42 protein-coding genes, 4 tRNA genes and 3 pseudogenes are annotated in these 48,673 nt (G+C 41.9%); 24 read left to right on the forward strand and 25 right to left on the reverse strand.

The genetic code is table 11. The features are described from left to right. Window positions 1-15 precede the first annotated feature (15 nt). Window positions 16-906 (forward strand): ABC transporter permease, encoded by an 891-nt coding sequence (locus CDG77_RS15375; protein WP_094330263.1) that lies wholly within the window; start codon window positions 16-18, stop codon window positions 904-906. A gap of 33 nt (window positions 907-939) precedes the next feature. Beyond that, window positions 940-1,335, forward strand: a complete 396-nt coding sequence (locus CDG77_RS15380) for a hypothetical protein (RefSeq protein ID WP_094330225.1) — start codon at window positions 940-942, stop codon at window positions 1,333-1,335. Between the two features lie 195 nt (window positions 1,336-1,530). On the opposite strand, the gene CDG77_RS15385 is transcribed toward CDG77_RS15380, so the two are convergent. Beyond that, on the reverse strand, window positions 1,531-1,968 hold the full coding sequence (locus CDG77_RS15385; RefSeq protein WP_094330226.1) for a peroxiredoxin: 438 nt from the start codon (window positions 1,966-1,968) through the stop codon (window positions 1,531-1,533). Window positions 1,969-2,162: 194 nt separating this feature from the next. On the opposite strand from CDG77_RS15385, the gene CDG77_RS15390 reads away from it, so the two are divergent. From CDG77_RS15390 to CDG77_RS15405, 4 genes and pseudogenes are all read left to right on the forward strand, one after another. Continuing rightward, entirely contained in the window at window positions 2,163-2,567 is a 405-nt protein-coding gene (locus tag CDG77_RS15390) for an Npun_F0494 family protein (RefSeq protein ID WP_094330227.1), read from the forward strand. 236 nt (window positions 2,568-2,803) lie between these two features. Next, the gene (gene cobQ / locus CDG77_RS15395) at window positions 2,804-4,288 is read left to right on the forward strand and encodes a cobyric acid synthase CobQ (protein ID WP_094330228.1); all 1,485 of its coding nucleotides are present in this window, start codon (window positions 2,804-2,806) and stop codon (window positions 4,286-4,288) included. Between the two features lie 37 nt (window positions 4,289-4,325). Beyond that, window positions 4,326-4,562 (forward strand): 2Fe-2S iron-sulfur cluster-binding protein, encoded by a 237-nt coding sequence (locus tag CDG77_RS15400; protein ID WP_094330229.1) that lies wholly within the window; start codon window positions 4,326-4,328, stop codon window positions 4,560-4,562. 279 nt (window positions 4,563-4,841) lie between these two features. Further along, window positions 4,842-5,069: pseudogene (locus tag CDG77_RS15405) on the forward strand (IS630 family transposase); the annotation flags it as partial. Window positions 5,070-5,353: 284 nt separating this feature from the next. On the opposite strand, the gene CDG77_RS15410 reads toward CDG77_RS15405, so the two are convergent. From CDG77_RS15410 to nadA, 3 genes are all read right to left on the reverse strand, one after another. Beyond that, window positions 5,354-5,425: transfer RNA gene (locus CDG77_RS15410), tRNA-Thr, on the reverse strand. Between the two features lie 88 nt (window positions 5,426-5,513). Beyond that, window positions 5,514-5,599, reverse strand: a tRNA-Tyr gene (locus CDG77_RS15415). 123 nt (window positions 5,600-5,722) lie between these two features. After that, window positions 5,723-6,697, reverse strand: coding sequence for a quinolinate synthase NadA (nadA, locus tag CDG77_RS15420; RefSeq protein ID WP_094330230.1), 975 nt, complete (start codon window positions 6,695-6,697; stop codon window positions 5,723-5,725). Window positions 6,698-6,846: 149 nt separating this feature from the next. Between nadA and CDG77_RS15425 the strand changes: the two genes are divergently transcribed. Together CDG77_RS15425 and CDG77_RS15430 are read left to right on the forward strand one after the other, a co-directional pair. Then, window positions 6,847-7,767, forward strand: a complete 921-nt coding sequence (locus CDG77_RS15425) for a TIGR04168 family protein (RefSeq protein ID WP_094330231.1) — start codon at window positions 6,847-6,849, stop codon at window positions 7,765-7,767. Window positions 7,768-7,898: 131 nt separating this feature from the next. Next, window positions 7,899-7,983, forward strand: a tRNA-Ser gene (locus CDG77_RS15430). Between the two features lie 78 nt (window positions 7,984-8,061). On the opposite strand, the gene CDG77_RS15435 is transcribed toward CDG77_RS15430, so the two are convergent. From CDG77_RS15435 to CDG77_RS36535, 3 genes are read right to left on the reverse strand one after another with little or no spacing between them, the layout of a single operon-like run. Then, window positions 8,062-8,820: a hypothetical protein gene (locus tag CDG77_RS15435; RefSeq protein WP_094330232.1), complete on the reverse strand. Its 759-nt coding sequence runs from the start codon at window positions 8,818-8,820 to the stop codon at window positions 8,062-8,064. A gap of 7 nt (window positions 8,821-8,827) precedes the next feature. Beyond that, on the reverse strand, window positions 8,828-9,193 hold the full coding sequence (locus tag CDG77_RS15440) for a hypothetical protein (RefSeq protein ID WP_094330233.1): 366 nt from the start codon (window positions 9,191-9,193) through the stop codon (window positions 8,828-8,830). 4 nt (window positions 9,194-9,197) lie between these two features. Beyond that, a complete protein-coding gene (locus tag CDG77_RS36535) occupies window positions 9,198-10,334 on the reverse strand; it encodes a hypothetical protein (RefSeq protein WP_181154352.1) in 1,137 nt (378 codons plus the stop codon). Window positions 10,335-10,513: 179 nt separating this feature from the next. Here CDG77_RS36535 and CDG77_RS15450 point away from each other — a divergent pair, with 179 nt between their 5' ends. From CDG77_RS15450 to CDG77_RS15460, 3 genes and pseudogenes are all read left to right on the forward strand, one after another. Beyond that, a complete protein-coding gene (locus tag CDG77_RS15450; protein ID WP_094330234.1) occupies window positions 10,514-10,780 on the forward strand; it encodes a FitA-like ribbon-helix-helix domain-containing protein in 267 nt (88 codons plus the stop codon). After that, a complete protein-coding gene (locus CDG77_RS15455) occupies window positions 10,777-11,235 on the forward strand; it encodes a type II toxin-antitoxin system VapC family toxin (RefSeq protein ID WP_094330235.1) in 459 nt (152 codons plus the stop codon). Before CDG77_RS15450 ends, CDG77_RS15455 begins: the two co-directional genes overlap by 4 nt. 42 nt (window positions 11,236-11,277) lie before the next feature. Next, window positions 11,278-11,719 (forward strand): annotated as a pseudogene (locus CDG77_RS15460) (acyl-CoA thioesterase). Here CDG77_RS15460 and CDG77_RS15465 read toward each other — a convergent pair. Genes CDG77_RS15465 through menA form a run of 3 tightly spaced genes read right to left on the reverse strand, consistent with a single transcriptional unit; the run spans window position 11,712 to window position 14,978 of the window. Next, window positions 11,712-13,094 carry a 2-succinylbenzoate--CoA ligase gene (locus tag CDG77_RS15465; protein WP_094330236.1) on the reverse strand — a complete coding sequence of 461 codons (1,383 nt, stop codon included), beginning with the start codon at window positions 13,092-13,094 and terminating at the stop codon, window positions 11,712-11,714. The pseudogene CDG77_RS15460 and the gene CDG77_RS15465 overlap by 8 nt on opposite strands. Further along, window positions 13,079-14,068 (reverse strand): o-succinylbenzoate synthase, encoded by a 990-nt coding sequence (locus CDG77_RS15470; RefSeq protein ID WP_094330237.1) that lies wholly within the window; start codon window positions 14,066-14,068, stop codon window positions 13,079-13,081. The genes CDG77_RS15465 and CDG77_RS15470 overlap by 16 nt, the downstream gene beginning before the upstream one ends. 13 nt (window positions 14,069-14,081) lie before the next feature. Continuing rightward, window positions 14,082-14,978: a 2-carboxy-1,4-naphthoquinone phytyltransferase gene (gene menA / locus CDG77_RS15475; RefSeq protein ID WP_094330238.1), complete on the reverse strand. Its 897-nt coding sequence runs from the start codon at window positions 14,976-14,978 to the stop codon at window positions 14,082-14,084. Between the two features lie 309 nt (window positions 14,979-15,287). Between menA and CDG77_RS15480 the strand changes: the two genes are divergently transcribed. Further along, window positions 15,288-16,703: an isochorismate synthase gene (locus tag CDG77_RS15480; protein WP_094330239.1), complete on the forward strand. Its 1,416-nt coding sequence runs from the start codon at window positions 15,288-15,290 to the stop codon at window positions 16,701-16,703. Window positions 16,704-16,814: 111 nt separating this feature from the next. Here CDG77_RS15480 and CDG77_RS15485 read toward each other — a convergent pair whose 3' ends face one another. Continuing rightward, window positions 16,815-18,122 (reverse strand): glutamate-5-semialdehyde dehydrogenase, encoded by a 1,308-nt coding sequence (locus CDG77_RS15485; protein ID WP_094330240.1) that lies wholly within the window; start codon window positions 18,120-18,122, stop codon window positions 16,815-16,817. A gap of 411 nt (window positions 18,123-18,533) precedes the next feature. On the opposite strand from CDG77_RS15485, the gene CDG77_RS15490 reads away from it, so the two are divergent. Beyond that, window positions 18,534-20,549 (forward strand): zinc metalloprotease HtpX, encoded by a 2,016-nt coding sequence (locus CDG77_RS15490; RefSeq protein ID WP_094330241.1) that lies wholly within the window; start codon window positions 18,534-18,536, stop codon window positions 20,547-20,549. Window positions 20,550-20,752: 203 nt separating this feature from the next. Here CDG77_RS15490 and CDG77_RS15495 read toward each other — a convergent pair whose 3' ends face one another. Continuing rightward, complete coding sequence (locus CDG77_RS15495; protein WP_094330242.1) at window positions 20,753-23,038, reverse strand: PAS domain-containing hybrid sensor histidine kinase/response regulator; 2,286 nt, start codon at window positions 23,036-23,038, stop codon at window positions 20,753-20,755. A 444-nt stretch (window positions 23,039-23,482) separates the two neighbouring features. Between CDG77_RS15495 and CDG77_RS15500 the strand changes: the two genes are divergently transcribed. Next, window positions 23,483-24,700 carry a transporter substrate-binding domain-containing protein gene (locus CDG77_RS15500; RefSeq protein WP_094330243.1) on the forward strand — a complete coding sequence of 406 codons (1,218 nt, stop codon included), beginning with the start codon at window positions 23,483-23,485 and terminating at the stop codon, window positions 24,698-24,700. A gap of 22 nt (window positions 24,701-24,722) precedes the next feature. On the opposite strand, the gene mazG is transcribed toward CDG77_RS15500, so the two are convergent. Together mazG and CDG77_RS15510 are read right to left on the reverse strand one after the other, a co-directional pair. Next, the gene (mazG, locus tag CDG77_RS15505; RefSeq protein WP_094330244.1) at window positions 24,723-25,550 is read right to left on the reverse strand and encodes a nucleoside triphosphate pyrophosphohydrolase; all 828 of its coding nucleotides are present in this window, start codon (window positions 25,548-25,550) and stop codon (window positions 24,723-24,725) included. Between the two features lie 3 nt (window positions 25,551-25,553). Then, a complete protein-coding gene (locus tag CDG77_RS15510; protein WP_094330245.1) occupies window positions 25,554-26,174 on the reverse strand; it encodes a metal-binding protein in 621 nt (206 codons plus the stop codon). Window positions 26,175-26,321: 147 nt separating this feature from the next. Between CDG77_RS15510 and CDG77_RS15515 the strand changes: the two genes are divergently transcribed. Beyond that, window positions 26,322-26,394: transfer RNA gene (locus CDG77_RS15515), tRNA-Val, on the forward strand. A 110-nt stretch (window positions 26,395-26,504) separates the two neighbouring features. Here the strand turns inward: CDG77_RS15515 and CDG77_RS15520 are convergent. Further along, window positions 26,505-27,923, reverse strand: coding sequence for an IctB family putative bicarbonate transporter (locus tag CDG77_RS15520; protein ID WP_094330246.1), 1,419 nt, complete (start codon window positions 27,921-27,923; stop codon window positions 26,505-26,507). A 241-nt stretch (window positions 27,924-28,164) separates the two neighbouring features. Beyond that, window positions 28,165-29,718, reverse strand: a complete 1,554-nt coding sequence (locus CDG77_RS15525) for a GAF domain-containing sensor histidine kinase (RefSeq protein ID WP_094330247.1) — start codon at window positions 29,716-29,718, stop codon at window positions 28,165-28,167. A 570-nt stretch (window positions 29,719-30,288) separates the two neighbouring features. Between CDG77_RS15525 and CDG77_RS15530 the strand changes: the two genes are divergently transcribed. From CDG77_RS15530 to CDG77_RS15550, 5 genes are all read left to right on the forward strand, one after another. Then, complete coding sequence (locus CDG77_RS15530; RefSeq protein ID WP_094330248.1) at window positions 30,289-31,473, forward strand: DegT/DnrJ/EryC1/StrS family aminotransferase; 1,185 nt, start codon at window positions 30,289-30,291, stop codon at window positions 31,471-31,473. Window positions 31,474-31,570: 97 nt separating this feature from the next. Beyond that, window positions 31,571-32,464 carry a cyanoexosortase B gene (gene crtB / locus CDG77_RS15535; protein WP_094330249.1) on the forward strand — a complete coding sequence of 298 codons (894 nt, stop codon included), beginning with the start codon at window positions 31,571-31,573 and terminating at the stop codon, window positions 32,462-32,464. Between the two features lie 135 nt (window positions 32,465-32,599). Further along, on the forward strand, window positions 32,600-33,322 hold the full coding sequence (locus CDG77_RS15540; RefSeq protein ID WP_094330250.1) for a cyanoexosortase B system-associated protein: 723 nt from the start codon (window positions 32,600-32,602) through the stop codon (window positions 33,320-33,322). 334 nt (window positions 33,323-33,656) lie between these two features. After that, a complete protein-coding gene (locus CDG77_RS15545; RefSeq protein WP_442946426.1) occupies window positions 33,657-34,994 on the forward strand; it encodes a polysaccharide biosynthesis/export family protein in 1,338 nt (445 codons plus the stop codon). Between the two features lie 219 nt (window positions 34,995-35,213). Further along, window positions 35,214-37,394 carry a GumC family protein gene (locus CDG77_RS15550; RefSeq protein WP_094330252.1) on the forward strand — a complete coding sequence of 727 codons (2,181 nt, stop codon included), beginning with the start codon at window positions 35,214-35,216 and terminating at the stop codon, window positions 37,392-37,394. Window positions 37,395-37,428: 34 nt separating this feature from the next. Here the strand turns inward: CDG77_RS15550 and CDG77_RS15555 are convergent, their stop codons facing one another. The 3 genes from CDG77_RS15555 to CDG77_RS15565 form a co-directional block, all read right to left on the reverse strand. Then, window positions 37,429-38,100: a rhomboid family intramembrane serine protease gene (locus CDG77_RS15555; RefSeq protein WP_094330265.1), complete on the reverse strand. Its 672-nt coding sequence runs from the start codon at window positions 38,098-38,100 to the stop codon at window positions 37,429-37,431. 132 nt (window positions 38,101-38,232) lie between these two features. Beyond that, entirely contained in the window at window positions 38,233-38,946 is a 714-nt protein-coding gene (locus CDG77_RS15560; RefSeq protein WP_094330253.1) for a rhomboid family intramembrane serine protease, read from the reverse strand. Between the two features lie 93 nt (window positions 38,947-39,039). Beyond that, the gene (locus CDG77_RS15565; protein WP_094330254.1) at window positions 39,040-39,828 is read right to left on the reverse strand and encodes an SDR family oxidoreductase; all 789 of its coding nucleotides are present in this window, start codon (window positions 39,826-39,828) and stop codon (window positions 39,040-39,042) included. Between the two features lie 142 nt (window positions 39,829-39,970). Between CDG77_RS15565 and CDG77_RS15570 the strand changes: the two genes are divergently transcribed. Then, on the forward strand, window positions 39,971-40,594 hold the full coding sequence (locus CDG77_RS15570) for a tetratricopeptide repeat protein (RefSeq protein WP_094330255.1): 624 nt from the start codon (window positions 39,971-39,973) through the stop codon (window positions 40,592-40,594). Window positions 40,595-40,760: 166 nt separating this feature from the next. Here the strand turns inward: CDG77_RS15570 and CDG77_RS35490 are convergent. The 6 genes and pseudogenes from CDG77_RS35490 to CDG77_RS15595 form a co-directional block, all read right to left on the reverse strand. Then, window positions 40,761-41,188: pseudogene (locus CDG77_RS35490) on the reverse strand (transposase); the annotation flags it as partial. A gap of 264 nt (window positions 41,189-41,452) precedes the next feature. Then, window positions 41,453-41,899, reverse strand: a complete 447-nt coding sequence (locus CDG77_RS15580; protein ID WP_094330256.1) for an SRPBCC family protein — start codon at window positions 41,897-41,899, stop codon at window positions 41,453-41,455. Between the two features lie 33 nt (window positions 41,900-41,932). Continuing rightward, complete coding sequence (gene zds / locus CDG77_RS15585) at window positions 41,933-43,372, reverse strand: 9,9'-di-cis-zeta-carotene desaturase (protein WP_094330257.1); 1,440 nt, start codon at window positions 43,370-43,372, stop codon at window positions 41,933-41,935. A gap of 264 nt (window positions 43,373-43,636) precedes the next feature. After that, window positions 43,637-43,813 carry a CopG family transcriptional regulator gene (locus tag CDG77_RS15590; RefSeq protein WP_181154351.1) on the reverse strand — a complete coding sequence of 59 codons (177 nt, stop codon included), beginning with the start codon at window positions 43,811-43,813 and terminating at the stop codon, window positions 43,637-43,639. Window positions 43,814-44,291: 478 nt separating this feature from the next. Then, a complete protein-coding gene (locus CDG77_RS38540) occupies window positions 44,292-44,417 on the reverse strand; it encodes a hypothetical protein (RefSeq protein ID WP_262985158.1) in 126 nt (41 codons plus the stop codon). 947 nt (window positions 44,418-45,364) lie between these two features. Next, window positions 45,365-47,005: a DUF6930 domain-containing protein gene (locus tag CDG77_RS15595; protein WP_094330259.1), complete on the reverse strand. Its 1,641-nt coding sequence runs from the start codon at window positions 47,003-47,005 to the stop codon at window positions 45,365-45,367. A gap of 325 nt (window positions 47,006-47,330) precedes the next feature. Between CDG77_RS15595 and CDG77_RS15600 the strand changes: the two genes are divergently transcribed. The 3 genes from CDG77_RS15600 (at window position 47,331) to CDG77_RS15610 (ending at window position 48,591) form a co-directional block, all read left to right on the forward strand. Beyond that, on the forward strand, window positions 47,331-47,687 hold the full coding sequence (locus CDG77_RS15600; RefSeq protein ID WP_094330260.1) for an iron-sulfur cluster assembly accessory protein: 357 nt from the start codon (window positions 47,331-47,333) through the stop codon (window positions 47,685-47,687). A gap of 120 nt (window positions 47,688-47,807) precedes the next feature. Beyond that, entirely contained in the window at window positions 47,808-48,230 is a 423-nt protein-coding gene (locus CDG77_RS15605) for a tetratricopeptide repeat protein (protein ID WP_094330261.1), read from the forward strand. 112 nt (window positions 48,231-48,342) lie between these two features. After that, entirely contained in the window at window positions 48,343-48,591 is a 249-nt protein-coding gene (locus CDG77_RS15610) for a hypothetical protein (RefSeq protein ID WP_094330262.1), read from the forward strand. The last annotated feature ends 82 nt before the right edge of the window (window positions 48,592-48,673 follow it).

Below are 48,673 nucleotides of genomic sequence, written 5' to 3' on the forward strand. Positions count from 1 at the left end.
CCCCAATCCCCAATTATGAGCGTTACTCCTAAAACTGATATCAATTGGCAGCCGATAACATTGCCACAAGCAGATGCTAATGCTGCACCTAACTTTTACGCTGAATTGATACAAGAGACGTTGGCTTTAACTCGTCGCTTGTTTATTCAGCTGCAACGTCGTCCCTCATCTTTGGTTGCCGGAATTATTCAGCCAGTCATGTGGTTGATACTGTTTGGTGCTTTGTTCCAAAATGCCCCCAAGGGTATATTTGGCAATACAACAACCAATTACGGACAATTTTTAGCTGCCGGTATTATTGTATTTACAGCCTTTGCCGGGGCGCTGAATGCTGGTTTACCCGTAATGTTTGACCGTGAGTTCGGCTTTTTGAATCGTTTGCTGGTAGCACCGTTAGCATCGCGGTTTTCTATTGTCTTCGCTTCGGCAATCTTCATCATCAGCCAAAGTTTGCTGCAAGCAGCCGTGATTGTAGCGGCAGCAGCATTTTTGGGCGCTGGACTACCCGATGCAGTTGGTTTAAGTGCGATCGCTCTCATTGTCTTGCTCTTAGCTTTGGGTGTAACAGCCATCTCTCTCGGCTTGGCTTTCGCCCTACCCGGACACATTGAATTGATTGCAGTAATTTTTGTCACCAACCTGCCATTATTATTTGCTAGTACTGCTTTGGCTCCTTTATCCTTCATGCCTCAGTGGTTACAGGTTGTGGCTACCCTGAATCCTCTCAGCTATGCGATCGAACCCATTCGCTATCTGTATCTCCACAGTAGTTGGGGATTAGGTAGCATCGTAATGCAAGCTCCTTGGGGTGATGTTACCTTTGGGGGAGCATTGCTAGTGTTGTTTGGCTTTGCCCTTGTCGCCTTATTGAGCATTCAACCCCAACTGCGTCGGACTCTTGCTTAAGATAAAATAGAGAAATTTTAGGGTCAAAATCCCATGAAAAAACCATTTTTACAAATTACTAGACTCTTTGTAGCTACCGTGGCAGGAATCAGCTTTGCTTCCTTGCTCATGGCTCAACCCAGTTCGGCTCAAATCAGTAGCCCAACGGATGCTTTTCCTAGCAATAGTACAACAGACCAAAATACCGATCCCTTCGCTCGCTCAAACTCAGACAATTTCAACATGTTTGACCTGATTCATCGGGCGAATTTCGGGAGTCTCAACTGGGATTCTAACCAAAAAAACGAACAATTAGACTCAGCCGCAGCAGTCTTTAGAGCAAGTCAACAAAAACGAATTCAACAAGGAGGTCAACCACAACAAGCAACCCCCGCTTCGCCATCGGTTACGCAGCCATCGTTTACGCTGCCATTACCGTCAGGTAACTGAAATCAAACAAAGAACCCCAAGCCTCTAATACTTTGTCAGCTAGTTTTGTGGGTTTGTAGTAAGGACTTTAGTGCTTAGAAAATAAGGACTAAAGTCCTTACTACTAACTTGTTTACCCATCAATTTCAACTTGACAGATTATTAGAGCTTGGGATTGAGACTATTTCAAAAATCCTTAGTTATTGGGGTAAAAAACTACAGCCCAAGTGCAGCTAAAATATCGCCAGCATGGGTGGTAGTATTTACAGCAGTGTCAACATGGGTAATTTTACCGTTGGGGTCAATTACATAGGTGACGCGCTTGGCATAACCGCCGCCATCCACATCGAAAGCTGTGATGAGGGATTTGTCGGAATCAGCCAGTAGGGGAAAATTCAAATTGTATTTTTGGGTAAATGCTTGATGAGAAACCTCATCATCAGCACTGACTCCTAACACTACAACATCTTTACCTTGATACTTAGATTGGGCATCCCGAAAACTACAGGCTTGTTTGGTGCAGCCTGGCGTGTCATCTTTGGGGTAAAAATACAAAACAACGGTCTTACCAGCAAAGTCAGATAACGAGACTGTGTTGCCGTTTGTATCTTTGGCGGTAAATGCAGGTGCATCCGTACCAACTGCTAGAGGCATAATAAACCTTTCCTGTTTCAGATTGTTGATGCACTTGAAATTTTACATTAATTTATAATGATTAAATATAATTACTAAAAAATAGCATAACTATACTTTAGGTAACTAATTTTGGTTAAATGAGGTATTTGGTACAAGAAAAAATATATTCTTGAATTAATCTTTCTTAGAAGAAAAATTTATACCCCTACACAATGGCTGCTGTTGATTCCCAAAACCCAAATATTTTTGTCTATCCTCAAAGCACAGTAGAAAGAGCCGAGCGATCGCTAGTGTGTTCACCCTTCAATTTATCTTTATTTGAAGTTATGGGACACCAGAGTGTTTCATTAACTGCGATCGCCTTAGACAATGGACTCAAGCAAGGCTATACTAAGCGCCCTTTATCAGAATTAGCCTGTGATAACGCCTTGGGTTGGCTGATTCAAGTGGGTGTATTGCGGCGAGAAGTCGATGGTCAGGGGATTACAGATAGTTTTCGCCTCACTCCCTTGGGTCGTCAGTTAGTGGAACAATACCAGGGAAAAAATTGGCGGACACCTTCATGGCGCGATCGTTTATTTGATGCTGTGATTCGTTGGTTGCGGATACCCTTTTAGAATAAAAAACCAAAGAGTTAGGATTAGGCAATCATAGGGAACAATATACACGGAAACATCACATCTTTTCATGAAGTCTTTACCATAATCATCTAATTTAAATTTGTGGTGCTAATGGTGGGCGTGGGACATGGTGATGATTTCTTCTTCCCCTGCTCCCTCATGTAGCTCTGTTCGTTTATTGTTCGCTCCTAAAATTTCACTCTGTATCTTGAAAAACTAACTCATAACAAAATATGAAATCAATTATGGTGGTGGGGACAACATCCCATGCAGGGAAATCACTTTTAACTACAGCTATTTGTCGGATTCTGTCACGGCGTGGTTGGCGGGTGGCTCCCTTTAAAGGTCAAAATATGGCTTTAAATGCTTATGTAACTGCCAATGGGGGAGAAATTGGCTATGCCCAAGCAGTACAAGCTTGGGCTGCGGGAGTCGTACCTTGGGTAGAAATGAACCCAATTTTACTTAAACCCCAAGGGGATATGACTTCCCAAGTAATTATCAAAGGTAGGTCTGTAGGTAAAGTGAGTGCTTCAGATTACTACGAGCAATATTTTGACCTGGGGTGGAAGACAATTGAAGAATCGCTACAGCATTTAGGAACAGAATTTGACATGGTGGTTTGTGAAGGTGCCGGTAGTCCCGCAGAGATTAACCTTAAGCACCGCGATTTAACTAATATGCGGGTGGCAAAATATTTGAATGCGCCAACGATGTTAGTAGTTGACATCGATCGCGGTGGTGCTTTTGCCCATGTGGTAGGAACCTTAGAGTTATTGGAACCAGATGAACGCGCTCTAATTAAGGGTGTAGTAATTAACAAATTTCGAGGACAGCGATCGCTCCTAGATTCGGGAATAAAATGGTTAGAAGAACGGACAGGTATTCCTGTTGTCGGTGTTATACCTTACATGCAAGATGTGTTTTCGACCGAAGACTCCCTTGATTTGCTAGAACGTCAATCGTCGTCGAGTAAAGCTCAAACTGACCTCAATATTGCCGTTATCCGCTTACCAAGAATTGCCAATTTCACCGACTTTGATCCACTGGAATCAGAAAGCACGGTTTCAGTAAAATATCTCAGTCCCAAGCAAGATTTAGGACATCCTGATGCCGTAATTATTCCAGGTACAAAGACCACAATTGCTGATTTACTACTGCTGCAAAAAAGCGGTATGGCAGAAGCTATTCAAAACTATGCGGCTTCTGGGGGTACTGTTTTAGGTATCTGCGGTGGCTATCAAATGCTCGGTCAAATCATCGCCGATCCAGAAGGGATAGAAGGGCAAGCTGGCAGATTTCAGGGGTTAAATCTTTTACCAATTAGAACTGTAATTACCGGACAAAAAATCGCCCGCCAGCGCCAAGTTAGCTCAAATTATCCACAACAAGGCTTACCAGTCAATGGCTTTGAAATTCACCAAGGGCGATCGCGCATCGAACAGCAAGGTGTAGACCCTCAATCCTACCATGCCCTATTTGACGATATTAATTTAGGATTAGTAGATAGTTGTCAATCAGTGTGGGGTAGTTACCTCCACGGGCTTTTTGACAATGGTCCTTGGCGACGCGCTTGGTTAAATCGCCTCCGTCAACAGCGCGGTTTAAAATCTTTGCCCACCGGTGTTGCTAACTACCGCGAACAGCGAGAGCAGATTTTAGATTCCTTAGCCACTGAAGTCGAAAGTCATTTAGACTTAACTCCATTTTTGTCTTAAGCTAGGCTCTAAGCGGAAATTTCAATACGAATTATTAATGGTTGTTCGCGTCCGTTTTTTACCAGATGATATTACAGTAGATGCCGAAGTGGGAGAAGCCATTTTGGATGTAGCAGACCGGGCTGGGGTATTTATTCCCACCGGTTGTCTCATGGGGTCTTGTCACGCTTGTACCGTCGAGTTAGACGATGGAGAAATCATCCGCGCTTGTATCACCGCAGTCCCGCCACGCGAGGAATTGACGATTAATTTGTTTAGCGATCCAACTTGGTAATGTCGCCCCTGTCATTGAGAATGAGAAATTACCGAGAACACTACTTAACGACCGATGCTATCTCCCGTGTTTGATGAATTTGTAGAGGCAAGTCCAGTCACTGTAATGATGCGAGGACTGATGGAAGAAATTTTTAACTCTTCGCGGATGAATCAGCTTTTGGAGACTTATAGTGAACGGCAATACTCTCAAGAGATACTGTTTTCGACTCAGGTGGAAAGGAGAGTTAGAAGGTCAAGTTCAATATCTCCCGTGGCGAAAATCCTGTTGAAGCTATTGTTAGAGGCAGAACAATGGTTGGTAAATTGTGAGAGGTTTGCCCCAAACGCCCCACAACAGAACCCTGTAGAAGATATCTGGTTGCAAGCAAAAAGATTGATTCGAGAATTTTACTTTTTCTGTTATTCTTTCTCTGTTGTTAAGGGGTTATTTGAGTTTGCAATTGATGGTCAAATTTTTGACTTTCCTAAGCTTGATGAATATGGTATTTTCTCACGAATGACTTAGGATTGCCATAGCATATTATTCTAAAATAAATAGCCTATATGAGATTCTATAGATTTTTAACTGAAACTCAAAATAGAGCCATTACAGGCGAATATGGCGCGAGTAGTTATCTGATATACATGATGAAATCAGAGAATGACAGTAGTTATATCAGACTAGCTTACGATCAATCTTATTTTGATAACTAATACTTTTACGCAATTTCTCATCTGCAATGAGACTCGGATAGAGTGCAGCCAACTCATCCAATTGGATCAAATCATTGATTTTTCTATACTTTAAAAAGCCCGTGACGAGGATTGAACTCGTGACCTCACCCTTACCAAGGGTGTGCTCTACCACTGAGCCACACGGGCGAAACTATCATCTAATTTTATCAGCTAAAAGTTAAAATGCTGGGGGTTTTGATGCTCACCCAGTCATTATAACTTATAACTTCGTAAGTGGTGGGCCGGGCTGGATTTGAACCAGCGTAGGCGCTAGCCAACGGATTTACAGTCCGTCTCCATTAACCACTCGGACACCGACCCGATTTGTCTCACGATTTAAAATCTTAGCACCACCTTTTATAATTAGCAAGTAGTTTGAAAAAATAACTTGTGGGTAGAGATCGCAACAAAATTGCGTCTCTACCATCTGGATAAAAATACTGGTTACACGCTCATCTCCAGCATTCGTTGCATTGGTCGCAGTGCAGCAAGGCGAATATCCTCTGACATGGTGATTTCGGGAGTGCGATTTTTCATTGCCCAGTAAAGCTTTTCTAGGGTGTTTAACCGCATAAACGGACATTCGTTACAAGCGCAGTTATTCATCGGCGGTGCAGGAATGAAGTGCTTGTCAGGAGCTAGTTTTTGCATTTGGTGAATGATTCCCGGCTCTGTCGCAACGATAAATTCTTTGGTGGGGCTGCTTTGACAATACTTGAGTAAAGCGGCTGTAGAGCCAATAAAGCTGGCGTGGCGCAATACACTACTTTCACATTCTGGGTGTGCGATCGCCTCTGCTTCGGGATGGGCAATTTTTAACTGGACAATTTTCTTTTCCGAAAAGGTTTCATGGACAACACAGCTACCTTGCCATAGCACCAAATCTCGTCCCGTCTGTTCCATCACATACCGCCCCAAATTCCGATCTGGGGCAAAAATAATCGGCTGTTCTTTCGGTATCTGCTGGACAATTTTCACAGCGTTGGAACTAGTGCAAATAATATCGCTCATCGCCTTGATATCAGCAGAACAGTTGATGTAAGATACCACTATATGATCTGGATGCGCTGCTTTAAAAGCTGCAAACGCCTCTGGTGGACAACTATCTGCTAAAGAACAACCAGCATCCAAATCTGGTAAAAGTACTAATTTATCGGGATTAAGTATCTTTGCTGTTTCGGCCATGAAGTGAACGCCAGCAAAGACTATCACATCCGCATTGGTTTTTTCGGCGGCTCTTGCTAGTTGTAATGAATCCCCAATAAAGTCGGCAATATCCTGAATATCTGGCTCTTGATAATAATGCGCCAGGATAACGGCGTTGAGTTCTTTTTTGAGACTCTGAATCGCGGCAAACAAATCTAGTGGTAGTTCACCCAGTTGGGTGTTTTCTCGTTGAGCTAGTGCAGTGGTAAACACAGTTTAAGGGTGCTTTATGTTGCAAATGTATGTCCTGTGGATTCAATTATAGTAGTTTTTACCAAAAATAGTGGACGGTTGATATTTTGGGGTTGTGTCCAAATCGGGCTGAGTTTCATATCCTGGAGATAGACGGCAAGGAAAGTGGCATGACCAGTCAGAAAACTCAATCGATAAACCTCAAAATTGCTGTAGTTGGAGATATTCACGACCAATGGGAAGTGGAAGATGGCGTTGCACTCAAGCATTTGGGTGTTGACTTAGTGCTGTTTGTCGGGGATTTTGGCAATGAATCGGTGGAAGTGGTCAGAGCGATCGCATCTCTCGATATTCCCAAAGCAGCCGTGATGGGCAACCACGATGCCTGGTATACCGCCACCGAATGGGGACGCAAAAAGGCTCCTTATGACCGCTCTAAGGAAGACTGGGTACAGGAACAACTCGATTTATTAGGTTCGTCCCATGTCGGTTACGGTAAGTTGGATTTTCCCGCTTGGAATTTAACTGTAGTGGGGGGTCGTCCCTTTACTTGGGGTGGCCCAGAGTGGAAATTCGCGGAAATTTGTAAAGAACGTTACGGTGTGACGAGTTTGGAAGAATCTGCCGATCGCATCGTCAAAGCGATCAAAAGCGCCGCTTACGAGACAATTATATTTTTGGGTCACAATGGGCCTAGTGGGTTAGGCGATCGCCCCGAAGACCCCTGCGGCAAAGACTGGCACCCAATTGGCGGCGATTTTGGCGATCCAGATTTTGGCGAGGCGATTTCTCATGCCTTGACTGCTGGTAAAACCATTCCTCTGGTAACATTTGGTCACATGCACCGAGATTTACGCCATACCAAGAAGGTGCAGCGCAAACCCATCTTTAGAAGTCCAGAGGGGACAATTTACTTAAATGCGGCTAGTGTCCCCAGGATTGTGGAAAATGACAGCGAGAAGTTGCGTAATTTTTCCATTGTCACCCTAGAGGCGGGTGTGGTTTCGCAAGTTTCCCTAGTTTGGGTGGGGAATGACTTTCAGGTAGCTAAGGGGGAAATTTTGTACGAGCGATCGCGGATTGTGTCGTAGACATTCGCATCCAGTAGTGCAATCTGCGTAGATAATAGGGTATAGTATGATCTGTCAAGTTTAGTGCTAACCAACAAAAGCGCCTGAATAGCGTCTGAAACTAGGATAAGCACAAGTTTGACAGATTTACTGGAGAGGTGGCAGAGTGGTCGATTGCGTCCGACTTGAAATCGGATGAGGCTAAAACCTCCGGGAGTTCGAATCTCCCCCTCTCCGTTGAATAGTTTGGAGATTAGATATTGGTTAATCGCTATTGCTTACTAGTTCAGCAGGAAGCTGATACAAAATTTTGTATCACACCCATAGTTGGTTTAAGTGATCGGGCAAATCTATTTCCTCTGTTTGCTCAACTGATGGAGTTGGAAGACCACTCAGTTCGTCTAAATCTCGGATTTTTCTAACAAGTATCTGAATTAGAGAACCGTTTTTACCTAACTCAAAAATGTCATTTTTGTCTAAGACAACTATTCTTTTTTGGGTCTTAGCATGAAAAATTACTTGACGTAATCTACAGTCACTGATTGCTCTCTGTCTAGCATCACCTGATTGAGGAAAGCCTGCTGCTCCGTTCAGTGTAAAAAATATTCCTAGTCCGACTGTGCTTGAGAGATTTAAGTCTAAGATGCTGCATAATCGCGCAAACTGTTTGTCAGGCAAGCGATCTTTGGTTGCCTTTGCTTCAACAACTATGCCTCTTTGATTCTCTTTAAGATAGAGCTGATGACAAACATATAACCAAGCTGGTTGATCTCCACTAACTAGAAAATCGTATTGAGGCCCTGCTGACTGAAAGCTCTTGAAGCTTGTGGCTCCTTGAAGTCCACGAAAGACAAGACAGACAATTTGCTCAAGCAACTCACCTGCTTGTTTACTTTGTGGAAGTGTAGGATTTTTCAGTTGTGTAAAGTCTTTGAGTTGTTCTAGATATTGTGAAAGTCTTGGGTCTTTTACGGTGTACAAAAAAGATGCTAACTTATCTGATGCTGGGTCGTCTCTGTTAAGAAGTGCCAGAGTATCGAGAGCTGATTGAACTAACTCTTCTTGACTGGGCATACCTTAATTAGAGAAATTCGATTGAATGCATAGACTTTGCCATAATATCAAAGGACAATTCATTGTAGTCTTCAACACTCTTTTCACAAAATGGACAAACCCAAGGCAAATTGGGAAAGCCTTGACCATAGGGAATTGCTCCTGCTGGCACATCTGGGTCACAGTTATGATAAATGAGAAGCTGATTTTCACAGAGTCCCTCAGCTTCGAGAACAGCTATGACTGCAAGCGCTTCAAAGTATTCCAATCCCAATCTGACGGCAAGCTGGTGTGGCATAGCCGTTTTTGATGGTTCCTGAAAGTGCCTACTCAGTTCAGCCCTTTGCTCACCAGATAGGAAATCTAAACGTCCTTTACAAATCACGCTGACCATTGCCTTAGCCTCGAAGTCCAAGTTCCCTTAGAAGAAACTTTAGTACACCCGTACTCCCTCCATAGTATCCTGAATGGCACTTTAGGTGCTGAAGAGAATCTTGGGTTTTAGAAACGGGTTTGAGTCCAAAGTAACAATGTGCTTTGAAAAGCTTTTCTAATTGGGCTTTGGTTTTTGAACCTTCAGTGTCAGCTTCCCTCAAATTGACTTCTCTGTCTAGACTGAATTCATAAGATTTAGTGCCCCATTCTTTGAGCAGAGTACGCAAAAGGGCATTTTCAACATTACTGATTTTCTCTATATCATCTGTAAAGCCAAGTGTCTCTAGTGCAGATTCAGCTAATTGTCGAGAGAGTGCCTGTAACCCACTCGCATCAATTTCGTGTACTCCAGAACTATGAGCATTCAAAGCCACCCCTGCAGATTCTGCTCTTATCCGCAAGTGCTGCCATTTATAGTGAAAATCATTGATAGATTTGTTGAGATATTTGTTCCACATTTCATGCAGAACTAAACGAGGAAGATTGGGGTGAACCCATTGACCTTGCAGATAATCAGCTAATTGATCGAAGAATGCCGGAATATACAACCAGAAAGGAAACTGCGTTGATTTATCTGTGTGTTCATCACTGCGTGGAGTAAATGAGAAGCCTTCCCATGATAAAGCAACATAATTATGACCAACCTCAGCAATGACAGACCAACGAATATTGCATTCCTCAAATTGACTAGTTTCACCAGTCCTCCTGCGGATGTAATCAGGAATCTTATAGGTGCGAATATACCATTTCTTTAATCCCGTAGTCTCTTGAATAGGGCCATACCAGCCCTCTTCACCAAATTCTCTTAATAGCAAAGCGGGCGACTTTAAACTAGGTGTATGGGCACTCTGTCCTTGCTTGATGCTCAACCACATCCTTGGCTGCTTGACATAGGCTAGTAGAACTTTGTCTGTAGTAAGTTCACCCTTTTCAAGAGAATCAGCTATGTATAAAGCTATTTTTTCTTTCTTTTCTTTACTCGTAGCTGACGGAGCAATTTCTCTGAGGGTTGCAGCCTTAAACTCCGAACTAGACAAAAATTGTACGCAAAAATCTCTGCCAGAAGGGAAGCCATAATCCACAAAAGCGTTAATGCTCATAGAATTTTTTTGAGGAGGTCAATTTTACTAAGTGGAAGTGATATTAGCACTCAGAGCATACTAAGATAGCGTCTAATTTAAGTATTTAGTTTTGATATTTGTTTCAAAAGCGATTGCTCCCTTCACCCTTTGCTTGCATTATGCTATCATTTTGATAAATTCTACTTTGAGGTAAAGCGATGGCTACCCTTTATGTAAGAAATTTACCCGATGATTTGTATGCAAAGCTGCAAGAGTTAGCGGCATCTGAACACCGTTCCATTAACGCCCAAGTTATAACTCTGTTAGAACAAGCTTTAAAAACTGAAGCACAGCAAACAGAAGAAGAAAGACGAAAGAATGTGCCAAAACTTTTAGAGGAAATCCGTCTTCGCCGTGAAAAGCTACCAACTGATATCGAATGGCCTGACAGCACTGCCATGATTAGAGAAGATCGGGACAGATGACAATTCCTGTTAGGTGCGTTGTGGATGCTAGTGTGTCCGTTAAGCAATTTATTCCCGATCCGCTAACAGCCAAGGTTAATCAACTGTTTGCTCACCTTGCCTATCCCGAAACAGAAATCTTTGTACCTGACCTGTTTTACATTGAGTGTGCAAACGTTTTGTGGAAGTATGCTCGTGCAGGTAGTTACGATGTTTCTCTGATTCAAGGGAATTTAGCTAGTCTCAAAGCTTTTCCGTTGCGTGTTGTCTCCACGGCTGATTTGATGGCGGATGCAGTTGCGATCGCATTAAATTATGGAATCTCCGCCTACGATGGCTCTTATGTTGCACTTTCACAGCAGGTAGGTGCTACTTTACTGACTCTCGACGGTAAGCTGGTGAAAGCTCTAGCAGCTTCGTCTTACAATGTTTCCTCGTTTAATGACTTCGAGGTTCCGCCGTTGGAGTCAACATAATTACTAATTCGTAATTCGTAATTCGTAATTCAATGATCAAAAATGTCTTTTATTTATAACCGCACGGTTCGCTTTCAAGATACTGATGCTGCTGGGGTAGTTTATTTTGCTAACGTTTTGGCTATTTGCCATGAAGCTTATGAAGAATCTCTAGAAGCATCAAATATTAATCTCAAAGATTTTTTTACTAATCCGTCTGTGGGGTTTCCCATTGTTCATGCTAGTGTGGATTTTTTGCGCCCTATATTTGTAGGAGACAAGTTGCTAATTAGCTTAATTCCCCAAAAAATAGGTGTTGATAAGTTTGAAATTACTTATGAAATTACTGTGAGTGAGGTGTTAGTTGCTAAGGCTATTACTCGGCATGTTTGTATTGATGCAAGTAGTAGAACTAAGCAGGAATTACCTGATGAGATTATTCAGTGGTTGGAGACGAACCGACGCTGAGGGCGCAGAGAGAAGAAAGTCGAGAGAGATTATGTGATGGGATTTTGGAGGAATTCTGTGGCTATTTGCTGTAGCTGTTGGCGGTTAATTTTACCTTGGGAGTTACGGGGTAAGTTTTGCTGGGGAATCCAATATTTAGGGATTTTAAATTTACTGAGTTTGTCTTTGAGTAGGGTTTGAATGTTTAAGGCAGAGGTATCTGATTTTTTGGGAATGTAAATCGCTGTTAAGGCTTCTCCCCAGTGTTTATCTGGGATGCCGATGACACAAATATCAGCAACCATTTGAGTAGCTTGTATAGCTGATTCAATCTCTGCTGGATAAATATTTTCTCCACCTGTAATAATTTTGTCGCTGTTACGTCCGACAATATTTAAATGACCTTGAGCGTCTAAAAAGCCTAAATCATCTACTTGGAAAATATCTTGATTTTCTCTGGTTATAGGATAGTAACCAAGGGCTAAAGATTGAGCGTAAATGGTGATATTTCCGATTTGATTGGAATTTAAAATTTCGCCTTGCTGATTGCGAATAGTTACTTTTGCATGGGGAAGAATTTGACCACTGCTAATTTTACCTCTCAGAAAATCATCTGGTTTGAGGGTAGCAATTTGAGAGGCGGTTTCTGTCATGCCATAGGTAGGTGCTAACCTAATGCGGTGAAATCTAGCTTTTTCTAATAGTTCGTTCCACGCTGGCGCACCTCCCAAAAGTACAGTATTAAATTGGGATAGCCATTCAGTTAATTCTGGATTTTGCAGGAGTCTTTGTAACTGCGTTGGTACTAAAGATATGAAATATTCTGATTGTTTAATATTAAATATTTTACCAGATTCTACATCTTTAAATGCTTGAATAGCTAGTTTGCCTCCGGTGGTGAAAGAACGTATAAATTGCATTAAACCGCTAACGTGATATAACGGCAACATACAAAATGAATTGACCTGTTTTAGTTGAAAATATTCTGTAAACCCTTGTACTGATGCTGTGAGAGTTTCCCAAGTATGAATTGCAAATTTCATCTGTCCCGATGAACCACCTGTAGGAATCATGATGTGATTGGGCATTGGGCATTGGTAATTATTTCCATTCCCTATTCCCCATTCCCTATTCCCTATTCCCAAAATAATATCTGGCTGTACTAAATCAAAGACTTGTTGCCATTCTTGTGTTCCCCAATCAGGGTTACAAAGAAAAACTGGGCAATTAGCTGCACAAGCGGCAATAAAACTTGCTAGAAACCCTATTGGTTCGCGTTCAGCTAAGATGATTATTGGTGGCGTTCCGCACGTTGATAGTTGTGTTAGTTCTAAATATAATTCTTGAGCTATTTGATTAAATTTACGGCTGTCATAACCGATAAGCCAATCATCCTGAGCCAGGTTATTAAGATAGTTTAAAGGTCTTTCCATAAACTTTGAAGCCAGGTTTCTTCTTGTTCAAAAAAATGGTCGATACCAAAACCAATTGCCCTGTTGTTTTGGGATAATTCGGCTGCTAGTTGGAGTGCTGCAAGTCTAGCGATCGCAGTTTCAAATACTGATGAAAATACAGTATCAATTAGATACTGGTGGCAAAACTTTCTCAAACGAGATGGCGATCCGACTATCCCAGGTTTGATGACAAAAACCCCTCGCCAACCTTGTTGATGACAGGCGGTGAGTTGTGCAAGTGTGGCGACAGATTCATCTAAAGCGATCGCAGTTTCATAACTCGTACTCAATTTCAACATCTGCTGAAATTGCTCAACGGGTAGCGGTTGTTCGATAAATTCAATTTCTAGGGCTAGTTCTTCATTTGCCTTGAGATTGTCGCAAGTTCGCAGCCATAAGTTAGCTTCCTCATAGCTGAGTCCACCGTTGGCATCTAATCGTAGTTTGGTAAAGGCTGGTAAGGTGTGTATCAATGACTCAAAAATTTTTAGTTCATGAGCGATCGCATCCACACCAATTTTCCACTTAAACGTGCGATATCCCTTCTGCCACAAAGTTTCCCATTGATTTAAAGCCGCTTCCCCTGCTGGTAATAAGGCGCTGTAAGATTGGGCATGGGGCATTGGGCATTGGGCATTGGGCATTGAAAAGAATTCACTTTCCCACTCCCACGCTGACTCAAAGCCAAATTGACAAGCAGGTAACTCATCTGGGATGGAGAAAATTATCTCGTCTGTGATTTCTCCTGGGAGTTGGCGACAAAAATCTAAGGCTTGTTCTAGGGTTTCGGAACCAAACCAGCTAATGGGGGCAATTTCTCCCCAGCCGACTTTGAGAGTTTCATCGGTGAGACGGAGGATAATACCTTCACGAATATCCCACTTACCATGATTAGTGGTAAGCGATCGCAAAAATCTTCGCTGATATGGACGAAATTCAAATTGATAACGCATCAATTAATAATTGTTAAAGCATAAATCCCAATCCCAACAACGAGCAAGCCCAGAAATGCACGGCTACGGCGATGAATTTACAGTTACTAACTTTGTCAGGCTGATTGTGATTCTCTTGGACATGGCGGCATAATTTGACAGCAAAGGGTAAACTCACCCAACTCAGCAATGTCCAAACTGGAGAAATCCCCAATAGTACAAATAGCAAGGTGAGGGGATAAATACTACCAGTAAACCAAACTAGGAGTTGGGCCCCTTTTTGGGTTCCCAGACGGACGATAGGCGATCGCTTCCCTGCGGCTATGTCATCCTTAACTTGGTGAAAGTGTGAGCAAAACAAAATTAAGGTTGTGGCAATCCCAACGATCGCTGAGGCTGCTAAACTTGTCATTGACCAAGTTTGAGTTTGGCTGTAGTAGGCTGCCTCCACTGCTAAGGGGCCAAAGGCAAAAAAGCAAATAATCTCGCCTAAACCCTGATATCCTAAGCGAAAGGGAGGCCCTTGGTAGGTGTAGCCTAAACCGCAGCACAGCAGTATTATACCGATAACAGTTAGGTCTTGTTGCCAATATGCGATCGCTAGTATGCCCAGCAACCCCAAACCTAAACACAAATTTCCGATCCAAAATATTAATGGCTTATTGCCTGTTAAGTTCACCAGAGAATGGTGCTTATTTTGATCGATACCTGTTTCAGAATCAAAGACATCATTACTGATATTTTCCCAGGCAAGAATTAAGATTGCCGCAGCTACAAAAGTAGAAAATACTACACCATTGAACATTTTAGTTTCAGCATAAGCTACTGCTGTTCCTACCCAAATAGGCATAATGGCAACGCTGTACATTGGCGGTTTAATCGCTGCCATCCATAACTTAGTGTTGGGATATAAAATTTGCTTGGTAGTCATCAGTTGCGATTAATTAAATTACCAGAATATTGCTCACACTTTAGATTTTATGATTTAAACAGACGCTAGATATGAGTGATATATAAATAACTATCACTTTTCCTATGGCTTGTTAACCTTGTGTTGTTAACACTCACCCTCACGTTGCAGTCTCAGGCTAAAACTGTCTTATTATGGTCTAGGAACACCATGAACAAAGCAAATCCTACGCTGGTGAAATGGCAACTTAATATGTTACCTGTAAAAATACGACCACGATTAATTACACTTTAGGAAGTAACTTAAAAAAAATTTACTATCGTTAGATCCATGACAGTTTCACCATGTCGTAGCAACTTGTTTGTAGAGCGCAAAGATTTATATCAATTTTTGTTATCAGTCCAAGAAAAGTGCCTCCAAAATAATGACAAGCAAATTGTCAGTATCTCTCAAGAGATCGATTTAGTCGATCCTTTACTTGTATTGGATCGACTTACACAAGCAAATGAAATAAATTTTTACTTTGAGGACAGAGCTAAAGGAGAAGCGATCGCAGCAATCGATTCTGTAGCAAAATTACAGATTGATGGTGCAGATCGTTTTGCTCAAGCTGAATATTTTATCAAATCTTGTCTAAAAAATATAATTAATTTTGGTAACGCTAATCAACCTTTTTCTGGGCCTCACTTTTTTTCTTATTTCAGCTTTTTTGATAAAAATGCCCAAGTCGATTATCCATTTCCATCTGCTACCATTTTTCTTCCACGTTGGCAAGTAGCTGTTAAAAATCAGCGTTGTATATTAGTAACAAATATAATTCTTAATGAAAATACAAATATTCAAAGGTTATTGGAGAATGTGCAAAATAAAATTGAATTTATCCAATCTTTAGAATATTACTCTGCTAATATTGATTCTTTTTCGACAAATTTATACAAAAAATCTGTCACAAATGCTACTCAGTTTAAACGTTCAGTAGTATCTGTTTTGGAAAAAATTCGGTCTAGTCATTTAAGCAAGATTGTTCTAGCAGATATATTAGATGTCAAATCAAGCAATCATTTTGACTTAATTAAATCTTTAAATAATCTTAGGCAAATACATCCTAATTGTTATATCTTTTCTACCAGTAATGGCAAAGGACAAAACTTTATTGGTGCAAGTCCAGAAAGATTAATTAGTATTAATAATCAACAGTTAATTACAGATGCTTTGGCTGGTTCTGCACCACGAGGTAAAACCCCTGCTGAAGATGCGGCTAATGCCAATCGCTTACTTAATAGTGAAAAAGAAAAGCACGAACATTCGTTAGTGCTTAATTTTATCACCCAACGCCTACGCCAACTAGGTTTGTCACCACAGATATTAGCACCACGGCTGCGACAATTATCGAATATCCAGCATTTATGGACACCAATAAGTGCTGTAGTTCCAGTTAACATTCACCCATTAAAGATTGTCGGACAATTGCATCCTACACCAGCCGTTGCAGGTGCAGCACGAGATGTAGCCTGTGCTGAAATTCGCCGTTACGAAAGCTTTGAGAGAGGTTTGTATGCTGCGCCTCTAGGTTGGATAGATTCTCAGGGAAACTGTGAGTTTATTGTGGGAATTCGGTCAGCATTGATTGATGGCGATCGCGCGAGATTGTATGCTGGTGCTGGTATTGTTGCTGGCTCCGATCCGGATAAGGAATTTGCAGAGGTGCAGCTTAAGCTTCAGGCGTTACTTAAAGCCTTAGTTTAAATAAGCCCAATTAAAACTTTTAACAACTCAGATAAACTATTAACCTAAAAAATACACCGGATAAATCGGTGTATTTCTAGCATTATTCAAACCCATACTTTTTAGAATACTTTACTCCAAATCCTGATGAGTAAAAGCTTTAGCATTCGCCCCGGTGTAAGTAGCGACAATATGTCCATCGCCAGTCATTTGATATTTGTATGTCACCAATCCTTCTAAACCAACGGGGCCGCGGGGAGGCATTTGTTGCGTACTAATCCCTACTTCCGCACCGAAACCATAGCGGAAACCATCAGCAAATCGGGTAGAACAATTGTGGAATATATTAGCTGCATTTACTAGTCCAAAGAAAGTTTCAACAGATTCTGAATCTTCAGTGATAATCGCGTCAGTATGACGAGAACCATATTCGTTAATATGTGCGATCGCAGCTTCTATCGAGTCTACAATCTTTATCGACAAAATAAAATCGCTATATTCTGTTTCCCAATCTATCTCTGTTGCCGATACGATATTAGGTAAAATTTCCAAGGTGCGTTGATCGCCTCTTAATTCTACATGGCGTTCTTGCAAAGCATCAGCAACTTGGGGTAAAAACTCCGTAGCAATTGATTGGTGAACTAGCAAAGTTTCAATCGCATTACAAACAGCCGGATATTGAGCTTTGGCATCGACGGTAATCGGAACTGCTTTAGAAATATCAGCAGATTTATCTATATAAAGATGACAAATACCATCGGCGTGACCTAATACAGGAATCCGTGTATTTTCTTGAACAAACCGGACAAAAGAATTAGAACCTCTAGGAATAATTAAATCTACATATTTGTCTAATTTCAAAAGTTCTAGAGTTTCTTCTCTAGTTGTCAATAACTGTACTGCATCAGGGTTAACAGCAGTTTCAGATAATCCTTGTTTAATTGCTTTGACTATCGCTTCGCAAGAACGTACCGCTTCTTTTCCGCATTTGAGAATTACCCCATTTCCAGATTTGATCGCTAAGGAAGCAATTTGAATCGCCGCCTCTGGACGCGCTTCAAAAATAATCCCCAAAACACCTAAAGGACAAGTAATTCGCTTGAGAATTAAACCAGTATCAAGTTCGCGGTGAATTTGGATTTTACCAATTGGATCTGCCAGCTTACCTACATCTTGTACCCCAACGATCGCATCTCTTAATTTATGTTCATCCAACTGTAAGCGCTTATAAAGCGGTTGGGGAATTCCTTCGGCGGTAGCAGCTTTACAATCAGCAACATTTGCTTGTAAAATTTCATCTTTAGCCGATTCTAAAGCTTGCGCGATCGCAACAATTGCCTGATTTTTTGCCTCAGTGGAGAGAATCGCCAGCTTAATTGCGGCTTTGCGGGTTTTTTGGGCGATCGCAATTAGGGGAGAACCAATATCAAAAATAGTCATAACAGAAATCTTTACTTTTTCTTCATCTTATCAATCTGAGTCGATCGTTGCTTATCGTCTTCCTCCAATCGGGTGAACCATCTGGGTAATCAATAATTCCTCTGATCGGGTGAAGCAAAACTTGGTTTAAAACATTTATTCTATGAGTATGAAACACAGAGCAAGTAACAGTAACAACTTCTCCACTATATAAATAAATTAAGTATTATTACAGGCAATATTTAAAAGCCTTAAAAATGATTTATGCGTACCCAAGACTAGAGAGACATCGTAATTTATGTTTCTCTAGTCTTTTACTTAAGTAGATAATTTATACTGCCATTATTTAAATTTTTACGAAATTGCAGTGACGATCGCTGGATCTATTGAGTATTGATAGATTAAATACCACTCCTTTAGTAGGGAGATCCTATGTCATTGCAATCTGGATTAGATGCCTTAAAAGACAAGCGTTATCAAGAAGCGGTTAAATTACTCGAAAAATTCTGCCGCGATTGCGCTGATGGCCGCGCCAACGCCTCCGGCGAAAGTGATTCCTCAGATTATCTTTCAGCACAGATGTGGCTGATAAAAGCCTATCAAGCCACAGGCGAAATCGAAAAAGCCAAAATTCTGTGTCAAAGGTTAATGATGAGTGAAAACCCACAGGCTCGCAGTTGGGCAGAACAAGCTAGTCAATCCTTCCGCCAAACGCCAGCAACCCAATCTAACGCCAGCCAAAAAGCTAGTCGTGCCGCCACTACTGGGATGAAATTAGCGATGGGGGGTGTGGGTGGTAGTTTGGCGTTAGCTTCTGGTGTCACCATGACCTTGTTGTTTGGCATGGTGTTTGCTTTAGGTTTGAGCTTAGTATTTATTTTGGGTAGCAACGATCCGCTCCAAGGGCTAGCGATCGCTATTGGTATTACCCTAGTTTTTAATATCGCCGCTTTTTTCCTGTCTCCATTCATGATGGACTTAACTCAAGGCTGGCTTTACCAAACTCGCTGGGTAGAGTTAGCAGAAGTTGAAAGTCTTAGTCCAGAGACAGCTAAAGTTATTCGCCAAGTCTGCGAGCAGAAAAAGCTGAAAACACCACGACTAGGCATAATTAATGACCAAAATCCCACAGCTTTTACTTACGGTTCATTGCCGAATAGCGCCCGTTTAATAGTTAGCCAGGGACTTTTCACATATTTGGATGACGATGAAATTGCTACAGTTTACGCCCATGAATTGGGGCACATCGTCCACTGGGACTTTGCAGTGATGACTGTAGCTTCCACCTTAGTGCAAATTTGCTACCTGATTTACAGCACAGCCAGAAAATTAGGGCGTGGTGGCGATAACAAGATTAAAGATGCTATCCAAACTGCTGGTCTGGTTGCCTACGTGTTTTACGTCATTGGTACTTATCTGCTGCTGTACCTCTCTCGGACACGGGAATACTTTGCTGACCATTTTGCAGCCGAAAGTACAGGTAATCCCAATGGATTATCCCGCGCTTTGGTGAAAATTGCCTACGGCATCCTAGAAGAAGGTTCGCGGACACAAGAACCCAGTCGTTTAATTGAAGGGACTCGTGCCTTGGGTATCTATGACCATAAAGCCGCCGCTTCTACAGGAACCGCTTACCGCATTGCATCCGATACCCAAAAAATTGGTCGCGTCTTTCTTTGGGATATGTTTAACCCTTGGGGCTGGTGGATGGAGTTAAATTCAACTCACCCGTTGACAGGTAAACGAGTTCGTGCATTAAGCACTTATGCCGAACAATTGGGTTTACCAACTGAGTTTGATATGGGGCGAGTTATTGGAGAAGGCAAAACTCTGAGTAAGAGTAGACTTTACGGCAACTTCTTTTTAGATGTTGTGCTGTACGGCGCTGAAACAATTGGTTTCTTGGTTGGCTTGGTAATGGGTGTGATTCTGTGGTCAAGTTCCCCAAACACAGGTTTAGCATTTGGTGCGCCACTTATTGGCTTAGGGATAGGAATTGTGGTCAAAGCCTTGGTGATGTTCCCCGACTACAAGCAAGCAGCAGAAACTGATATTCTCACGCTGATGTCAGACCCCTACGCCAGTCCGTTACGCGGACAACCGGCAAAACTGGAAGGTCTACTTATTGGTCGTGGCGACGCTGGTTATAAATTTGGTTCCGATTTAAAAATTCAGGATCGTAGCGGGATGCTTTATCTGCATTACGCCTCACGCTTTGGCCCCATCGGTAATTTCTTGTTTGGGATGAAGCGAGTGAAAAGCTTAATTGGCGAACAAGTGGGGGCTGTAGGTTGGTTCCGTCGGGGTGTTGCGCCTTGGATGGATTTAATTCAACTTCAAAGTGAAAATGGCACTATTGTCAACAGTTACCATCGCTTCTGGTCATTCATCCTTGGTGGTGGATCGATTATCCTGGGAGTGGTCTTGATTATGTTTTTGAGCCGCTAGCCGAGTTTCTAGGCTGCTGTCAAAGCATTTCTCAATCCACCCAAGCTTTAATTTGCCAGGAGGCGGTAGTAACTGCCTCTTTTTTTTACGCTAACTTACTTACGCCTGGCTACGCCTAAGCATTTGCTAATTCAGCAATATTTACGACTAGCTACACCTACGCAATTGCTGATTACGTGCTAAAAAACCTTAAGACTTATACGCTAAAATTGTTGGTTGCCTTTAACTAGGTTCGCCAGTACTTTCACCAACTTATCTGGCTCGATTGGTTTAGATAGATGAACCTGGAATCCAGCTTCCAGAGCCAGGCGGCGTTCTTCATCTCTAGCAAATGCCGTTAGTGCTACAGCTGGAATCTTCTCCCCACGAAGGGCTTCTTGCGATCGCACTTGGCGAATTAGCGAATAACCATCCTCATCTGGCATTCCGATATCACTGACTAAAATATTTGGTCTTAATCGTACCAGCGCTTCCAAGGCTTCACCTACTGAGCTAACCGATGTCACCTGCGCTCCCGACTGTTGAAGAATGAAGGCAATTAACTCACGAGTATCGGCATTATCATCTACAAGGAGGATTTGCAACCCATCAAGCGCTAAGAGGTTATTGACTTTTACTTGACTTTCTTTAATTAACTGCTCTGGTTGCGCTTCTATTAGAGGCAACAAGACTGTAAATGTTGCTCCCCGTTCTTCCCCTTCACTAAATGCATGAACTGTGCCTGAGTGCATTTCTACTAAGTGGTTTACAATTGCCAGTCCCAGCCCCAAACCACTGTCTGCTCTAGTAGTTGTGCTATCAGCTTGACGGAAGCGCTCAAATATATAAGGTAGAAAGTCAGCATTAATTCCCTTACCTGTGTCAGAGACAGAAATCTTCGCATTTGAGTTTACCTGCTCCAGACACACTTCAACTCGGCCTCCGCTAGGTGTAAACTTGACGGCGTTAGAGAGCAAATTCCAGACTATTTGTTGGAGGCGTTCTGCATCACCCATAACCTCACCTACTGACAAGTCAAGCTTAGATTCAACTCGAATATCTTTAATCTCAGATGTGGGATATACAGCCTCAATCGCCGCGTTAATTACAATTACCAGGTCAACTTTATGGAGATTTAGGCGGATTTTACCTTGTACAATCCGTGAAATATCCAGGATATCTTCAATCAGTTTCCTTTGAAGTTTTGCATTTCGTTCGATTGTCTCCAGTGCCTTAGAAGTAACTGCTTCATCCAATTTTCGATTACGGATTACTTGAACCCAACCCAGCATCGAGTTGAGAGGTGTACGAAGTTCGTGAGAGACGATCGCTAAAAATTCGTCTTTAATTCGGTTGGCTTCCTGGGCTTGGCGATAAAGCTGTGCATTTTCAATAGCAGAAGCTGCGCGTTGGGCAACTTCTTCAGCCATTGCTAGGTCTACAATTGTGTAATACCGTCCTACTTGTGTAGAGGCAAATACAATTGTCCCTAATTTGCGTTTCCGCACTAACAGGGGCACAACCATATAAGACTTAACTTGCAGTAAATTGAGATATTCCTGGTTCCATGTGTTTTTCTGCAATGAAGACTCAAGAATGTCTGTAACCAGTTCCGGCTTACCAGTCCGTAAAACCTTTGGTAGTCCACGATCGGCATCGATAGGAATTGGATAGCGTTGTCGGAGTTCTCGCACTAGTGCTTCTTTCTGCGGTTCCGAAGCAGCGATGACTGGGTTAGTAAAGGCTACCGAATTATTTTCAACGACATCTACAATGCAACAATCGGCAAGGGTAGGCACTGCTAGTTGTGCCATACTCGTGAGAGTTGTACGGTAATCTAAGGAAGATGCCAGCACACGACTTGCTTCAGCCAAAAAATTAGAGCGCCTCTCTGCCGCTTCGGCTGCAATCCGGGCAATTTGCTCGCTGGCAAATAACAGTTTTCGCTCGGACTCTAAACGCCTACGCTTGGTAATATCGCGCATTAGCCAGCGCAGAGCAACTGGCTTACACTCCTCGTTACGGACGGTAACTACTGTCAAAGCAACATCAAAACAGACTTTTTCTCGTGGTTGTACACACACTTCCCATTCTCCGCCCCGGTCGAGATGCTGCAACTGAGCCAGATAATTAAAAAAAGCTTGGCGATCTGACTGGGCGATAAAACTAACCAACGGTTTACGAATCAAAAATCGCTCTGAGATATTAAGTAAGACAGTAGTAGCTTGGTTAGCTTCAAGAATAGTGCCATAAATATCAGTTACCAAGTAACCATCAGGCGCAAAATCAAATAACTCTTGGTAGCGCTGACGCTCCTTCTCTACTACCATTCGTGTTGCTTGTAGTTCCTCGGAGGCGACTCTCATTTCCTCCAAAGCAATTTTCAGTTCTTCAAAAGCTTCTGCTGTTAGCTTTTGTTGTGAGTACCGTTCACTTGCAGTACTTTGCAATAATATCGTTACCCGTGAGCGTAATGTCTCTATTTGCTGACTAAAATCGTCTACATTCATGTTGCTCACTTTGCTAAGACTAGAGAAGCGCACGTGAGAGGAAATATTAAGCAAACATAAGTTCAAGTGTACGCTCAAAGCTGAACTCAAAACTATTACTCAAAAGATAGAGGTTTGTCTTGCCAACACGAGTCTTACAAAATCAATTAAACACAATGTAGCTATATCAGCCCCTATGTTCCATGTTACAATAAAGGGTTAATAAAAAAATCTACCTAGAGTGCTGTAGAACTAGAAATATAATAAGTAGATTTAAGCAAATTTTTTTCTAGCTTAAGGAGGGCCTGATGGTTACAACAACAGTAGCAGAACAACAGGTCAAATCATCCCTCGGAATTTTACCCTGTTGATGCAGGTTTCAGTTTTATGGGGATGATGAATGGGATCTTTGATATGGGGTGGGAATGATAAATATACTTTGCATGAAACCCTAAGCTAATTCTGATGATAAATGCGATCGCTACTAGATTTCGCCAACTTATGGCTCGGAGGAAAAACCCAATTGGCTATTTTTACAGACAGGACTGCAAAAACAAAACCAGGCGTTCCTTTGCACTGTATACCTCTATAGGATTAATAGGGGGAATTTTGGCATTGTTATTAATAGCATCCCCAGGACTGTCCCAAAAACCAGAACCCCAACAATCGCCAAAACTCCAACAACCATTATTAGTAGGTACACGAGTTATACCGCCTTTTGTACTATCAAACAAAGGTGAGCTATCGGGATTCAGTATCGACCTTTGGCGCAGCATTGCTAACCAAATCGGTGTAGAGTCTAAATTTATTGAATATTCCAGTGTGCCAGAACTGCTTTCTGCGATTAAAGACAGCAAAGTCAACTTGGGGATTGCAGCTATCTCAATTACATCTGAACGCGAGCAGAATTTTGATTTCTCATTACCCATTTTTGCTGGGGGGCTGCAAATTATGGTACGAAACGTAGATAGTAAAAACAGTGCCTTTCCAAATATTTTGCAATTGTTTTTCTCTACTGGCCTCTTGCAGGTAATAGGCATTGCCCTAGTGCTAATTGTCTTAGCAGCCCACATTATTTGGTTATCTGAGCGCAATCACAAAGAAGGGATGATTTCTCAATCATACTTTCCTGGCATTTTTAAAGCTTGTTGGTGGGCAGCTGCCACATTAGCGACTCAAGCCGATGAAATGCCCAAGGGAGTGCTGGGACGTTTAATAGCTGTAGTCTGGATGTTCATCGGAGTCCTCTTTGTCGCCTACTTTACAGCCAGCGCGACTACTTCATTAACAGTGCAGCAACTTCAGAGCGATATCAGGAGTATAAACGATTTACCAGGCAAGGTAGTGGCTACAAGTGCGGGTAGCACAGCGGCGACATATCTGCAAGAACATCATATTTCAATTTTAGAAGTCCCCAAAATTGAAGAAGCTTACAATGCTTTGCAAACAAAAAAAGCTGATGCTGTGGTGTTTGATGCACCTGTACTCCTCTTTTATGCTGCCAATGAAGGCAAAGGGAAAGTACAGATTGTTGGCAGTATCTTGCGTGAAGAAAGCTACGGCATCATTATGCCTAACAACAGTCCCTACCGCAAACCAATTAATCAGGCCCTACTGAATCTCAAAGAAAATGATACTTATCAATCGTTATATGATAAGTGGTTTTCTCCTAAAGAATCTTGAAGAAGAGGAATAGGGAGCCTCCCTACTCCTTCCTCTTTTCATTAGCAAGTTGGGCTTTTGCCTGTTGCCAAAGAGTTTCTAACTCATCCAAACTGTAATCAGAAAGGGGGCGATCGACAACTGCCTCCATTTTTTCTAATCGCTGCACAAATCGCTGATTTGTGCCTTGCAAACCGGCGCTGGGATCGAGATGATGCCAACGCGCTAGCTGAATAACTGCAAACAATAAATCGCCTAATTCTGCTTGTTGTCGTTCGGGTGTTTCCGCAGCTAAAGCCTGTTGAAACTCCCCTAACTCTTCATGAAACTTATCCCAAACGCCCTGAATATTTTCCCATTCAAACCCGATCGCCGCAGCCTTTTGAGAAATCTTCATCGCTGCTGTCAACGGGGGAAGGGTACGCCCATAACGACCGAGTTTAGCACTAAGTTTTTGCGCCTCTGGGGATGGTTCGCCTTTTTCCGCAGCCTTGATTTGTTCCCAATTTTGCCGCACCTCATCCACACTTGTCACCGATACATCACCAAAGACATGAGGGTGACGGCGAATCAACTTTTGGGAAATCCCCTGAGTTATTTCTTTGAGGGAAAATTGTCCAGATTCGCTGGCAATTTGGGCTTGCAATACCACCTGTAATAATAAATCGCCTAACTCTTCTGCGATCGCATTTTTATCCCCACTTTTAATTGCATCCACCACCTCATAAGCTTCTTCAATCACATAAGGGGTTAGCGTTTCGGGAGTTTGCGCCAAATCCCACGGACAACCACCATCAGGCGATCGCAATTTTGCTACTATCTCAATCAATTCTTGCAACGCCGCCAAAGTATCAACTTTGTCATTTGTCATTTTTCATTTGTCCTTTGTCGTTCTTCCGTTGCTCTTTCTGCTAACTGTAGTTCGACGACTACCGCGACTTGTAACTTTCCGCTTCTTCATTTTGCCACTAGGAAGCAACCCCCGAATCCCCTGTTTTTGAAAGCGCTTGTATGCAGAACCGCTCCAATCGCTAAGAGAATGACTCATCGCACCAAGTTCCAAACCCAAAAACAGGGCAATATATTCAGTATTGTATTGCCCGAGCGATCGCCCCACAGTTCCACCCAAATCTTGCCAAGTAAAACTCAGATTCCATAACCTTTGGGCAATTGCCAAAACGAAAATTGCCAAGATTGCTAGCAAACACCCCAGATAAAGTATCCGCAGAATTGTGCCAATAATCGGCCCGTGGGATAAAAAAGAACGATGCCGCAGACTTTTTTGATAAGGTAGCCAAATCCAGCGCAAGAAACCCCAGCGTTGAAATTGCACAGAGTAAATATCTAAATCGGGGCCAAACATCAGCCCTCCAAATAGAAACCCGCCTGCAACCAACAAAGTCGCATTGCTACTGCGAGTCTGCCACAAAGTAATGCCCGCCACCAATGGCAGAGCATACATAGTAATGCGATCGTGCGTCCGACCAGAGGGCATTCTAATTCCTGTTAGCGATAGCGGGGCGTTTAGCCCGTGCTGAGTAACTGAATACTGAGCCAGTATAAGAGAAAAAAAGATTTTACCAAAACTACTAGCGCAATGCGAAATGGTCTGCTATATTAGTTAAGGATTGGTCAAACAAACGGGCGGTTAGCTCAGTTGGTAGAGCGCCTGCCTTACAAGCAGGACGTCATCAGTTCGAGTCTGGTACTGCCCACTAAGTAAAAAAAGGCTAGAGACAAGTTAAATGTTGTCTCTAGCCTTTTTTAAATGCGTTCAAAAGTTGTCAGTTGTTCATTATAAAAACAACTGACACACTAACTTAAGTTAGTTTAATGCTGGTTCAGGGTTAGATGAACTTGTCTGATTTTGAGCTAAAGGTTTCCAGTAACTGGCAATTAAGGCAACTATGAGCCACCAGAGGGTATTGACTTCAGGACGATACCAGACAGTATCTACAGTGCCGTGAGCTAGCATACCCAACAAAATAGCGATCGCCCCAATTAACCAAAATCCCTCTCCACTTCTGATTTGTCGCAATCGTCGGACTTGCAAAAATGCCGTATTAAATGTAACGATTATTAGCCAGAGAAAGAAGGCTAAACCAACAAATCCAGTTTCTACAGTCACTTCAAACAAAATCGAATAAGCACTTAAAGCAGTGTAACGAGGGCGTTGGTAGAGAGGATAAACTTTATTAAAAGAGTTGTGACCGGGGCCAATACCGAAAATTGGGCGATCGCGAATCATCTCAAAGACAGCATCCCACACATTTCGGCGAAAATTATTACTGCTATCTTTGCGATCGGCAAAAATACTCAAGACCCGAACCTGCACTGGATCTATAAATATCACTGCTAGTAGTAATACCCCGATTAAACCCCCCAAGATAATCGGTAGCGACCAAGTACGCCAAAAAGGAGGCATTTCCAGACTTTTCCAATAAACTAGCAATGCCATCACAGCTAAAATTGCCACCACTAGTCCAATCCAACCGCCACGACTAAAAGTCAGGATCAGGCAGGCAGTATTGACAATCAGCATTGTTAATGCTAGAGCTTTTTTGAGCCAGCTTTGCCATGCAAAAATTGCCACTAAACTAAAAATTACTGCTGGTAAAAGGTATCCTGCCAATAAATTGGGATTACCTAAATAACTGTAGACTCTTGTAGTCTTAGACAGAGGAGATTCAGGATCGACCCAAGTTGCCAGTGCTGTGGCTCCAAAAAACCATTGCCGCAATCCATAGACACTGACAATTAACGATACATGCAGGTAAAGAATGATAATCCAAGACCGGAGACGAGGCGACCTTAGTACCCTGGCACAAAGGGCAAATAGTAGCAAATACAAGGTCAACGTTCCCAAGTCGTTAAGTGCCGCCTTTTTCACTGGTGATAATGCTGTTGCGATGACAGCAATTCCCCAATAGAGCAATACCAGCAGGTGAATGGGAGTGACTGACGAGACATTTGCTGGTGTGACTTCATCAGATAAAGTTAACAACAACCAAAATCCCACACAAGCCACCAGTAACAAACCTACTAACGTACTCGAAGCAAAAGGTGCAAGGGCATATATTAAGCTGAGTAAAGCAGCTGCTGTCGCATCTCCCCACTGAAGTAAGATGCTGGTTTGCCGCCAAGGACTTAACAGTCCGACCAGATAACGGTGTACGTAACTGGTAGCAAGATATTCTTTGAGCGGTAAAGATGATAAAGTAAATCGTTGCCAGACTAAATTCATAAAAAACATTGCGATCGATTAGCCTGCCGACGCAGAACTTGGAATCGATCATAATGCTTATGGCTATAAAAAGGTAATAACAGAGATTGCACATCGCGTTATAGCGCTCTTATTTTTAGCCATCAGCTACTACCTTTAATCCGAAACCTTCAGCCAATATCAAATTAAGATAGCCCTTCATGTACTTAGTACTCAACAATATAGTTGAAAATACCTCTTTCCCAATCCCAATCCCAATAATTTAGACATCGCTAATAGCTTGTGAGGGAGTTGCCAGTTGGAGTGGCAAAGAAAGCACATAACGATATCCTGATTCGGGTGAACCTTGAATCAAAATTTGTCCCCTGTGCAACTCTGCCAGTTGACAACTTAGCAATAGCCCCAAGCTTTCACGAGAAAGAGTTCCAGTTGATTTAGCTAAATTTATCCCTGAACTAGCAGCAAAGAAATTTGAGTGAGAATCACTCAAGTTTTTTGAATTTTCCACTGCTACAGATGAAGTATCTAGTTGCTTCTGGCTTTCTGTATGAGTATTGTAACTTGCTACTTCGCCTGTTAACTCTAGCAGCGACAAAGAATTGAGACGGAAGTAGGGATCGACCTCTGTTATGCCATCCCCTAACCAGGGATGGGAAACCCAAATAGTAATGTTGAGTGTATCTTCCTTGTAAGATACATGAATGCGAACAACGCTACCTGTAGCCGAAAGTTGAATCACACTGAAAACCAGGTGATAAAGGATTTGTCGCACCTTTTCTTTATCTAAAGGCCAAATGCGATTGCGTCCCGGTTCTATAGAGAGGCGAATATCTTGCTCGCGCCGATTAGCCACTTCTTCTAAAGTATTGATAGCTTGTTGACACAGCATTTCGATATCCACAGGAGCTAGATTAAGTACAGTTGAGTTGTCATCCATAGCTCCTAGTTCAGTAATTTCATTTACTAGGGAAAGTAAATATCGACCACTGTGTTGGATAATTTCCAAATATTCTCTTTGCTTAGTCGTCAAAGGCCCATAAATCTCACGTCCTAAAACGCCAGCCATACCGAGTACAGATGTTAAGGGCGTGCGTAACTCCTGAGTTAGCTGACCTAAAAGTTCTAACTTCAGTTGCTTGGTAGAAACAGAGTCGCTATCTTTAGTGGGTGCGGTGATTTTAATCTCTGTGTTCCGTTCGTCATTGAGTGAAAATATAGGAGGTATCGCAGCAGTGCTTGATTCGAGTTTCCCTTGCAGGAGTCGGTTACGCTCAAATTCACTCATGCTCCAACGAGCTATGATTTGTAAAAACTCAATGTCTCGGTTTGTAAAATTGCGCGGCACTAAATCCATCACCGCCAATGCACCCAAACAATGTCCTTCAGCATCAATTAGTGGCGCTCCTAAGTAAGCACGAATGCCATAATCCTGCACCAATTTGCTGCTAGCAAGCACTGGGTCTGTAAGTTTATGAGTATCATTAATTACAAATATTTGAAGACTCTCTACTACCTGAGTGCAGAATGATTCCCGGCGTGACAGTTGGCGGCTTTGTGCTAAATGATTCATTAGCCCTAGCCTAGATAAGCCCACCGATGACTTGAACCAGTGACGTTCTTGATCTACAAATCCCAATATGGAAATTGGCGCTTCCAAAAAGTGGGCAGCAGTCTGTGTGGCTTCTTCAAAAACCGGAATCGTTTCTGGTTGCCGCAAACCTAAATCTGACAAAGCTTTGAGGCGTTGTTGTTCTCTTGATTCATGAGAATCCCAACCATCCTTTAGGGCAAATAATTTGTTTTCAGGCTCTATCATTGCCACTGCTACCTTAATAATTTCTCGATCTTGTGAATTGATATAAGCTCTATTTCTAGGTTATCAATTGCTATTTTTAAGCATTCCCTAATTTTGCCTCTGACAAACAAATTTGGGGCAAAAATTTTTTACCCCTTCCATTAAGTCGGCGACGCGGTATCTACAAGTTACTAGCTACTGGTGCTGAATGTTCTTTATTTAGCACTGGTGTAGCCTTTGTTGCTTAAGATTTTACAGTCAGACTGCGTTAGATTTGGATTCAACCAGGGTAAGCTAATGCTAAGAATACAATAGAAAGGAGCTGTAATTCTTTATGTACAGAAGGAAAGATTCTGACTGGAATATTCAAAGTAAATTTACTTACAAAAGTTATACGCATGTAACTTTTATAGCCATTTTTACTTATGGCAGCTAGTACCGATGGCTGATAATCCTAGATAGTTAATACAAGTAATACAAGTCTCGATTCAATAGATTAAACCTATTACAATTTCATGCTGAAAATTGTGCAGGCTTTTCTATTTTTGCATCCGAGGAAATATTTTTTGAGGACAATTGGTAATGAATAAAATGACCATTAGAGTTCCTTTTGTAGACCTGAAGTTACAACACGAACCAATTCAAACGCAATTACAAGATGCAATCCAATCTGTATTGGAACAGGGAGATTTTATTTTAGGGCAAGCACTCTCAGATTTTGAAGCAGCATTTGCGGCAGTTTCTGGGGCAGCTTATGGGGTTGGTGTTGCATCAGGAACAGATGCGATCGCTCTTGGATTGCAAGCGTGTAATATTGGTGCTGGTGATGAAGTGATTTTACCAGCAAACACTTTTATCGCCACCTTGATTGGGGTTATCCGGGCTGGCGCAAAGCCAATTCTGGTAGATTGCGATCGCCAAACTGCTTTAATTGACTTAAGAAAAGCAGCAAAGGCAATTACACCTCAGACCAAAGCAATAATCCCTGTGCATCTTTATGGTCAAATGGTATCACCACGCGAACTAATAAACTTTGCCGATACCTACAAACTACTAATTTTTGAAGATGCCGCCCAAGCACACCTCGCCGAAAGAGACGGATATCACGCTGGTTCAGTAGGAATAGCAGCAGCTTTTAGTTTCTATCCCAGCAAAAATTTGGGAGCATTTGGGGATGGAGGAATGCTGCTGACACGAGATTCAGATGTAGCCCAGAAGATGGTGCGCTTGCGAAATTACGGTGCATCGCAAAAGTATTTTCATACTGAAGCAGGTACGAATAGCCGCTTGGATACTTTACAAGCAGCAGTTTTGCACCGAAAATTACCATATTTGCCACAGTGGAATCGCGATCGCTTAACTATAGCCCAACAGTATGATAGCGAACTAGCGCCCTTGGCAACTACAGGTATTATCCCTATAGAAAACCAAAGTGGTACAGGACACGTTTATCATCTTTATGTGATTAAAATTGATGATTCTTGCCCGATAGAGCGCCAGCAACTCCAGGAAAAACTCACAGCAGTAGGAATTCAAACTGGCATTCACTACCCAATTCCTTGTCATCTCCAACCGGCATTCACTAACTTAGGCTACCAGCCAGGAGATTTTCCAGAAGCAGAAAAACTCTCACAGCAAATCTTATCATTACCGATGTATCCTGGTTTGAGCAGTAGCCAAGTTAAAGAAGTTGTAGCTGCGATCGCTCATGCAGTCTCAACAACTTCTAAGGTAGATGAACCCTCCACTGCCGACCTTGGCAGCGTGGTAGCCTGATGTTAATTCATACTTATATGTACATCTAACAATTAGATATTTGTCCTTTGTCCTTTGCAAATGACCAATGACCAATGACCAATGACTAATAAAAATCATGGCACTCCAGCAACAGATAAAAAATAGAAACGCCTCAGACTTATTAAATCTAGCTATTATAGGCGTTTTGCTGCTGCTTTTTGCTCCTATATTGCTACACTGGTTCGATGGTTGGCTGCACAAAAATATCAGTACAGAACACGAATATTTCAGCCACGGAATTATTGGTTTACCATTTGCGGCTTATCTAGTCTGGATGAACCGGAAAAAGTGGAAACGTTTGCCAGATACCATCCATCCTTTGAGCGCTGTTTTCTTGTTATTCGGGGCAGTTTTTTACCTTAGCGGTGTTATGGAGTGGGTTAACCTTTCCTTGCCCGTTATTTTGGTAGGATTATGCCTATGGTTTAAAGGAATAGCAGGTTTGCGATCGCAAGGATTCCCCCTGCTATTAGTATTTTTGGCAACCCCAACAGCAATGCCATATCTGATTGCTCCCTATACCTTGCCTCTTCAAAGCTTCATCGCTGGTACAGCAGGCTTCATCCTGAATCAATTTGGTATGGATGTAACCGTAAACGAGGTAAATCTCTATGTGGGAGGAAGGATTGTGGAAGTTGCTCCCTATTGTGCTGGGCTGAAAATGTTGTTTACTACTCTCTACGTAGGCTTGATGCTGCTTTATTGGACAGACGCTTTGTCTTCACGCCGCACAACTATATCGTTTTTATCTCTTGCTGCGATCGTTAGTATTATTGCGAATATCATTCGTAATACTTTACTGACTTTCTTTCACGGCACAGGTCAAGAAGCAGCTTTTAAATGGCTCCATGAGGGTTGGGGTGGTGATGTCTACTCTGCTTGTATGCTGGTGTCATTAGTGCCCTTACTGAATTGGCTGGCTAGCTATTTTTCAGCATCTCAAGAAACTCAGCAAGAAGCGGAAAGTTAGGAGTATTGGGCATGGGGTATGGGTTAATTTCTTTTCTCCCTGCTCTCCCACTTAATTCTCTACTCATAAATATTACTGAACTCATGGTGTGATTTTATGAAGTAAAATTCTGCCTAAGTATTACAAATTTTACTGATGATTTCCTTCTCCAAGTTTTTCAAGGAAAACCAATTGAGTCAAGTAGCAGCACTTTTATTACTGCTACTGCTACTAGCAATAGGAGGGGTTCCTGGATATCTGACAGGACACTGGCAATGGAAACAGCCCCCACCTATTGCTACCCTCAACGAGTTAAAAGAGATCCGCAACACTGGGTTGACCCTTCCTGGTTGGCAAACTATTGAACAAGCAGACCAGCAAATTGGCGAACATAAATGGTCTTTACAGCTACTTAAAAAACAAGGTTCTCAATCCCAGGCAATCCTGCTTTTGCTGCCGCAAAATGGGCCTATGGATCAACCAGAAGTAGAGTGGACAGATGTTAACGGCTGGGGAAGGTCACGCTGGGGAAAGTGGGATGTAGCTCAATTTCGTTCTGCTGAATTTACTGTGAAACCGCCTGCAAAGTCGGCTTCTAATCTTGGAACTAAAGTAGAAGCTAGGTTTTTTCGCGCCGCCACACCACAGCAAACCTTCGCTGTCTTGCAATGGTACGCTATGCCAGACGGTGGCAATCCATCACCTTTTCACTGGTTCTTGGCAGATCAATTGGCCCAGTGGCGTAAGCAACGCATTCCCTGGGTAAGTGTAAGCATTCTGATCCCAATGGAACCTTTAGGGCAAGTAGAAACATCTTGGCCTTTAGCCCAGTCTATCGGAGAAACAGTGCAAGCTGAATTGATGGCAGGCGCTTTGTAGAGTCTATTACACATGTATTTGTGCAGAGATTTATCAACAGTATCTCTATAATTTATTCAGGCTAAAACTCAGCTAAAAGATGTTAACAATATAGAAGTTATAGCGATTATCTATGAGTTTACATGGAATAAAAGGATTTTGCCCCTTGTCTTACCGCAGCTTCCAAAAAAATTGATATTAGAAATTCAATTTAGCAAAATTATTCTCTTTTTCTTGGTAAATACTTGCAGATACAAGAGACACATAGGACATTTTTAGAGTAAAATAACCACTCGGCGCGACTAATTTCTATATCAGTATTTTTACACCGATGTTCGTAGCTCCCAGTTATTATATGCGTGGATTCAGCGCCCTGTGTTTTGTCAGTCTTCAAGTAGGAGTTTTCTTAATAACACCTATCCAACTTGTTGTTGCCCAGCCTTTTCCACCTCAAGGACAATCACCAAGACAACCCCCATCGCCTGTGCCAGGTACTGAGTTTGCACCTCCAGGTGCAAATAACGAAATTTCCCCACAACTCAGCCGCTACCTGTTGGGGCCAGGAGATGGAATTGGCATCGTGCTTCAGCGTCCCCCCGGCCCATACCGCTTAGGCATAGGAGATGGAATTAGCGTTTCGGTTCAGCGCTTTCCAGATTTAGGCTTTCAAGCTTTAATCAACCCAGAAGGTAATATTGTGGTGCCGTTACTGGGAACAGTTTTCTTACAAGGTTTAACTTTGGAAGAAGCTCAAGAAAAAATTCGCTTGGGTTTAAATCGTTATGTAGTCGATCCGGTAATAGTTTTAGCCTTAGCAACGCAGCGTCAAGACTTGAGTTTTCAAGCTGTAATTAGTCCAGAAGGCAACATCATAGTGCCGCAAGTAGGAACGGTGTCATTACAAGGTTTAACCTTGGAAGAAGCCCAAGAAAAAATTCGCTTAGGCTTGAGTCGTATTTTCCCAGATCCAATCGTAGTAGTATCCTTGGTTGGGACGCGACCAGTCCAAGTTACCATTAGCGGGGAAATATCTCGACCAGGAATTTATCCGATTAACTCAACAACACCCCGTGTTGCTGATGCTTTGCTAATATCTGGTGGTTCAACGTTGAATGCAGACCTGCGACAAATACAGGTACGCCGCAAGTTAATCGATGGTTCTGTGATTTCACAAACTATTGACTTATATGCAGCACTGCAAAATGGCGGTTCAATTCCTAATTTACGCTTACAAGACGGAGATGCGATACTCGTCCCCCGTCGTGAAGTTGGTAATGATGACGGTTATGACCGCAATTTGGTAGCACGTTCATCCTTAGCAGTACCACAGATTAGAGTCCGGGTTTTAAACTATGCTGCGGGAGGTATTTCCGTTCAAGCGCTGCCTAACGGCAGTACATTTGTAGATGCTTTAGGAGGAGTAAATCTTGACACTGCTAATCTTCGGGATATCGCTCTGGTTCGCTTCGATCCCGAACGAGGTAAAACTGTTACCCAGAAACTTGATGCTAAAAAAGCTCTAGGAGGCGATGCGTCTCAAAATGTGGCACTTCAAGATAATGATGTTCTTGTTGTTGGTCGAAATCTCATCGGTAGAATTACTAATTTACTGACTACCATTACCCAACCCTTCTTCAATGTTCAATCTTTTCTGCGGTTTTTTGACAACTTCGGTGGCGGTGGATCAAATTAATGACTATACAAGAAGGATAGAGTTTGTAAATAGTTGGGAGTGGAGGAAGCCACATCTCCAGCTTATCTTTGAGTTTGTTAATGGAAAAATATTAAAGATATCAACGGATATATACAATAGGAAGTTGATAGCGTCCTTATATAAAAGTCACTATCTTTAGTTTGGTGCTTCCTAGTTTTTAATTTTTAATTTTTAATTTTTAATTGGAGCGAAGCGACCATGACCCCACCAATTGTTAAACGCTATCTTATTGCTTTTGAAAAATATAAGTGGATTGGACTAGCTAGTTTTGGTTTAGTTGTAGTGGGGTCAACGGTGGTGGCTATGCAGCCAGATCCACCTATTAACTACATAGCATCTGCCGCCCTTACCTATGCTGGACCACCAGTTTCTTTCTCAACAACTGGTAGTCAAATCCAACAGCAAGGAAAGGAATTGAATGAAGAAGTTTTATTATCAAACCAGATAATTGCCACAGTGGCACAGAAAGTAAATCTCAAACCGAGACAACTCGGCGCAAGTATCGTGCTTTCTTTACCTAAAAAGAATGCCAGAACTGGAGAATTTGAAACGAGTATCTTTGAACTAAAATATGTAGATAGTGACCCCAAAAGAGGTATAGAAGTATTGGCAGAATTGATGCAATCAATGATTAAGTTGAGTAGTGACATCAATACTGGGCGATTACAAGCAATTATTCAAAAAATTAACGATCGCTTGCCACAAGCTAAACGAGAATTGCAAGTTGCTGAAAAGAAGTTGGAACAATACGATCGCATAGAGCGAACAGCAATATTGGCAGCCGAAAATGGCAGTTTGTTAAGCGCCATTACTGCCAGCCAAAATCTTCAACGGCAAATGCAATTAACCATTTCTGGGCTTGATGGTCAAATTCGCAGTTTACAAAGTAAGTTAGGCTTAACAGTCGGACAAGCTTATATCTCTTCTGCTTTGAGTGCCGATCCAATTATTGGGAATTTACGAGCGCAAATTTATCAAAGCGAGTCTCAAATTGCTGTACTCAGAAAAGATTTGCGACCAGAACACCCAACGATGATTCAGTTGCAGCGTCAGAAACAAGCGGCTGAGGAATTGCTGCGACAACGGGCTGCTGAGGTGTTAGGTGGTGATGGTGCGGCGGCTCCGCTTCAGGGTAGCATTGCAGGTATTCGCACCCAAAGTAGTTTAGATCCAGCCCGCCAGCAATTGGCAAACCAAATGGTGTCTTTGCAAACTCAACGCGAGACACTGCAACAACAACTAGTTCAAGAAATCCAACAAGAAGCGCGACTACGGCAAGAGTATTCTCTGATACCCAATAAGCAATTAGAGCGATCGCGTTTAGAACAAGAGGTTGGACTCAAAAAAGCCATCTATGACCAAATGCAGGTGAAGCTAACTGATGCTAAAACCGCAGAGGCAGAAACTACCAGCAGCCTCAGCATTGCCAGACCGCCCACAGCTGTTGCCGACATCAAACCCCCTAAGAGTGTACCTATTACCCTTGCTGTGGGCGGTTTCTTAGGTATGGTGATTGGTGGCGGGGTAATATTTTTACTGGGATCGCTGGAAGGGACTTTCAAAACCAGGGAGGATATTCGCGAGAGCCTCAAGCAAAGGGATGTGGCAGTGTTGGGAGAATTGCCTTTAATGCCTGTTGATGATTTCGATCGAGAAGCAGTGGCTGTGGTACTTTCCGCCGATTCTCCTTATTTGGAATTTTATGAGAAGTTCCGCAGTAATCTGCGCCGAATTGGTGGTAACAATTTAAAAGTGGTGTTGATTACTAGCACCAGTAGCTTAGAAGGTAAGACCGCAAGTGCTTATAACTTGGGTATAGCTTCTGCCCGTGCTGGTAAAAGAACCTTGATTATCGAAACAGATTTGCGATCGCCTTCTCGTTGTACATCCCTGAAAGTAATTCCTGACCCCGAGTCCACTATTGAACCCCTGCGTTATTACGCTAACTTAAGTGAATGTATTCGTTTAGTTCCTGATGTAGAAAATTTATACATTATTCCGAGTCCTGGTCCTGTGCGGCAATCAGCAGCTATTCTTGAGTCTAGCGAAATGCGGCGGCTGATAGAGGATGTCCGCGAACGTTTTGATTTAGTTATTTTAGACACTAGTCCCCTCAGCATATCCAATGACCCTCTGTTAATTCAACCTTATAGCGATGGCATGGTAATAGTGGCGCGACCACACTATACACAAGAGAATATGCTAGGTGAAGCTATCGATCAATTGGTTGAATCGGAACTAGGGTTATTAGGAGCAATTATCAATGGCGCTGATATTATTGTTTCTCTACCGGAACAAGTCGTACAATCACCAACGACATCTGAGGTAGAATCGGAAACTGTTGAAAAATCAGAAGAAGTGTCAGCAGGTGCCAAATAAGAACAAGATTTAATTGCCAATACCCAATTATCCATTAGTCACGTCTAAACAACCCAAATAGGGGAGCGAGAATTACGCCAAAAGCAAAACCACCAATGTGCGCCCAATAGGCAACTCCACCAGTTTGCACAGTCATATTAGCGGCTGTTTGCAGGGTAGCAAGACCGGAGATTAAATTCTGCACCACAAAAAGTCCAATTATTACTAGTGCTGGAACTCTGATTGTGGTGATAAAAAAACCCAAAAATATTAAGGTCATAACTTTAGCGTGGGGAAAGCGGATAATATACGCACCCAAAACCCCAGAAATTGCCCCACTTGCTCCCAAGGAAGGAATCTCAGAATTCATGGCAATAAACCATTGGCATAAGGCAGCTAAAGCACCACACGCTAAATAGAAAATCAGATATTTGGCATGACCCAATCGATCTTCTATATTGTTGCCAAAAACCCAGAGAAACACCATATTTGAGATTAAGTGCCACCAACCACCGTGTAAGAATTGTGACGTAAATAAGGTTATCCACTCCCCATTCAAATTGGTAGTTAACTCTTGAGGCACTACCGCATACTGATTTAAAAATTGACTCAATTGTGCATGTGACAGGCTCACCTCGTGAATAAAAACTACAATATTCATGCCAATTAACCCGTAGGTGAAATACGGGGTGATTCGCGTTGGATTTTCGTCGTAGAGGGGAAACACAGGTGTTTTTCCTAAATTATTGACTAACTGCAATATAGCTTGTAAGGCTAACAGTTGCGAAGGTTAGGCAATTTAACCTATTAAATCAATCACTATAATTGAGGGTGGTTGTAATACTATAAAGAATTACTTTTACCAAGATTCTTCCTGGGATTTATCGCTAAATAAACCCAACAGTGGGCCGAGAATTGCCCCAAAGATAAATCCGCCTGCATGGGCCCAGTAGGCAATACCGCCGCTTTCCATACCAATGTTTGTAGGTGTTTCAAGACTAGCAAGCCCGTAGAAGGCTTGTTCGAGAAACCAGAATCCCAAAAAGAAATATGCCGGAACGCGGAAAGTCGGGAAGAAAAATCCTAAAGGCACTATACCGAGAACTTCAGCGTTAGGAAAGCGGAGAATGTATGCTCCCAGAATACCTGCGATCGCACCACTTGCGCCCAAAGATGGAATACTAGAATCTTGAGCGAAGAACCACTGAGTTAATGATGCCAAAACACCGCAAGATAAATAAAACAGCAAGTATTTGGCATGACCTAACTTATCTTCAACGTTGTTACCAAAAATCCAAAGAAACAGCATATTGCCAGCTAAGTGCAAGAAACCACCATGCAAAAATTGCGAGGTAATCAAAGTTGCCCACTCTGGTACTGGTTGATGTAGAGAAGTACCACCAAAGCTTAAGGTGAGTTCTCGTGGAACTACAGCCGCAAGGTGTAGAAACCCATTTAATGCTTGTGGGGGAAGACTTGCTTCATAAATAAAAGCGAGGATATTGGCAGCAATCAACCCATAAGTTACATAAGGCGTGATTTTGGTCGGATTATTATCTCTAATGGGAACCACGGGCGTTTTTTCCTGATTTTAAGGCACAAACTCTACAATACTGAATTTTGCAAGTAGTTTCTTCTACCTCGTGGATGGATTTCGTTTTGGCACTTAAAAACCAAAAGCCAAAAATCCACCATCGACAGTGATACATTGTCCAGTGATGAAAGATGCCGCAGGCATACAAAGAAATGCCACTAAACCTGCTACTTCTTCTGGTTGACCAACCCTTCCTATAGGTGTTTGTGATAAAACTAATTTGAGAAAATCTTGGTTATCGAGTACAGACTCGGTTAGAGGTGTGCGAATCGCCCAAGGTGCTACGGTATTTACCCTAATACCATTGCAAGCCCATTCAACTGATAGCGATCGCGTCAGTTGATTTATAGCTGCTTTCGTCATACCATAAGGAGCGCCTGTACGATTTGAGACTAAACCTGCTACAGAACTTATATTCACAATGCTGCTGTTTTCCCCATTTTGCAGCAGAGGGTAAAATAGACGGCACATCTCAAAAATAGATGTCTGGTTTGTCTGGATAAGAAACTCATACTCAGAGGCTGTGTACTCTACTACTTTTTTGCTAATATTGGTTCCCGCATTATTAACCAGGATGTCTAATTTATCCCAGGTTTTGCCAACCTGCTCAAAAATGGCTTGTCGCCCATCAGAGGTTGCAACATCTGCTGTAATCCCATAAACAGGAAATCCTACTTGTTGCCAGATAATTAGTTGTCGCTCAACATCCTGAGAATTCCGAGCCACAATTGTGACTTCTGCACCCAGAGATAAGAACTCATTGGCAACAGCTAGTCCAATGCCTTTGGTAGCACCTGTAATCAGTGCTTTTTTTCCTGTCAGTGTCCAGCGTAGGCGTAGCCCGCCTTCGACATCGCTCATTTGTAATTCTGCGGATTTTTTATTATCAAGGTATCAATTTAAGAGTTTATCTTGTAAGTGCCCAATGCGATCGCCTTTTGTTGTAATGTAGGCGATCGCAATCCCTAAAACATCAACTGCATCTAATTCCAATTCAAAACCCATGTTTTTTTCAAATTCTCTAGAAAATCAACTCCAGCGCTGGAACGAAACCATTCGCAATCAACCGAAAAACCCTAATGCTTACATTCGTCGAGGTATGGTTAACTTTCAACTGGCCAAGATTGATGAATCTATTCAAGATTTTGACATGGCAGAGCAATTGGATGGTAGTATTAAACCCTACCTCTGGCAACGAGGATTATCGTATTATTATGCAGAAAGATTTGCTGAGGGTGCTGAACAATTTGAAATAGATTTGACAGTGAATGCTCAAGATGTAGAAGAAACAGTATGGCGATATCTCTGCATAGCTCGTTCGTTAGGTGTTGAAGAGGCGCGTAATTCTTTACTAACTGTGAAAAATGACCCTCGACGCATCATGCAGCGCGTATATGATTTATATGCAGGAGATTGTACACCAGATGATGTTTTAACTGTTGGTCAATCAGAAGGGATAAAGGGAAATTTTTACAGTCATCTTTACTTGGGATTATATTATGAAGTTGAGAATAATCTTGATCTGGCTCAGGATTATATAGTTAAAGCTGCTGATAATTACAAAATTGATGATTATATGTGCTATCTAGCGCAGGTACATAAGAAATTACGAACGAGCATAAACTAAGTTAGATAAGCTACCAGTGTTTGCTGGTCACTACAGTTATTAATTGATTCTGGCACTTCCCAAATCTTAATTGTTCTATCAATGCTATAACGAGCAATAAATTTGCTATCAGTTTTTACCTAAACCAAATTCGTGAGGGTCAGATTAAAATCTTTCTCGCTAATCTAGTGATAAGAATACTATATGCCTCTAACTCCCTATTTAAGGAATCTAAATAATCTTGGATTTGCTGAGAGCAATGATAACTAGCACCATCCCAAATAATTAAAAGTTTAGCTTCAGGGCGTTTTGACTTAAGGTATTCTAAAAACTTAATTGTATTTTCAGAGTCTCCCTTTTTTGCTTCAGAAGTTATAAATTATTTTGTTTTATAGTCTAATGCGCCAAAATATGTTTGCTTATAACGAGCGTTGACAACTGGAATTGATATCCGTTCGTTAGTCTGACCCCAAACATATCCATTTATGCCACCCACAGCAAATGACATTCATCAATCATAAATACAACTACCTTTCCAGATTCGGAGGCGGAGCATCTCCGGCTCCGCTCTATTTCGCCTCGTCGCGCCGATAATAAATCAGAAATCTCTTTTTTTTAAGCTACCTGTTCTGAGCTATTTTCGATAAACTCTGTTAGCGATCGCATCCACATTGCCACAACCCCTTTGTAGTCGCAAATATTACTTGTATTCTTTTCAGTCTTTTCTCACGAATCATTCAGGATTGCTATATTGGAATGGATTATTATGAACAATGTTACCAATAACGAGTTATCAATAACCTCCAAAGAAGGCTCTAGCTTTAGGTTTTGAACTCATTCCTCAGCCCCAAGCAAATACTGTTTCTTAGGAGAGGGATATCAATTCCCTTTAACATTCAGCGCGTATTCTTTAAACCTTTCCAAATCAGCTTGAATTGTTGATTCAACTACCCGCCCCAAAAATAAGTTATCCATAATTTTGCCAAGAATGCCGGGGATAGCGTAGGAAATAGTCATTTTGACAATGCTACTACCATTGCGATCGTAAAAGCGAATCGCTCCCTGATTCGGCAAACCATCAATCGATTCCCATTGGATAATTTGCTTTGGGATAACTTTGAGAATTCGGGATTTCCAGGTAAATTCCAGACCGCCACCAGCACGAAGTTTCCAAAGAGATATATCTGGATTATCTGGCGGAATTTTCACAGAATCAATCCACTTCATCCACCGGGGCATTTGCTCCAAATCAGACCAGAGGCTCCATACTAAATCTATGGGAGCCTCTACTTCTACCTGCACAGTATGCTCTAACCAATCTGACATTCTCTCTTCTTCCTTTGCGTCCTTCGCGGTTAGTTATTTCTTCAAACTTTCCAAAATCACTTTTGCCGCCCGCCGTCCAGAAATAGTAGCACCTTCCATACTGTCGATGTAGTCTTGCTGGGTATAACTCCCTGCAAGGAAGAAATTATCTACTGGTGTTTTTTGATTGGGACGATACGCATCCATTCCTGGTGCTTCTCGGTAGAGAGACTGAGCAAGTTTTACCACACTATACCAAGTCATATTTAGCTCTCGTGACGAGGGAAACAGTTCGTGGACTTGCTTGAGGACATGATTTGCGATCGCTTCATTGCTTTGGGCAATAAACGGATCTCCCGGTGTCAGGACTAGTTGCAACAAAGATCCCTGTCCTGGGCGATAATAATCAGCAGGGCTAGTTAACGCCAAATCAGCAAAACAAGAAAAGTCAGCATCGGCTGTGTACAGCAAATTATCGATTCCAGCTGCGTGATTTAGCTGTTTACGTTCCTCTCCATCGTTCAGTTCCGTTACCCAACCATCGAAGCGTAATTGCACTGTGGCTACTGGCACTGCATCCAGTTTGTAAATATTGTCAAATTCTGACCACTTACGCCACTCCTGGGGTAGGATGCGTTGAATTCCTGGAACATCACAGGCAAAAACGTAAGCATCAGCAGCGATCGTTTCTACTGCATCACCTTGGGCAACTACTATACCAGTGACACGGGTTTGTTCAGCTGACTCTGTAAACTGAATTTCCCGAACTTGCCGACGGGTGTAAACTTTAGTCCCTCTAGCTTCCAAATATTCCAGAATGGGCTTGTGTAAATATTCAGATGGAGAACCTTCTAGCATTCGCAAAACTGAAGCTTCAGTTCTGACTGCAAATAACTGGAATATCGTTAACATACAACGGGCAGACATATTTTCGCAATCAATAAATCCCAATGCGTAGGCGATGGGGTTCCATAACCGCTTAATGCTGCCATTACTCCCACCATGACTGCGAAACCAATCGGCAAAGCTAACTTTATCTAAGTTGCGAATAGTTTTCATCGCCCCATTGAAGTCTACCAATCCGCGAACTATCGGACTAGTACCCAAAGCGATCGCATTTTGCAGTTTATCCTGCAACGATAATTGAGAAGTCGTGAAAAATGCCTTTAAGCCATTGAAAGGCGCACCTGTAAAGAAGCGAAAATCCAAACCACCAGTGCGCCCCCCTTTATTAATAAAAGTGTGAGTATGTTCCTTGAGACGTAAGTTTTCTAACACCCCCACTTTCTTCATCAAGTCAAATAGTTGGTAGTAGCACCCGAAAAATACATGCAACCCCATTTCTAGATGGTTGCCATCTCCATCAACCCAACTGCCAACTTTACCACCCACAAACGGACGAGACTCAAATATCTCTATTTCACAACCAGCATCAGCTAAATCTATTGCGGTTGCTAGTCCAGCCAGTCCCGCACCTACGATTGCAACGCGCATTCCGTCGTTCCTTTTCAGTTTCTTTACAGATTGTAACTGGCTTGGTGTCGGAATTCGCTACTTAATATCAACTCTACCAACATATTAAGGTATGGCAATGTCGATACTAAAATCTCCTTTTAGTCCCAGCAATTGACCAGACGCGAGAAAAACGCGTCTGTATCAGTTAGACAAATTATTGTCCATTGCGGCGGACTCAAAAAAGTATTGGAGCTATTTTTTTGGTGGCAAAGCAGTTATCTAGTAAGTAGTGAAAGTATGTTCTTACTTGTTTACATCTTTGCCATCATCGGAGATCGGTAAACTTCTAATCAGTTCCCGAATCACATCGGTTGCAGGTCTACCTGTTTGTTGGCAATATTTTTCTAGTTTTTCCGCTTCCTGTGTTGCGAGATTAACTGTTATGCGTTTAACGGCCCATTTTTTATTTGTCATTATCATGCTATCTGCTGTATATCTAGATTATCGAAAGAGTCTAAGTTAAAGAGGGAACCGATAAGATTATCAGAATTTGTCTCAGGAAACAAGTAATATCATTAATATTAAAAACTGTAGTTTTGTCAAAGGATTCATCATTTTCTAAAGAAATCAGAAACTTACACTTTATTTGTTACTATTTTGACAGCAAAAATAGTAGATAGTTCCTTCTGAGGATAATAACCCTATTAACAGCATCAGGAAAGCCTGACAAAGAGCTTTTATAAATGAATTTGAGGACACCTAATGTTGACTCAATCAAGATTTATCAAATTATTCTCCATCAAAAGGATTTGACATTCTCTCTTAAGCAAGTTCGCTAAACTCACTTGATGAGAATATCTGTATAACTGATGAAAAATAAAGCTTTAGAATCACGATCGGGCTGAAATAGTGGACTACAGGCGGGTTGTAGTGAGATATACAGACCGCTAATAATCACTTAAAAGTGCAAATATCCGTCTGCACCCATTCCTGTAACCAATAAGCTAATATCTGCTTCAACGGTTAAGACTTTTGGCTTACCACGATTAAGCTGATTGCTTTTCGGTAGTAATCTTGCAGTCAATCAAAATGGGATATGACTCAGCTTTTTGAGTGTAAAGAACCATTTTTTTAGCAAATTTTGACAGCATTATCTGTAATTTCACACAGGCAAACTAGCATAAAATTTATGTGATGTTACTTGAAGGCTGCCGATAATAATATTTTAGTTTCGTTTCATTTTTTTTACACTAAATTACCGTAAAGATACCATTAGAATCTAGACATTTTTCTCTTCAAAATAGCGATATAATTTGTTTTCAACTCAGCACTTTTAGATTAATTGTATTTATCTATCTAGAGATTATCCCAATTATTTTTAATCTGGATTGTGCTAAGAATTCCACTGTTACCCGCTTTTTTCTATTTAAAACTAAGAGAAAAACTACTGCCCAAAAAGATTTAACCTACAACCATTATTCATTGGTAAATAAACCTATACAAATGATTGTGTGTTTCAATTCTTTTTGCGGTGTATTCATTATAGCTATGATTTATACCCTTTCAAGAAACTTTATCTAGAGACGAAATAAGCTCATTCTCAGACTTTATAAAAAAATTACAAAGCACAAGATAGTAAGATGAGCTTTTGCTTAATGATATTGATATATAACAAGCTCTTAAGCTCAAAAATTTGTTAAAAGAAAGATTCTGATATTGAAGTATGTCGGCTAGATTTGATTAAACCGGACTTCGTAAATAGTTCTCTAGTGATTTGTACTGATTTATACTGGTAAATCTCCAAAATAAATTACTGGAAAATGATAAGAATACAGATACTTCATGAAATTTAGGTAAAGTTAGCTGCCATCCGGGGTATGTACTAATACAGCTTGGCAAAAATCCAGATCGCATCGCAATTCAAAAGACTTGGGGGAAAATCCTTTTGTCAATATGCGAATCGAATAATATATATCAACTTAATTTCTCATAGCCGTAATCCGACGTTAAGGATTACGGCTATGAGTGCAACTATTCCAAGTTAAGTTGGGGCATGAGTTTGAGAGTGCCAATACCTAAATCTTTTTGTGAAAGCGATCGCGTTTCAAATAAAGCCATCATATCCCGTAACTGAGGATTGCCACGAGAGGCTCCCGTTAGCCCTTTGGCAATGATTAAGCCACAGTAGCCCTTAGTATTTTTACAGCGTTGATTCCATTTTTTCCGGGCTTCTACATGAACTGGATCTTCATCTAAAAATTCACCAAATAGGAACAATTCATCATTTTGAGTTTGCAATAAACCGAGGTCGTAGCGATCGCCATCGAAAGGATCGGCACCTGGATTAAAGCAAATTGCTCTCAGTCCGCCTGCTGCTTCAATTCTTTCAATTACAGTCTTAGCCTTGGGCCGGGAAGTTTGAATTAAAATTACCGGCAAACCGTCACCCACTTCTTTAATTTCACCAGCTTTATGGTAAGTTACCCCCTTACGGAGGCGATCCAAGATTTCCCAGGACACTACACCTAAGCTGAGGAAAGAGTCTTCCGGTATCAAGTCATCTTGCAATGATTGGAAATTCCCAAAGTCAAGGTTGTCAATTTCCTCATCATCACCAAAGCCTGCCATTTCCTCTAACTCTGCTGCTAACTGCGGCATTGTAGAGACTGTCACAGCCACAGATTTAGTTGATTCTTCCGACTGCGGTAGAGAAATGCGATAACGGCGACTGAGGGTAGGGAAGATATCCTCTTGTAAATCGCGACGGCGATCGCGAATAAAGCGGATCAGACTTTCGATCGCAACCAAGATTACCAGTGCTTCTTCGTCATACAAAACAGACCGCAGTCCTTCTAAGGGGTGGATATTACCGAAAGTTGGGTCAATTTCTGATAATGGCAGATCCGCCAAATCACTTTCTTCGTCTTCGTCTTCATCTTCGTCTTCTTCAGCACTCTCAAAGGTGAGAAACAGGCAATCTTGCTTGAGGAATGCTTCTTCTAGATGCTCATTTGAGTCTTCATCTTGTAAAACTGCGGTGCGAAACTGTTTTAAAGACTCCTCTGAGCGATAAAACAAAATCCCATACTCCATTCCCAGCATTCCCATAACTGAGGCATAGAGAGTGCCAACATCCCACTTATTAATCTCGATTGACAAAATTTGCTGTTCTTCCAAAAATTCCCAAGGTGCTGCTTCCCAAATTGCAAATGCTTTTTCTTGCAAGATTTGTGCATACTGTGGGGGTAAGTCGGGGGTTTGACTATCGAGGATGTCGGCGAACCCGCGAAACAGTTCGTCAATTAAAGGTAGTTCTGGTGCATAGTCAATGGCAATATCCAAATCTTGCAGCACCCCCCGCAGGTAAAATTGGATCTCACGGTCTTTGACTACAATTCTTTGGGGTCTGGCAGGTCTTGCTGGACTGTGGGGATGCTCCATTGCTCGCATTAAGGTACGAACTATTGCTTCTGGGCCGATATCTGAAGCTACCACGTCCATTCCTCGAACTACACCTTGGGAGTAATCTACCCAAAGAATGCATTCTCCCTTTTCCTCGGAGTCTGAGTGCTGGTTTGGTGATGACAACGGACGGCGATCGCCCTCCCATACAGAAGGAATTTGCGTTAATTTCTTCAAGCGACGACTGGTAGAGCGATTAAAACTTGTCATAGAGTAAGTTAATCAAAAGAAGCAATTTGGAAGTAAACTTTGGGGGATAGCTAGCCTCGGATTAGGTTTTTATGGCTGCACCTGAAAGATAGTTGCTTCTAGGACAAGCCAGGCTTGAACTCCAAAAATACCGAATCTCTAAACACACTGAGTCTCTCAATTCTAGAATAAAAATCTTTGGCTGCTTTTAACGGAGTGTTTACAATTTGGCATCTAACGACATTTAAGTCGCTAGAATAAATACAAAAACACCAAGGGAAACTCAGAGGCATTAACAAGCCGATATTGGGTAAAGCTTAGACTAATTAAGGAGTTAAAAAAGCAGATGACACAAGCAATTCAGTCTCAACAACGCGGAATTCTGTTGAGCGAAGCCGCATTGCACCAGGTAAAATCCCTCCGAGACAAGCAAGGGACAGATTTCTGCTTACGGGTAGGAGTCCGTCAGGGTGGCTGTTCTGGGATGTCTTACATGATGGATTTTGAAGACACTAGCAAGATTACCCCGCAGGATGAAGTTTTTGACTATGATGGCTTCAAAATTGTCAGCGATCCCAAGAGTCTGTTATATCTCTACGGTTTAATGCTCGATTACAGCGATGCCATGATTGGCGGTGGTTTTCAATTCACCAACCCCAATGCCAACCAAACTTGCGGTTGCGGCAAGTCATTTGGGGTGTAATATTGTCATTTGTCATTTGTCCCTTGTTATTTCTCGTTTCTCATTTGCAATTGCCTAATGACTAATGACCAATGACTAATGACCAATGACCAATGACCAATGACCAATGACTAATGACCAATGACTAATACAGTAGAATCCCTGTTTGATACAGGTTTGGAACGCTATAAAGCTGGAGAGGCGGTAGATTCTTTAATCCCTGTGTTTAAAGAAGTGTGCGATCGCGCTCCGAAAACTAGTGCTGCTTGGATTTGTTTGGCGTGGTTGTATCTACTCGATAACAAACCCAACTTGGCTTACAAAGCTGCACAGAAAGCAATCAAGTTAAACCCACAAGATCCACAGGCTAGAATCAATATCGCCTTGGCAATGCTGGAAACAGGTCAAAAAGGTTTACGAGAACATATTGACATAGCACAGCAGCTAATTTTTGTCAATGAAGAGTGGCAGGATGAAATAAAAAATAGTATTGAAGACGGTTTAAGTAGAAAACCAGATTGGCAGAGTTTGAAAAAAGTCAAAAATTGGCTATTTGAAGAGTGAGAAGTTAGGAGTTAGGAGTGAGGAGTTAAATTCAAGTCGGTAATCCTCACTTCTAACTTACCCGTCACTTAGTTAGCAGTCGTCAATTTTGGGCAAGTGGACACAAGGGTAGATGAAAGATAAATTGTTAAATTGGCTAAACACAATTTTAGTCGCAGATGTTTTTTTAGTTTTGTTTGGTTTTATTTGGTTAGCGATCGCAGCGATCGGTGAGTCTGTAGGATTAAACTTGGGTTTGGATTTGTGGCATCAACTCTGGCAACCCTTGTTTAACCCAGCGATCGGTATCCTCATGGGCGGTGCAATTCTCAGTGGTATTATCAGTTGGGTTTCCAAAAAATTTCTCTCCAGTCAAGAATAAAGGGATTGGGGATTGGGGATTGGGAATTGGTAATAACCAATAGTTTTTAGTTTTTCTTCCCCCTGCTCCCTGCCCCCTGCCC

Origin of the sequence: Nostoc sp. 'Peltigera membranacea cyanobiont' 213 (assembly GCF_002245975.1) — a bacterium.
In the GTDB taxonomy this organism is placed as follows: Bacteria; Cyanobacteriota; Cyanobacteriia; order Cyanobacteriales; family Nostocaceae; genus Nostoc.

Bases quoted from the DNA above. Each gene is read 5' to 3' on its own strand.
- CDG77_RS15375 (WP_094330263.1), top strand. From the start codon at position 16: ATGAGCGTTACTCCTAAAACTGATATCAATTGGCAGCCGATAACATTG.
- CDG77_RS15380 (WP_094330225.1), top strand. From the start codon at position 940: ATGAAAAAACCATTTTTACAAATTACTAGACTCTTTGTAGCTACCGTG.
- CDG77_RS15385 (WP_094330226.1), bottom strand. From the start codon at position 1,968: ATGCCTCTAGCAGTTGGTACGGATGCACCTGCATTTACCGCCAAAGAT.
- CDG77_RS15390 (WP_094330227.1), top strand. From the start codon at position 2,163: ATGGCTGCTGTTGATTCCCAAAACCCAAATATTTTTGTCTATCCTCAA.
- cobQ (WP_094330228.1), top strand. From the start codon at position 2,804: ATGAAATCAATTATGGTGGTGGGGACAACATCCCATGCAGGGAAATCA.
- CDG77_RS15400 (WP_094330229.1), top strand. From the start codon at position 4,326: ATGGTTGTTCGCGTCCGTTTTTTACCAGATGATATTACAGTAGATGCC.
- CDG77_RS15425 (WP_094330231.1), top strand. From the start codon at position 6,847: ATGACCAGTCAGAAAACTCAATCGATAAACCTCAAAATTGCTGTAGTT.
- CDG77_RS15435 (WP_094330232.1), bottom strand. From the start codon at position 8,820: ATGCCCAGTCAAGAAGAGTTAGTTCAATCAGCTCTCGATACTCTGGCA.
- CDG77_RS15440 (WP_094330233.1), bottom strand. From the start codon at position 9,193: ATGGTCAGCGTGATTTGTAAAGGACGTTTAGATTTCCTATCTGGTGAG.
- CDG77_RS36535 (WP_181154352.1), bottom strand. From the start codon at position 10,334: ATGAGCATTAACGCTTTTGTGGATTATGGCTTCCCTTCTGGCAGAGAT.
- CDG77_RS15450 (WP_094330234.1), top strand. From the start codon at position 10,514: ATGGCTACCCTTTATGTAAGAAATTTACCCGATGATTTGTATGCAAAG.
- CDG77_RS15455 (WP_094330235.1), top strand. From the start codon at position 10,777: ATGACAATTCCTGTTAGGTGCGTTGTGGATGCTAGTGTGTCCGTTAAG.
- CDG77_RS15465 (WP_094330236.1), bottom strand. From the start codon at position 13,094: ATGGAAAGACCTTTAAACTATCTTAATAACCTGGCTCAGGATGATTGG.
- CDG77_RS15470 (WP_094330237.1), bottom strand. From the start codon at position 14,068: ATGCGTTATCAATTTGAATTTCGTCCATATCAGCGAAGATTTTTGCGA.
- menA (WP_094330238.1), bottom strand. From the start codon at position 14,978: ATGACTACCAAGCAAATTTTATATCCCAACACTAAGTTATGGATGGCA.
- CDG77_RS15480 (WP_094330239.1), top strand. From the start codon at position 15,288: ATGACAGTTTCACCATGTCGTAGCAACTTGTTTGTAGAGCGCAAAGAT.
- CDG77_RS15485 (WP_094330240.1), bottom strand. From the start codon at position 18,122: ATGACTATTTTTGATATTGGTTCTCCCCTAATTGCGATCGCCCAAAAA.
- CDG77_RS15490 (WP_094330241.1), top strand. From the start codon at position 18,534: ATGTCATTGCAATCTGGATTAGATGCCTTAAAAGACAAGCGTTATCAA.
- CDG77_RS15495 (WP_094330242.1), bottom strand. From the start codon at position 23,038: ATGAATGTAGACGATTTTAGTCAGCAAATAGAGACATTACGCTCACGG.
- CDG77_RS15500 (WP_094330243.1), top strand. From the start codon at position 23,483: ATGATAAATGCGATCGCTACTAGATTTCGCCAACTTATGGCTCGGAGG.
- mazG (WP_094330244.1), bottom strand. From the start codon at position 25,550: ATGACAAATGACAAAGTTGATACTTTGGCGGCGTTGCAAGAATTGATT.
- CDG77_RS15510 (WP_094330245.1), bottom strand. From the start codon at position 26,174: ATGCCCTCTGGTCGGACGCACGATCGCATTACTATGTATGCTCTGCCA.
- CDG77_RS15520 (WP_094330246.1), bottom strand. From the start codon at position 27,923: ATGAATTTAGTCTGGCAACGATTTACTTTATCATCTTTACCGCTCAAA.
- CDG77_RS15525 (WP_094330247.1), bottom strand. From the start codon at position 29,718: ATGATAGAGCCTGAAAACAAATTATTTGCCCTAAAGGATGGTTGGGAT.
- CDG77_RS15530 (WP_094330248.1), top strand. From the start codon at position 30,289: ATGACCATTAGAGTTCCTTTTGTAGACCTGAAGTTACAACACGAACCA.
- crtB (WP_094330249.1), top strand. From the start codon at position 31,571: ATGGCACTCCAGCAACAGATAAAAAATAGAAACGCCTCAGACTTATTA.
- CDG77_RS15540 (WP_094330250.1), top strand. From the start codon at position 32,600: ATGATTTCCTTCTCCAAGTTTTTCAAGGAAAACCAATTGAGTCAAGTA.
- CDG77_RS15545 (WP_442946426.1), top strand. From the start codon at position 33,657: ATGCGTGGATTCAGCGCCCTGTGTTTTGTCAGTCTTCAAGTAGGAGTT.
- CDG77_RS15550 (WP_094330252.1), top strand. From the start codon at position 35,214: ATGACCCCACCAATTGTTAAACGCTATCTTATTGCTTTTGAAAAATAT.
- CDG77_RS15565 (WP_094330254.1), bottom strand. From the start codon at position 39,828: ATGAGCGATGTCGAAGGCGGGCTACGCCTACGCTGGACACTGACAGGA.
- CDG77_RS15570 (WP_094330255.1), top strand. From the start codon at position 39,971: ATGTTTTTTTCAAATTCTCTAGAAAATCAACTCCAGCGCTGGAACGAA.
- CDG77_RS15580 (WP_094330256.1), bottom strand. From the start codon at position 41,899: ATGTCAGATTGGTTAGAGCATACTGTGCAGGTAGAAGTAGAGGCTCCC.
- zds (WP_094330257.1), bottom strand. From the start codon at position 43,372: ATGCGCGTTGCAATCGTAGGTGCGGGACTGGCTGGACTAGCAACCGCA.
- CDG77_RS15590 (WP_181154351.1), bottom strand. From the start codon at position 43,813: ATGATAATGACAAATAAAAAATGGGCCGTTAAACGCATAACAGTTAAT.
- CDG77_RS15595 (WP_094330259.1), bottom strand. From the start codon at position 47,005: ATGACAAGTTTTAATCGCTCTACCAGTCGTCGCTTGAAGAAATTAACG.
- CDG77_RS15600 (WP_094330260.1), top strand. From the start codon at position 47,331: ATGACACAAGCAATTCAGTCTCAACAACGCGGAATTCTGTTGAGCGAA.
- CDG77_RS15605 (WP_094330261.1), top strand. From the start codon at position 47,808: ATGACTAATACAGTAGAATCCCTGTTTGATACAGGTTTGGAACGCTAT.
- CDG77_RS15610 (WP_094330262.1), top strand. From the start codon at position 48,343: ATGAAAGATAAATTGTTAAATTGGCTAAACACAATTTTAGTCGCAGAT.